The sequence below is a fragment of the Lacisediminihabitans sp. genome, from assembly GCF_043726815.1.
GTDB lineage: Bacteria > Actinomycetota > Actinomycetes > Actinomycetales > Microbacteriaceae > Lacisediminihabitans.
In genome coordinates this window covers 1-53,482 of the sequence record NZ_JAYSJZ010000071.1, presented here as the reverse complement: position 1 = coordinate 53,482, position 53,482 = coordinate 1, and the positions used below count along the sequence as shown (strand labels likewise).

60 protein-coding genes and 1 pseudogene (1 of these 61 cut by a window edge) are annotated in these 53,482 nt (G+C 69.4%); 32 read left to right on the top strand and 29 right to left on the bottom strand.

The window, feature by feature from the left end:
• A protein-coding gene (locus ACHZD8_RS10820) for a methyltransferase (RefSeq protein ID WP_394770439.1) crosses the window boundary here: on the bottom strand, nt 1-979 show its 5' portion. It extends 521 nt beyond the left edge of the window; 979 of the gene's 1,500 nt are visible here — the first part of the coding sequence; it begins with the start codon at nt 977-979; its stop codon lies beyond the left edge, outside the window.
• Between the two features lie 64 nt (nt 980-1,043).
• Nucleotides 1,044-2,228 (bottom strand): low temperature requirement protein A, encoded by a 1,185-nt coding sequence (locus tag ACHZD8_RS10815; RefSeq protein WP_394770438.1) that lies wholly within the window; start codon nt 2,226-2,228, stop codon nt 1,044-1,046.
• Nucleotides 2,229-2,344: 116 nt separating this feature from the next.
• On the opposite strand from ACHZD8_RS10815, the gene ACHZD8_RS10810 reads away from it, so the two are divergent.
• From ACHZD8_RS10810 to ACHZD8_RS10790, 5 genes are all read left to right on the top strand, one after another.
• Nucleotides 2,345-2,839 carry an FBP domain-containing protein gene (locus tag ACHZD8_RS10810; protein WP_394770437.1) on the top strand — a complete coding sequence of 165 codons (495 nt, stop codon included), beginning with the start codon at nt 2,345-2,347 and terminating at the stop codon, nt 2,837-2,839.
• A gap of 315 nt (nt 2,840-3,154) precedes the next feature.
• A complete protein-coding gene (locus ACHZD8_RS10805) occupies nt 3,155-3,529 on the top strand; it encodes an ArsR/SmtB family transcription factor (RefSeq protein ID WP_394770436.1) in 375 nt (124 codons plus the stop codon).
• A 4-nt stretch (nt 3,530-3,533) separates the two neighbouring features.
• Nucleotides 3,534-4,004, top strand: a complete 471-nt coding sequence (locus ACHZD8_RS10800) for an SRPBCC domain-containing protein (protein WP_394770435.1) — start codon at nt 3,534-3,536, stop codon at nt 4,002-4,004.
• Entirely contained in the window at nt 4,001-4,822 is an 822-nt protein-coding gene (locus ACHZD8_RS10795) for an alpha/beta fold hydrolase (protein WP_394770434.1), read from the top strand. The genes ACHZD8_RS10800 and ACHZD8_RS10795 overlap by 4 nt, the downstream gene beginning before the upstream one ends.
• 8 nt (nt 4,823-4,830) lie before the next feature.
• Nucleotides 4,831-5,328: a metallophosphoesterase family protein gene (locus ACHZD8_RS10790; RefSeq protein WP_394770433.1), complete on the top strand. Its 498-nt coding sequence runs from the start codon at nt 4,831-4,833 to the stop codon at nt 5,326-5,328.
• A gap of 21 nt (nt 5,329-5,349) precedes the next feature.
• On the opposite strand, the gene ACHZD8_RS10785 is transcribed toward ACHZD8_RS10790, so the two are convergent.
• From ACHZD8_RS10785 to ACHZD8_RS10765, 5 genes are all read right to left on the bottom strand, one after another.
• Entirely contained in the window at nt 5,350-5,745 is a 396-nt protein-coding gene (locus ACHZD8_RS10785) for a DUF3054 domain-containing protein (protein ID WP_394770432.1), read from the bottom strand.
• A 9-nt stretch (nt 5,746-5,754) separates the two neighbouring features.
• Nucleotides 5,755-7,518 (bottom strand): APC family permease, encoded by a 1,764-nt coding sequence (locus ACHZD8_RS10780; RefSeq protein WP_394770431.1) that lies wholly within the window; start codon nt 7,516-7,518, stop codon nt 5,755-5,757.
• Between the two features lie 223 nt (nt 7,519-7,741).
• On the bottom strand, nt 7,742-8,395 hold the full coding sequence (locus ACHZD8_RS10775) for a response regulator (protein WP_394770430.1): 654 nt from the start codon (nt 8,393-8,395) through the stop codon (nt 7,742-7,744).
• Nucleotides 8,392-9,573 (bottom strand): sensor histidine kinase, encoded by a 1,182-nt coding sequence (locus ACHZD8_RS10770; RefSeq protein ID WP_394770429.1) that lies wholly within the window; start codon nt 9,571-9,573, stop codon nt 8,392-8,394. Before ACHZD8_RS10770 ends, ACHZD8_RS10775 begins: the two co-directional genes overlap by 4 nt.
• Nucleotides 9,574-9,580: 7 nt before the next feature.
• Nucleotides 9,581-10,105, bottom strand: a complete 525-nt coding sequence (locus tag ACHZD8_RS10765; RefSeq protein WP_394770428.1) for a hypothetical protein — start codon at nt 10,103-10,105, stop codon at nt 9,581-9,583.
• A 156-nt stretch (nt 10,106-10,261) separates the two neighbouring features.
• Here ACHZD8_RS10765 and ACHZD8_RS10760 point away from each other — a divergent pair, with 156 nt between their 5' ends.
• Complete coding sequence (locus ACHZD8_RS10760) at nt 10,262-11,152, top strand: helix-turn-helix transcriptional regulator (protein WP_394770427.1); 891 nt, start codon at nt 10,262-10,264, stop codon at nt 11,150-11,152.
• Nucleotides 11,149-11,886 carry an alpha/beta hydrolase gene (locus tag ACHZD8_RS10755; protein ID WP_394770426.1) on the top strand — a complete coding sequence of 246 codons (738 nt, stop codon included), beginning with the start codon at nt 11,149-11,151 and terminating at the stop codon, nt 11,884-11,886. Before ACHZD8_RS10760 ends, ACHZD8_RS10755 begins: the two co-directional genes overlap by 4 nt.
• A gap of 52 nt (nt 11,887-11,938) precedes the next feature.
• On the opposite strand, the gene ACHZD8_RS10750 is transcribed toward ACHZD8_RS10755, so the two are convergent.
• Together ACHZD8_RS10750 and ACHZD8_RS10745 are read right to left on the bottom strand one after the other, a co-directional pair.
• Nucleotides 11,939-12,808: an NAD-dependent epimerase/dehydratase family protein gene (locus ACHZD8_RS10750; RefSeq protein WP_394770425.1), complete on the bottom strand. Its 870-nt coding sequence runs from the start codon at nt 12,806-12,808 to the stop codon at nt 11,939-11,941.
• Between the two features lie 77 nt (nt 12,809-12,885).
• On the bottom strand, nt 12,886-14,469 hold the full coding sequence (locus ACHZD8_RS10745) for a cation:proton antiporter (protein WP_394770424.1): 1,584 nt from the start codon (nt 14,467-14,469) through the stop codon (nt 12,886-12,888).
• 118 nt (nt 14,470-14,587) lie between these two features.
• Here ACHZD8_RS10745 and ACHZD8_RS10740 point away from each other — a divergent pair, with 118 nt between their 5' ends.
• Nucleotides 14,588-15,013 carry a hypothetical protein gene (locus tag ACHZD8_RS10740; protein ID WP_394770423.1) on the top strand — a complete coding sequence of 142 codons (426 nt, stop codon included), beginning with the start codon at nt 14,588-14,590 and terminating at the stop codon, nt 15,011-15,013.
• A gap of 10 nt (nt 15,014-15,023) precedes the next feature.
• Complete coding sequence (locus ACHZD8_RS10735) at nt 15,024-15,527, top strand: DUF427 domain-containing protein (protein WP_394770422.1); 504 nt, start codon at nt 15,024-15,026, stop codon at nt 15,525-15,527.
• Between the two features lie 8 nt (nt 15,528-15,535).
• Here ACHZD8_RS10735 and ACHZD8_RS10730 read toward each other — a convergent pair whose 3' ends face one another.
• Nucleotides 15,536-15,661 (bottom strand): hypothetical protein, encoded by a 126-nt coding sequence (locus tag ACHZD8_RS10730; RefSeq protein WP_394770421.1) that lies wholly within the window; start codon nt 15,659-15,661, stop codon nt 15,536-15,538.
• Nucleotides 15,662-15,874: 213 nt separating this feature from the next.
• Here ACHZD8_RS10730 and ACHZD8_RS10725 point away from each other — a divergent pair, with 213 nt between their 5' ends.
• Nucleotides 15,875-16,822, top strand: a complete 948-nt coding sequence (locus ACHZD8_RS10725) for an SDR family oxidoreductase (protein WP_394770420.1) — start codon at nt 15,875-15,877, stop codon at nt 16,820-16,822.
• 14 nt (nt 16,823-16,836) lie between these two features.
• On the opposite strand, the gene ACHZD8_RS10720 is transcribed toward ACHZD8_RS10725, so the two are convergent.
• Nucleotides 16,837-17,157 (bottom strand): hypothetical protein, encoded by a 321-nt coding sequence (locus ACHZD8_RS10720; protein ID WP_394770419.1) that lies wholly within the window; start codon nt 17,155-17,157, stop codon nt 16,837-16,839.
• A 388-nt stretch (nt 17,158-17,545) separates the two neighbouring features.
• Nucleotides 17,546-18,778, bottom strand: coding sequence for an MFS transporter (locus ACHZD8_RS10715; RefSeq protein WP_394770418.1), 1,233 nt, complete (start codon nt 18,776-18,778; stop codon nt 17,546-17,548).
• 57 nt (nt 18,779-18,835) lie between these two features.
• On the opposite strand from ACHZD8_RS10715, the gene ACHZD8_RS10710 reads away from it, so the two are divergent.
• Nucleotides 18,836-19,165 (top strand): ArsR/SmtB family transcription factor, encoded by a 330-nt coding sequence (locus tag ACHZD8_RS10710; RefSeq protein ID WP_394770417.1) that lies wholly within the window; start codon nt 18,836-18,838, stop codon nt 19,163-19,165.
• Between the two features lie 19 nt (nt 19,166-19,184).
• Here ACHZD8_RS10710 and ACHZD8_RS10705 read toward each other — a convergent pair whose 3' ends face one another.
• Nucleotides 19,185-20,591 carry an LLM class flavin-dependent oxidoreductase gene (locus ACHZD8_RS10705; RefSeq protein ID WP_394770416.1) on the bottom strand — a complete coding sequence of 469 codons (1,407 nt, stop codon included), beginning with the start codon at nt 20,589-20,591 and terminating at the stop codon, nt 19,185-19,187.
• Between the two features lie 96 nt (nt 20,592-20,687).
• On the opposite strand from ACHZD8_RS10705, the gene ACHZD8_RS10700 reads away from it, so the two are divergent.
• The gene (locus ACHZD8_RS10700; protein ID WP_394770415.1) at nt 20,688-21,137 is read left to right on the top strand and encodes a nitroreductase family deazaflavin-dependent oxidoreductase; all 450 of its coding nucleotides are present in this window, start codon (nt 20,688-20,690) and stop codon (nt 21,135-21,137) included.
• A 10-nt stretch (nt 21,138-21,147) separates the two neighbouring features.
• Here the strand turns inward: ACHZD8_RS10700 and ACHZD8_RS10695 are convergent, their stop codons facing one another.
• Both ACHZD8_RS10695 and ACHZD8_RS10690 read right to left on the bottom strand, forming a co-directional pair.
• The gene (locus ACHZD8_RS10695) at nt 21,148-21,630 is read right to left on the bottom strand and encodes an SRPBCC family protein (protein WP_394770414.1); all 483 of its coding nucleotides are present in this window, start codon (nt 21,628-21,630) and stop codon (nt 21,148-21,150) included.
• Nucleotides 21,627-21,965 carry an ArsR/SmtB family transcription factor gene (locus ACHZD8_RS10690; RefSeq protein ID WP_394770413.1) on the bottom strand — a complete coding sequence of 113 codons (339 nt, stop codon included), beginning with the start codon at nt 21,963-21,965 and terminating at the stop codon, nt 21,627-21,629. Before ACHZD8_RS10690 ends, ACHZD8_RS10695 begins: the two co-directional genes overlap by 4 nt.
• 203 nt (nt 21,966-22,168) lie before the next feature.
• On the opposite strand from ACHZD8_RS10690, the gene ACHZD8_RS10685 reads away from it, so the two are divergent.
• The 7 genes from ACHZD8_RS10685 (at nt 22,169) to ACHZD8_RS10655 (ending at nt 29,989) form a co-directional block, all read left to right on the top strand.
• A complete protein-coding gene (locus tag ACHZD8_RS10685) occupies nt 22,169-23,641 on the top strand; it encodes a DHA2 family efflux MFS transporter permease subunit (RefSeq protein WP_394770412.1) in 1,473 nt (490 codons plus the stop codon).
• A gap of 162 nt (nt 23,642-23,803) precedes the next feature.
• A complete protein-coding gene (locus tag ACHZD8_RS10680; protein ID WP_394770411.1) occupies nt 23,804-24,445 on the top strand; it encodes an ABC transporter permease in 642 nt (213 codons plus the stop codon).
• Nucleotides 24,438-25,694, top strand: a complete 1,257-nt coding sequence (locus ACHZD8_RS10675; RefSeq protein WP_394770410.1) for an ATP-binding cassette domain-containing protein — start codon at nt 24,438-24,440, stop codon at nt 25,692-25,694. Before ACHZD8_RS10680 ends, ACHZD8_RS10675 begins: the two co-directional genes overlap by 8 nt.
• Nucleotides 25,687-26,460 carry an ABC transporter permease gene (locus ACHZD8_RS10670; RefSeq protein ID WP_394770409.1) on the top strand — a complete coding sequence of 258 codons (774 nt, stop codon included), beginning with the start codon at nt 25,687-25,689 and terminating at the stop codon, nt 26,458-26,460. The genes ACHZD8_RS10675 and ACHZD8_RS10670 overlap by 8 nt, the downstream gene beginning before the upstream one ends.
• Nucleotides 26,461-26,464: 4 nt before the next feature.
• A complete protein-coding gene (locus tag ACHZD8_RS10665) occupies nt 26,465-27,463 on the top strand; it encodes a glycine betaine ABC transporter substrate-binding protein (protein ID WP_394770408.1) in 999 nt (332 codons plus the stop codon).
• 31 nt (nt 27,464-27,494) lie between these two features.
• Nucleotides 27,495-28,484: an LLM class F420-dependent oxidoreductase gene (locus ACHZD8_RS10660; protein ID WP_394770407.1), complete on the top strand. Its 990-nt coding sequence runs from the start codon at nt 27,495-27,497 to the stop codon at nt 28,482-28,484.
• 44 nt (nt 28,485-28,528) lie between these two features.
• Nucleotides 28,529-29,989: a serine hydrolase domain-containing protein gene (locus ACHZD8_RS10655; protein WP_394770406.1), complete on the top strand. Its 1,461-nt coding sequence runs from the start codon at nt 28,529-28,531 to the stop codon at nt 29,987-29,989.
• On the opposite strand, the gene ACHZD8_RS10650 is transcribed toward ACHZD8_RS10655, so the two are convergent.
• The gene (locus tag ACHZD8_RS10650) at nt 29,986-30,627 is read right to left on the bottom strand and encodes a hypothetical protein (RefSeq protein WP_394770405.1); all 642 of its coding nucleotides are present in this window, start codon (nt 30,625-30,627) and stop codon (nt 29,986-29,988) included. The two genes, ACHZD8_RS10655 and ACHZD8_RS10650, sit on opposite strands and share 4 nt — an antisense overlap.
• Before the next feature lie 223 nt (nt 30,628-30,850).
• On the opposite strand from ACHZD8_RS10650, the gene ACHZD8_RS10645 reads away from it, so the two are divergent.
• Together ACHZD8_RS10645 and ACHZD8_RS10640 are read left to right on the top strand one after the other, a co-directional pair.
• Nucleotides 30,851-32,095, top strand: a complete 1,245-nt coding sequence (locus ACHZD8_RS10645) for an acyl-CoA dehydrogenase family protein (RefSeq protein WP_394770404.1) — start codon at nt 30,851-30,853, stop codon at nt 32,093-32,095.
• Nucleotides 32,096-32,134: 39 nt separating this feature from the next.
• Nucleotides 32,135-33,187: a zinc-binding dehydrogenase gene (locus tag ACHZD8_RS10640; RefSeq protein ID WP_394770403.1), complete on the top strand. Its 1,053-nt coding sequence runs from the start codon at nt 32,135-32,137 to the stop codon at nt 33,185-33,187.
• On the opposite strand, the gene acs is transcribed toward ACHZD8_RS10640, so the two are convergent.
• Both acs and ACHZD8_RS10630 read right to left on the bottom strand, forming a co-directional pair.
• Nucleotides 33,184-35,163: an acetate--CoA ligase gene (acs, locus tag ACHZD8_RS10635; protein ID WP_394770402.1), complete on the bottom strand. Its 1,980-nt coding sequence runs from the start codon at nt 35,161-35,163 to the stop codon at nt 33,184-33,186. The two genes, ACHZD8_RS10640 and acs, sit on opposite strands and share 4 nt — an antisense overlap.
• 72 nt (nt 35,164-35,235) lie before the next feature.
• Nucleotides 35,236-35,733, bottom strand: a complete 498-nt coding sequence (locus tag ACHZD8_RS10630; RefSeq protein WP_394770401.1) for a tetratricopeptide repeat protein — start codon at nt 35,731-35,733, stop codon at nt 35,236-35,238.
• A 147-nt stretch (nt 35,734-35,880) separates the two neighbouring features.
• Between ACHZD8_RS10630 and ACHZD8_RS10625 the strand changes: the two genes are divergently transcribed.
• Nucleotides 35,881-36,543, top strand: a complete 663-nt coding sequence (locus ACHZD8_RS10625; protein ID WP_394770400.1) for an NAD(P)H-hydrate epimerase — start codon at nt 35,881-35,883, stop codon at nt 36,541-36,543.
• 160 nt (nt 36,544-36,703) lie between these two features.
• On the opposite strand, the gene ACHZD8_RS10620 is transcribed toward ACHZD8_RS10625, so the two are convergent.
• The 4 genes from ACHZD8_RS10620 to ACHZD8_RS10605 are packed head-to-tail and all read right to left on the bottom strand — an operon-like array spanning nt 36,704 to nt 39,478.
• Entirely contained in the window at nt 36,704-37,474 is a 771-nt protein-coding gene (locus tag ACHZD8_RS10620; RefSeq protein ID WP_394770399.1) for an alpha/beta fold hydrolase, read from the bottom strand.
• A gap of 53 nt (nt 37,475-37,527) precedes the next feature.
• A complete protein-coding gene (locus tag ACHZD8_RS10615) occupies nt 37,528-38,559 on the bottom strand; it encodes an NADPH:quinone reductase (RefSeq protein WP_394770398.1) in 1,032 nt (343 codons plus the stop codon).
• Nucleotides 38,560-38,605: 46 nt separating this feature from the next.
• Entirely contained in the window at nt 38,606-39,034 is a 429-nt protein-coding gene (locus ACHZD8_RS10610; protein ID WP_394770397.1) for a hypothetical protein, read from the bottom strand.
• A gap of 18 nt (nt 39,035-39,052) precedes the next feature.
• Nucleotides 39,053-39,478: a hypothetical protein gene (locus ACHZD8_RS10605; RefSeq protein ID WP_394770396.1), complete on the bottom strand. Its 426-nt coding sequence runs from the start codon at nt 39,476-39,478 to the stop codon at nt 39,053-39,055.
• Nucleotides 39,479-39,640: 162 nt separating this feature from the next.
• On the opposite strand from ACHZD8_RS10605, the gene ACHZD8_RS10600 reads away from it, so the two are divergent.
• The 3 genes from ACHZD8_RS10600 (at nt 39,641) to ACHZD8_RS10590 (ending at nt 42,605) form a co-directional block, all read left to right on the top strand.
• Nucleotides 39,641-40,540, top strand: coding sequence for an NYN domain-containing protein (locus ACHZD8_RS10600; RefSeq protein WP_394770395.1), 900 nt, complete (start codon nt 39,641-39,643; stop codon nt 40,538-40,540).
• 217 nt (nt 40,541-40,757) lie between these two features.
• Nucleotides 40,758-42,137 (top strand): pyridoxal phosphate-dependent decarboxylase family protein, encoded by a 1,380-nt coding sequence (locus ACHZD8_RS10595; RefSeq protein WP_394770394.1) that lies wholly within the window; start codon nt 40,758-40,760, stop codon nt 42,135-42,137.
• A 39-nt stretch (nt 42,138-42,176) separates the two neighbouring features.
• Nucleotides 42,177-42,605, top strand: coding sequence for a DUF1761 domain-containing protein (locus ACHZD8_RS10590; protein ID WP_394770393.1), 429 nt, complete (start codon nt 42,177-42,179; stop codon nt 42,603-42,605).
• A 3-nt stretch (nt 42,606-42,608) separates the two neighbouring features.
• Here ACHZD8_RS10590 and ACHZD8_RS10585 read toward each other — a convergent pair whose 3' ends face one another.
• Nucleotides 42,609-43,193: a GNAT family N-acetyltransferase gene (locus ACHZD8_RS10585; protein WP_394770392.1), complete on the bottom strand. Its 585-nt coding sequence runs from the start codon at nt 43,191-43,193 to the stop codon at nt 42,609-42,611.
• A 67-nt stretch (nt 43,194-43,260) separates the two neighbouring features.
• Here ACHZD8_RS10585 and ACHZD8_RS10580 point away from each other — a divergent pair, with 67 nt between their 5' ends.
• Nucleotides 43,261-44,046 (top strand): alpha/beta fold hydrolase, encoded by a 786-nt coding sequence (locus ACHZD8_RS10580; protein ID WP_394770391.1) that lies wholly within the window; start codon nt 43,261-43,263, stop codon nt 44,044-44,046.
• A gap of 6 nt (nt 44,047-44,052) precedes the next feature.
• Here ACHZD8_RS10580 and ACHZD8_RS10575 read toward each other — a convergent pair whose 3' ends face one another.
• Both ACHZD8_RS10575 and ACHZD8_RS10570 read right to left on the bottom strand, forming a co-directional pair.
• Nucleotides 44,053-44,604, bottom strand: a complete 552-nt coding sequence (locus ACHZD8_RS10575; RefSeq protein ID WP_394770390.1) for an OsmC family protein — start codon at nt 44,602-44,604, stop codon at nt 44,053-44,055.
• A gap of 115 nt (nt 44,605-44,719) precedes the next feature.
• Nucleotides 44,720-45,175: a MarR family winged helix-turn-helix transcriptional regulator gene (locus tag ACHZD8_RS10570; RefSeq protein WP_394770389.1), complete on the bottom strand. Its 456-nt coding sequence runs from the start codon at nt 45,173-45,175 to the stop codon at nt 44,720-44,722.
• A gap of 121 nt (nt 45,176-45,296) precedes the next feature.
• Here ACHZD8_RS10570 and ACHZD8_RS10565 point away from each other — a divergent pair.
• Nucleotides 45,297-46,485: pseudogene (locus ACHZD8_RS10565) on the top strand (MFS transporter).
• Between the two features lie 37 nt (nt 46,486-46,522).
• Here the strand turns inward: ACHZD8_RS10565 and ACHZD8_RS10560 are convergent.
• Together ACHZD8_RS10560 and ACHZD8_RS10555 are read right to left on the bottom strand one after the other, a co-directional pair.
• Nucleotides 46,523-47,299: a YidC/Oxa1 family membrane protein insertase gene (locus ACHZD8_RS10560; protein ID WP_394770388.1), complete on the bottom strand. Its 777-nt coding sequence runs from the start codon at nt 47,297-47,299 to the stop codon at nt 46,523-46,525.
• Between the two features lie 69 nt (nt 47,300-47,368).
• Entirely contained in the window at nt 47,369-47,662 is a 294-nt protein-coding gene (locus ACHZD8_RS10555; protein ID WP_394770387.1) for a hypothetical protein, read from the bottom strand.
• Nucleotides 47,663-47,837: 175 nt separating this feature from the next.
• Between ACHZD8_RS10555 and ACHZD8_RS10550 the strand changes: the two genes are divergently transcribed.
• Nucleotides 47,838-48,125, top strand: a complete 288-nt coding sequence (locus ACHZD8_RS10550; protein ID WP_394770386.1) for a hypothetical protein — start codon at nt 47,838-47,840, stop codon at nt 48,123-48,125.
• Nucleotides 48,126-48,202: 77 nt separating this feature from the next.
• On the opposite strand, the gene ACHZD8_RS10545 is transcribed toward ACHZD8_RS10550, so the two are convergent.
• Entirely contained in the window at nt 48,203-48,835 is a 633-nt protein-coding gene (locus ACHZD8_RS10545) for a PadR family transcriptional regulator (protein WP_394770385.1), read from the bottom strand.
• 207 nt (nt 48,836-49,042) lie between these two features.
• On the opposite strand from ACHZD8_RS10545, the gene ACHZD8_RS10540 reads away from it, so the two are divergent.
• The 4 genes from ACHZD8_RS10540 (at nt 49,043) to ACHZD8_RS10525 (ending at nt 52,968) form a co-directional block, all read left to right on the top strand.
• Nucleotides 49,043-50,266 carry an ROK family protein gene (locus ACHZD8_RS10540; RefSeq protein ID WP_394770384.1) on the top strand — a complete coding sequence of 408 codons (1,224 nt, stop codon included), beginning with the start codon at nt 49,043-49,045 and terminating at the stop codon, nt 50,264-50,266.
• A 539-nt stretch (nt 50,267-50,805) separates the two neighbouring features.
• Entirely contained in the window at nt 50,806-51,633 is an 828-nt protein-coding gene (locus ACHZD8_RS10535) for a BTAD domain-containing putative transcriptional regulator (RefSeq protein WP_394770383.1), read from the top strand.
• 60 nt (nt 51,634-51,693) lie between these two features.
• Nucleotides 51,694-52,230, top strand: a complete 537-nt coding sequence (locus tag ACHZD8_RS10530) for a putative immunity protein (RefSeq protein ID WP_394770382.1) — start codon at nt 51,694-51,696, stop codon at nt 52,228-52,230.
• Nucleotides 52,231-52,314: 84 nt separating this feature from the next.
• On the top strand, nt 52,315-52,968 hold the full coding sequence (locus tag ACHZD8_RS10525) for a VOC family protein (RefSeq protein WP_394770381.1): 654 nt from the start codon (nt 52,315-52,317) through the stop codon (nt 52,966-52,968).
• Nucleotides 52,969-52,987: 19 nt separating this feature from the next.
• Here the strand turns inward: ACHZD8_RS10525 and ACHZD8_RS10520 are convergent, their stop codons facing one another.
• Nucleotides 52,988-53,398, bottom strand: a complete 411-nt coding sequence (locus tag ACHZD8_RS10520) for a hypothetical protein (protein ID WP_394770380.1) — start codon at nt 53,396-53,398, stop codon at nt 52,988-52,990.
• Nucleotides 53,399-53,482: the final 84 nt, after the last annotated feature.

Here is a 53,482-nt window from a genome sequence, read left to right as displayed (position 1 = left end):
TGCCGCCGTCGCGGATCCAGGTCTCGGCGTACAGCGCGGCATCCTGCACCTCGCGCTCGACGACCCACGCGTCGAGGCCCGTCGCGTCGACCCACGCGCCCACCCGCTCGAGGCCATCCTCGTCGCCGCGGTATTCCCAGTTGCCGAGCAGCTGCGCGACTCCGCCGGGCTGCAGGTGATCGGCGGCACCGGCGATCACCGACGCGACGAGCGCATCGCCGACGAGTCCGCCATCCCGATACTCGTAGGCGGGCACCCCGGCCACCCGGGGAGTGATCACGAACGGCGGGTTCGACACGATGTGACCGAACCGCTCGTCGGCCACGGGGTCGAAGAGGCTGCCGAGGCGGAACTCGATGTTGGGGATGCCGTTGAGCGCGGCGTTGAACCCCGCGATCTGGATCGCCCGGCTCGAGATGTCGGTGGCGACCACCCTCAGGGCGTGGCGCGCGGCGTGCATCGCCTGGATGCCGCACCCGGTGCCCAGGTCGAGCGCGGTCTCCACCCTCGTGCCGATCATGATGCCGCTGAGGGTCGTGGATGCTCCGCCCACGCCGAGCACGTGATCCTCGCGAAGGGCGCCGACGATCGACAGTTCGCCGAGGTCGCTGGCGATCCACCAGCTCACCACCCCGAGCGAGTCGACGAAGCTGTACGGCCGCAGGTCGAGCAGCGCGACGACGACATCGCCATCGCGGCGCACCAGCTCGAGGTCGGCCGCCCCCTGCACCCCGAGCGTGGGCAGGGCGGCACCGGCGCGCACGGCATCGACGGGCAGCCCGAGCACGAAGAGCGAGGCGAGGGTGGCGAGCGCCTCGTCGCCGGGCGCCGGGGCGAGCAGCGCGCGCATGGCCGGAACCCGCTGCCCGCGGTGCAGTGCCGCCGCCGCGGCTTCGCCCCAGAGCGCGTCCATCGCGTCGACGGTGAATCGGGCGCGCTCGAGGTCGGCGCGGAGGAGGGCGATCTGCTCGGTGGTCACCCTGCAATTCAACTGCACCGCGCGGCGTCCGCGGCCCACCCGGTCATCCGTCGTCTGGTGGCGGCTACCGCCGGTAGTAGACCCGCGCTCCGTAGGACGCGGAGACGGCGAGCGCGAGCACGCAGACGAGGAGCGCCGTGAGCGGGTCGAGCGGGATCAGGGCCGCGAGCGCGAGCGCCACGCCCGTGACGGCCTTGATCGTGGGGCTGATCACGGCGTGGGTCGGCTCGTCCGCCGCACGGTCGAGGGTCAGCTCGAGAAGGCAGATGACGACGAGCGTGAGACCGAGGCCCACGAACAGGAGCGCACGATCGTAGCCCGGGAGCGGTTCCCCGGGGGTCGCGGTGAGCACCTCCCCCACGGCCACCCCGACCACGACCACGCCGGTCAGCATCGCGATGTGCAGGTACACCCAGACGAGTGCCGCGTTGAAGCTGGGGCGAGTGGGGCGCCGGGCGATGAAGTCGAAGTAGACCCACCACAGGCCGAAGCCGATGGCGAGGCCCAACGCGGCATCCACGACGGTGGCGACCGAGAGCGCCGCCGTCTCGTTGGCGGTCGCGACGCCGCGGATCACCCCGGCCACGGTCTCGCCGAGCACGATGAGGGTGAGCAGCCCGAACCGCTCCGGAAACTTGTCCCGGCTGATCTGCGGCAGGCTGGTCTGGAAGCGGTTGGTCACCGCGGGGGTGGCGATCTCGACCGCGACCGCCGCGGCCCACATCGCGAGCCTCGCCCCGTCGCTCACAAAGAAGCTCAGCGCGAGAAGCGCGAGCGCCACCACGAACCCGCCGGCGAAGCCGAGGGCCGCCCGCCGAAACCTCCTCTCGTGCGCGCCGGCGCGCAGCCAGAGTGTGATGTTGAGGCCGCGGGCGAGAAAGTACGACCCCACGAAGCCGGCGTAGTTGTGACCGAGACCGTCCTCGCCCCAGACGGCGAGCCCGGCCACCGCGAGGATGGCGATGAAGGTGAAGAGCCGATTCTCGAGGCCGTGCGACTCGAAGCGCTCGGTGTAATAGGTGAAGGCGTTCCAGACCCAGATCACCCCGACGAACTGGAGGCCGAACCGGAGCAGGCCGTCGGCGCCGGCGTGGCCGGCGAGGTCGTGGGCGAGCACCGAGACGATCACCACGAAGACGAGATCGAAGAAGAGCTCGACCCAGCCGACCGGACGGTGCCGATCGCCGTCGTCGCGAAGCACGGGGCGTTCCCAGGCCCGCCGGTCACTTTGCGGGGCGGAAGGGCTCATGATCTGCTCCTCGGGCTCGATGGCACCAATCGTAGGCACGAAATGGCTCATCGGCCGAGGGCGGGGCGATCGGCACGCGACTACGCTGGAAGCACCACCGGCCCGTCGAGGAGATCGTGAAACCGCTCAACGAATCCGACATCCGTTCCAGCATCGTCAACGCCTCTCGGGGCGAGATCGAGCGGATGCCGCTGCCGGGCCTGCACGAGGTGCTCTGGGGCGAGCGCGAATACCTCGGCTGGCGCGATCATCAGGCGCCTCTGCGCGGCTATCTCGTGCATTGGATCGATGACCGGCCGGTGGGGATCATGCTCCGGGCGGCGAGCGGCAGCATGCGCCCGGGCATCTCGGCGATGTGCTCGCTCTGCCGCACCCCGCAGCCGTCCGGGCAGGTGACGCTCTTCTCGGCGGCTCGGGCCGGCCAGGCCGGGCGCGACGGCAACACGATCGGCACCTACATCTGCGCGGACCTCGCCTGCTCGCTCATCATCCGCATCCTGCCGCCGGCGTCACCGGGGCAGCCGGACCCGACCGAGGTCGTGGCCAGGCGGGCCGAGGGGCTTCTCACCCGGGTGCGATCGTTCACCGCCGACGTGATGAAGCCGGCCTAGCCCGCCGCGTGCGCGTTCGGGCCGGCCACCCCGCCCTAGCCGTTCGGCTTGTTCGCGGCCTTCGTCTTCTTGTCGGCGCGCTTTTCCTTGAGGGACTTCGACGCCGCCGTCTTCGCGGTGGACTTCTTCGGTGACTTATCGGCCATGGTGAGCTCCCTCGCGGCAGGGGCCCGTGCGGCTCCCTGTGTGCCTGAGAATACGCGCTTTGCGCGGGGCACGCACGCCGGCGCGGACCAGCCGGCACACTCACGCTTGACTTCTTCCGGACGCACGCTAGTCTGAAACCATTCGTTTCTAAAACCGATTGGTTATCTAATGCCGTCATCCCCGGCCTCCCTCGATCGGCTCACGAGCGTCTTCGCGGCGCTTGCCGACCCGACGCGCCGAGCCATCCTGCAACGCCTCGCCGAGGGTGATGCCAAGGTCGCCGAACTCGCCGCTCCCTTCGCGATGAGCCAGCCCGCCATCTCGAAGCATCTCAAGGTGCTCGAGGGCGCCGGCCTGATCTCGCGCAGCCGAGTCTCGACGGCCCGCTTCAGCCACCTCGAAGCCGAACCGCTCAAGGAGGCGAACGAGTACATGGAGAAGTACCGACGATTCTGGGCCTCCACCCTCGACCGACTGGATGTCGCCCTCGCGGCCTACCAGTCTGCAGCACCCACCGATGACAGCAAACAAACCAAGGAGTAGACCGATGGATAAGACGACTCCACCGACCGTCAGCGACCGTGACGTGTACATCACACGGGCCTTCGCCGCGCCGCGCCGCACGGTCTGGAAGTTCTGGACCTCACCGGAGCACCTCGCGTCGTGGTTCGGGCCGGACGGATTCCACGTGCCGCTCGAGACCGTGACCGTGGAGTTGCGCGAAGGCGGCCGCTGGGACCTCGCCATGGTCGACGAGGCCGGCAACGCCTTCCCGATTCGTGGGCGCATCGTCGCCCTCACCGAGTTCGAGTACCTCGAGATCAGGCTCGATGCCGACACGGGGGTTGGGGACCTCGAAGACGTTGCGCTTCGGGTACGGTTCCACGACCATGGGGAACTCACCCGCGTGACGATCCACCAGGGTCCGTTCACCGACGAGCAGCGCGAACAGACCGCCGAGGGCTGGGAGCTCTCCTTCGTCAAGCTCGACTCGATTCTCGAGGAGGCCGGCCGATGAGCCAGGCTGTCGCAACCATCGCCACCGAGCGTGTCACGAGCGCCGACGGCACGGTGATCGCCTTCGAACGGGTCGGCTCCGGACCGGCCCTCGTGCTCGTGGATGGCGCGCTGTGCTACCGCGACTTCGGCCCGGCCCGGCCGCTGGCCGGCGCGCTCTCCCCGTCGTTCACCGTGTACACCTGGGACCGGCGGGGCCGCGGGGAGAGCGGCGACACGGCGCCATACGCGGTCGAGCGCGAGATCGAGGACCTGAGGGCGGTGATCGCCGCCGCGGGGGGCCAGGCCTTTGTCGTGGGGCAATCGTCCGGCGCCAGTCTCGCCCTCGCGGCATCCGCCCACGGGGTGCCGATGCGCGGCCTCGCCGTCTACGAGCCGCCCTTCGTGGGGCAACGCAGGGTGAAGGGTCGCACCGTCGACTACCTCGCGACCCTCAGGGCCACGCTCGCCCGCGGCGATCGCGCCGGTGCGGTGTCGTATTTCCTGGTGAAGATGGTGGGGGCGCCGGCCTTCGTCCCGCTCATGATGCGTCTGATGCCCCGGGTGTGGAGCAAACTCAAGGGCGTGGCGCACACCCTGCCTTACGACGCGTCGATCATGGGCGACTTCGAGGTTCCGACCGCCGAACTGGCGAAGCTGCGTGTGCCCACCCTCGTTCTGGCGGGCGGCAAGAGCCCCGCACCGATGCGGGAGGGGGTCACGCGCGCCGCTGAGGCGATTCCGGGATCGACGCACCGCATCCTGGACGGCCAGACCCATCAGGTGTCGGAGAAGGCGCTCGCTCCGGAGATCATCGGCTTCTTCGCGACCGCCGGTTAGTCCGACCCGTGTCCACGCGACTGCTGCTGATCAGCGACACTCACGTGCCGGCGCGAGCGCGCGAACTGCCCGCCGCGCTCTGGCACGCGGTTGACGCGGCGGATGTGGTGGTTCACGCGGGCGACTGGGTGGACGTGCCCCTTCTCGACGAGCTGGAGGACCGGGCGAAGCGACTGGTCGGGGTGTGGGGGAACAACGACGGGCCGGCCCTTCGCGACCGGCTGCCCGAGATCGCCCGCGTCACGCTCGACGGCGTGCGGATGGCGGTGGTGCACGAGACCGGCGCCGCGGCGGGCCGCGAGGGCCGAATGGACACGGCCTTTCCGCAGACCGACCTCCTCGTGTTCGGCCACAGTCACATCCCCTGGGACACGACGACTCCCCGCGGCCTGCGCCTGCTCAATCCCGGCTCGCCGACCGACCGTCGGCGCCAGCCGGCCCACACCTTCATGACGGCGGTGCTCGAGGCCGGCGAGCTGCGCGAGGTGGAGCTGGTGCGCCTCTGACCCGGCACCGGCTCGGTCAGGTCAGGCGGCCGGGGTGTGCGCCCGCGCCCGGCGACGCAGCACGATCACGGCGATCCAGCGCCAGCCGAGAAGGAACACCCCGAGCACGATCGTGGCCACGACGACGAAGCTGGTCTGCACGCCCTGACCGCTCAGCACGCGCAGGAGCATGCCCACGATCACCGTGCTGACCCAGACTCCCACCCCGATCCAGGCGATCGACAGCGGATCGCGCCAGGCGCGCGTCGCGACCCAGCCGACGGCGAGGCCCGCTACGAAGGGCCAGAGGGTGTTGAGCGTGCCCAGGATGCCCTCGTTGTGGCTCGCTCGGCCGATCAGCACGAAGACGATCACGAGCACGACGTCGATCGCCCCGAACAGGGTGAGGGACGCCGGGCCGGGTCGCGTGCGGATCATCTCTCAAGCCTATGCCTGGTGTCCCGGCGTCGAGCCGGGCTCGTCGGGGCCGGGAGCCGCGTCATCCGTCGCCTCGTCCACCTCTTCGCCCGTGACGGCGTCCACGGCCGTCTGCCCGGGTGGAAGGTTCGAGAGGTCGGGAGCGATCACGTCGGCCATGCGGCCGGAGTCCGGAAGGCCAAACGCCGGCACCCGCACCGGTCCACCGGCGAGCACGAGGTCGTCCGACCGCCTCGGCAGTGTCTTGCCGCGGAAGAAGTCGGGCTGACGCCACCACCAGATGAGCATCAGCACCGCACCGATCACGAGTCCGCCAACCCCGACCACGGCCTGCGCGCCGATGCCGAAGATGGTCACGTTCTTGCCCTTGTCGTCGACCAGCCAGTCCGGGGCGGCGAACTGGATGAGGCCGTAGACGAACACGGCGAGCAGCATGACCCCGCCGAGCAGCGGGAACAGGCCGCGCATCACAAAGTGCCGGAACGAGGAGGTGAGCGTCTTGCGGTAGAAGTACACGCAGGCGAAGCCCGTGAGACCGTAGTAGAAGGCGATCATGAGGCCGATCGATCCGATCAGGGCGCTCAGCAGGTTGGTGCTGATCAGGGTGAAGATCAGGTAGAACGCCGCCGAGACGATGCCCATGCCGATGGTCGACCAGGTCGGGGTGAGGAACTTCGGGTGGATGCGTGCGAAGTTCTTCGGGATCGCCTTGTACACCGCCATCGAGAGGGCGGTGCGCGCCGTCGGGAGGATGGTGGTCTGCGTGGAGGCGGATGCCGAGGTGAGGATGGAGGCGGCGAGCAGCAGGAGCAGGATGTGCCCGATCACACTGTCCCCGAAGAGCTGCGGACCGATCGCCGAGAACACATCGCTCGCGTTGGCCTCGTTGCCGAGCCCGATGCCCTTCGTGCCGACGCCGGCGAAGGCGACGGCCGCGACGGCGACGAGGGCATAGGTCACGAGCAGCAGCACCGTGCTGATGATCGCGGCCCGGCCCGGAGTCTTGGCCGGGTCCGCGGTCTCCTCGTTCACCGAGACCGCGGTGTCCCAGCCCCAGTAGATGAAGATCGCGGTGAGCATCGCCGGCGCGATCACGCTGCCGAAGTCGAGCGTGAAGGGGTTGAACCAGTCGAGGGTGGGAACTATCGAATAGGGCTCGGCCGTTCCCGTGTACACGCGGATGAGGGCGAAGGCCGCGAAGGCGATGAGCACGATGATCTCGATGCTCAGCAGCACGTACTGGATCCTGGCCGAGATCTCGATTCCTCGATAGCAGATCCAGGTCATGATCGCGATCCAGAGCAGGCCGGCCACGGTGGACCAGAACACGTTGTTGGACAGGTCGGCGACGCCAGGGAAGCCGAGGCCGCCGATGAAGGTGAACGAATACGATCCGGCGACCTGGGCGAGGTTGGCCATCACGATCACGTCGGCGACGATGATCCCCCAGCCGCCCATCCAGCCGGTGATCGGCCCGAACGCGCGAGTGGCCCAGGTGAAGGTGGTGCCGCAGTCCGGCTCCGCCTTGTTGAGCTCCTGGTACGCGACCGCGATGAGATACATCGGAATGAAGGCGAGGAGCACGATGCCGGGGGCCTTCACCCCCGCCAGGAGCGCTCCCCCGCTGGCCACGATGAAGCCCAGGCTCGCCGCGAGGCTGTACGCCGGCGCCGTGGAGGCGACCCCGACCACCACGCTCGAGAGCAGACCGAGCGCACCGCCCTTGAGACCCTTGCTGTCGACTTCGCGGGAAGCCGGAACAGTTGCGGACATGCGCACTCTCCTCGCGTCACGGACGCCGCGAGCGGCGACCACTTCGGGTGGGGACGCTCAGCATTGAACGCCCTGATCGCCTCACACTAATACCGAATCGGCGCGAATTGTCGAAAAGTTTGCTGCGGTTATCGTGCCGTTTTTGAGGCGCGGCTGACGATATGGTCTGCCCGGCTGGCCGATTGCTGCCGAAATGGCCCGTCGAGTCGGATTCGCGGTGCGCTCAGGAGCGCACGGCGGCGATGGCCTGCGCCCGGTCCCTCACGGCGAGCTTGGCGAAGAGCGAGTTGATGTGGGTCTTGACCGTGACGACGCTCACGAACAGGCGAGCCGCGATCTCCGAATTGCTGAGTCCCTCGGCGATGAGGGACAGCACCTCGGCCTCCCGTCGGGTGAGTGCGTCGAATCGCCCCTGCAGGGCCGTCGGCGACAACCGATCGGCCTGCCCGCCCGACAGCCCCCCGATCACGCGGTCGCCGACCTCGCGCGAGAACGTGGATTGACCGTGCGCGACGGCCCGGATCGCGGCCGCGAGTTCCACCCTTCCGACATCCTTGCTGAGGTAGCCGCGGGCCCCGGCCCGCAGCGCGCCGGCGATGGACTCGTCGTCGGCATAGGTCGTCAGCACGAGCACCGCAGACTCTGGACGTTCCGCGAGGATGCGTGCCGTCGCGGTCGTCCCGTCGAGCACCGGCATCCGCAGGTCCATGAGGATCACGTCCGGCGCGAGTTCGGCGGCGAGGCGAACCGCCTGCTCTCCGTCCGCCGCCTCCCCCGCCACCGCCATGTCGGGCAGCAGGGAGAGAACGGTGACGAGGCCGTCGCGCACGATGGCCTGGTCGTCGACGACGAGCACCCGGATGACGTCGGCACTCACGAGCGCAGCACCAGTGCCGTGACGACGAAGGCGCCGTCGCGCTCCCCCGCGGTGACGCTCCCCGACCGAACGGCGGCGAAACGCTCGACCATGCCCTCGAGTCCGTGATGGCCGCCTGACGCCGGATCTGGCAAGTCATGGTCCGCCGGGGCCAGAGGGTTGGAGACACGGAGGGTCACCGAACCCGGTGCCCACTCGAGCGTCGCCGCGACAGGTTGCCCCCTGGCGTGCCTGCGGGCGTTCGTCAACGATTCCTGCATCGCCCGCACCATCGCCTGAGCCGCGTCGGCGGACATCGGCCACTCTGCGCCGCAACTGGTGAATTCGATCCGCCCGCCGAGGGCGCGATGGGCCTCGCCGAGGTCGCCGAGCGAGCGGACGACGGATGCCCCATCCACCGGTTCGCCCGGCCGATCGTCGCGCAGCGCGTCGACAGCGCGGCGCGCCTCAGACAGGCCGCTCGCGGCGAGCGCCCGGGCGTCCCGCACCCGGCTGAACGCCGCATCGGCCTCCCCCGCCTCGAGCAGTGCCTCGACGGCATCCAGTTGGATCACGAGTCCGCCCAGGCTGTGGGCGAGCACGTCGTGGATGTCCCTCGCCACGTGCTGCCGCTCGGCGAGCGCGGCGCCGCGGGCCTGTTCCTCGCGGATCGCGACACGTTCCTCGAGCAGGGCGCGGGACTGGGCATCGGCGGCCCGGAACTGCCGACGGCTGATGCCGGCCAGCGCGGCCACGAGCACCCCGCCCTCCATGGCGACGAAACCGAGCAGCGGAAGGGGGAAGATCAACGCCGCGACGGCCAGGCACGCCGCTGCCGACAGAGCGCCCACTGCGCCGTGCCAGCTGGGTCGGCGCAGGTCGGCGAACAGCCGGAGCACCGCCACCGTTGCAGGGACGATGGCGAGCCCGTTGGTGGGCACCGCCGCAATCGACCCACCGACGACCATCACCCCGAACAGCACGGTGAGGAGGGTGCGGTACCGGCCGGGCAGAAGGGTCGCGACGGCCCAGGCGAGAAGCGACGCGGCCGCCGCGACGGCCACCGCGAGCGGAACGGCAGGCAGGAAGTCGCGCCCGAAGTAGTAGGCGACGACGACGACCCCGAGGAGGTTGAGCGAACGGCTCAACCAGTTCGGGGTCGCGTCGGCGATGGCGCCCGTCGCCGTCTGGCTCGTCATCTCCCCATCATCGCGCTCCGGCGGCCACCGGTGCCACCGAGGCGAGGCGGGACACCCTCGCCCCGATGACCGCGGTGCGGGCGACCCGGTTGGCGGCCACCATGACGAAGATGACCCCGGTCGTCGCGGCGAGGTGGGAGCCGAGGGCGCCGGCCCAGAAGTCGATGCCGACCCGCACCCCGATGAACACGAGCCACAGGGCGAGTCCGACCCATCCCGTGCGGCTCTCGAAGCGAGGCGCGTCCGGGGCATCGTCACCGGGCGAGAACGCCCGGATGTTCGCGATCGCGCCCATCGCGGCGCCGACGCCGAGGGCGATGACGAGTTCGAGGGCGAGGAGCGCGGCGTCGATCGCGGTCATCGAGGATGCGCCGTGCGCGCCGGAGAGCGTGAAGAGCCCGATCGCGGCGAACACGATCGGCAGCCGCCACATCTTTCCGACCAGAATGGGCCGCCAGCTCAGCTGGCGGATGCCGATCCACCCGACGAGAAGCACGATGAGGGCGGCGTTGGCGAGGGTCTGGAGTGTCATGGGCCTGAATTCCGTTCGGTGAATGTGAGGGACGCTCCCAGCCTCGCGAACCGCTCGGCCGGACGGCACCGCCCTGGGGTGGAGAACGGGTGGAGATTTGCCCGCCCGGCCTCCGACACGCCGAACGAGCCCGTCGCCACTGCGTAGTCTGGACCCATGGAATCTGGCAACCGCCTCGGCGAATACCTGCGCGCGAGGCGCGAAATCCTGACTCCAGAGGATGCCGGACTCCCCCAGACGAACCGTCGCCGGGTGCAGGGCCTGCGCCGCGATGAGGCGGCGTCCCTCGCCGGCATCAGCACCGAGTACTACCTGCAGCTCGAACAGGGCGACGACCCGCATCCCTCGGAACAGGTGCTTCGCGGCCTGGCCCGGGCTCTCCAACTCGACGAGCACGCCACCGCGCACCTGCAGCGCCTCGCCCACCCGGGAAGCGGTCGCAGACGGGCCGCTCCGGAGGGGGAACGCGCGTCGGCGAGCATGCAGAACCTCATCGCGTCCTGGACGAATCAGGCCGCCTTCGTGCAGGGCCGGCTCATGGACGTGCTGGCCGCCAATCCGCTCGCCATGGCCCTCTCGCCCATCTACACCCCCGGAGTCAACGGCCTGCGTGCCGCCTTCCTCGACCCGACGATGCGCGAGTTCAATCGCGACTGGGACGACATGGTCGCCCGCACCGTGGCCGGACTTCGGGCGCTCGTCGGCCCGGAGGTCGACGACCCGGACCTCACCCAGCTCGTCGGCGAGCTCTCCGTGCGAAGCGCGGACTTTCGCCGGCTCTGGGCGAGGCAGGATGTGCGTCCCAAGTCCAGCGGCGTCACGCTGCTGCAGCATCCGATCGTGGGACCCCTCGACTTGCAGTACGAAAAGCTCGCGATCGCGGGCACCGAGGGGCAGACCCTGGTGATCTTCCACGCCGAACCCGGCTCGGAATCCGCCGCCGCCCTGCGGCGGCTCGCCGAGACGATCCCGGCGGCTCCGGCGGAAGAGGACGAGCGGGAGCTGACTCCACCGGTCTCGATCGACTCGAAGCGGCGCCAGTTGTGAGCCGAGGGCGACCCCGCCGGCTACTCCTGCGTGCGGTGGTGGCAGCAGCGGTCGTGCTCGTGCTCGTGATCGTGGGCGTCGTCACCTGGGCGAACATCGTGATGGCCGGCGACCGATCGGCCGCCCTCCTGGCCTGGCGCAATCCGGCCGTCTCGATCTCGTCCACGGATCACTCGATCGTCATGGCGCCGGCCACCGGGGCGACCGGCACGGGCCTCGTGTTCATCCCGGGGGCCAAAGTCGACCCGTGCGCCTACCTGTACAAGCTCTCCGGAATCGTGGAGAAGGGCACCACGGTCGTGATCACCAAGCCGACGCTCAACCTCGCCTTCTTCGACCAGCGCCCCCTCGACACCTTCACGGCCGACGCCCCGGCAGTCACGCGCTGGTTCGTGGGCGGCCACTCCCTCGGCGGGGTGCGCGCGTGCATGCTCGCGGACTCGCCGCGGGTCGCCGGCCTCGTGCTGTTCGGCAGCTACTGCGCGAACGACCTGTCGGCAAGTTCGCTCGCGGTGCTCAGCATCGGCGGATCGCGCGACGGGCTGAGCACTCCGGACAAGATCGAGTCCTCGAGCGCCCTCCTGCCCGCCGACGCGACCTTCGTGGAGATCGCCGGGGCGAACCACGCGCGATTCGGCGACTACGGCACGCAGCCCGGCGACGGCACGGCGACGATCTCGAGCTCGAAGGCTCGCGCGGAGATCACCGCGGCGCTCGCCGCCTTCCTCGAGTAGTCCTGCCTCGGGCAGTCCTGGCTCGAGAAGTCGGCGCGCCGGCCTGCCGCTTCTAGGCGCGGGCCGACGTCGCCGCGAGTTCCTCCACGAGACTCGGCCGGCTCGGCGCCCAGCCGAACGCCGCCCGAGCCTTGGCGCCGGTGGCCTGCTGGTCGAGCAGGAGGGCGTCGGCGAACGCCGCGCCGAGGCGATCGCGGGTCGCGTCGGGATCTTCGCCGACCACGGCCCCGTCCGGCCCGACGACGGCCTCGCCGAGCTCGCGCACCGTGGGGTTCTGGCCGCTCGCCGCGATGTAGATCTCACCGCCGGGGGCGCTCTCGAGCGCGACGACATAGAGGTCGGCCAGGTCGTCCACGTGCACGGTGGCCCAGTGCTGATCGCCGCTCCCGATCAGGCGAAGGGCACCGTCCGCCGACAGCGGGGCCTGCGCGATCGTATTGGGAATGCCCTTGCCGTGGCCGTAGACGATGGCGGGGGCGATCACGCTCGCGCGGACTCCGGAGGCGAGCAGTCGGTTCTCCCGCTCCTCTCGCCATGCGGTGATCGCGGGGGCCGCACGGGGTGTGTCCTCGGTGAGGTCGGCACCGTCGCCGTAGACCCAGATTCCGCCGGTGTGCAGGTACGGCTTGTCGGTGCCCGAGTAGGCCGCGATGACCGAATCGATCACGGAGTCGTCGAAGGCGGGGCCGGTCTCGTCTCCCGGAGTGGCGGCGTGGATGAAGCCGTCACTCGAGGCGAGCGCGCCGCTGAGCCAGGCGGTGTCAGGCAGGGAGTGCACGAGCGCGGTCGCCCCGGCGGCCGAGACCGTCGCCGCGGCCTCGTCGCTGCGCACGATCGCCACCACCTTGTGGCCGGCGGCGGTGAGAGCGGACAGGATGGAGGAGCCGACGAAGCCGGTCCCCCCGGAGAGTAGAACGCGCATGGCGATGCCTTTCGGAGTCTCGAACGGGTTTCGTGATCTGCAACTGCGTCGAGGCCGCGATTATTCGCTTCGATCGGCTATTCGTCGATCTCGATCTTCCGGCCGATCACGCGCAGCGCGATCTCCTCGGCGTCGATCGCCGCCAGCACCGCCCGCACGGCATTCTCCTGGTACCTCCCGGCGGCCCGAGCGGAGAGCACGGCCTCCCGCTCGGCGATGATCATCGACAGCCGGAGTCTGCCGAACGCGGCCGGCGACGACTCGTTGCCCACCGGCGTCGGGTTCTCCAACTCGTCGTTGTAGAGGGCGGCGTCCGCCCGCAGGCGCCGGAGCACCGCCTCGCTGTCGGAGTCTGAGGTGCCGGCATCGAGCCAGGAGATGCCCGCGTCGCGCGCCTCGGCCATCAGCATCTGGGCCTCGGTACGCTCCTGCGCGCTGTTGGGAGGAGGCAGCTTGAGCCGGCGGATGATCCACGGCAACGCCAGACCCTGGAGCAACGTGCCGACGACCACCGCGAAGGCCAGAAACTGCAGGAAGGGCCGCTGCGGGGTCTCTTCGGGCAGCAGGAACACGGCGGCGAGAGTGACGACACCGCGGATGCCGGAGAAGCCGACGGCGAAGGTGTTCTTCCAGCTCCACCCGCGATCCCGAAACCGCTTCGGTCCGATGGTGAAGCGCAGCGTCGAGAGCAGCACCCAGACGAACCGGGCGAGCAGGAGGAAGCCGAGCATCGCCAGGCTGATGCCCACCGTCTGCCAGACGCCGATGCCGGAACTCGCGGTGGCCGTCGTGATCGAGTACAGGTTGAGCCCGATGAAGAGGAACACCGAGTTCTCCAGCATGAAGCGGATCGTGCGCCAGTTGAGCGACTCCGCGATGCGCGCCTCGGCCGACTGCACCACCGGTGCCTTCTGCCCGACGATGAGCCCGGCGGTCACGACGGCGAGAACGCCCGAGCCGTGCAGCAACTGCGCCGGGATGAAGGCGACGAACGGGGTGACCAGCGACAGGCAGGTGTCGAGCACCGGCGCCTTGAGTTGGGTGCGAATCGCCGAGACCGCGAACCCGACGGCGACGCCGAAGGCGATCCCCACGATCACCGCGAGCGCGAAGTCGCCGGCCACCCCCAACGGGTTGAGAACCCCGACGATGGCGGTGATCGAGGCCGAGAGCGCCACGAGGGCCGTCGCGTCGTTGAAGAGGCTCTCGCCCTCGATGATCGTCACGAGCCGTCGCGGAAGCCTGAGGCGCCCGGCGATCGCGGTGACGGCCACGGCATCCGTCGGAGCGACGACGGCGGCGAAGGCGAATCCGGTCGCGAGCGTGATGGCCGGAACGATGAGCCAGGTGAAGAAGCCCACGGTGACGACGATGAAGAGCACGAGGCCCACCGAGAGGGCGAGGATGCTGTCGCCGCGAGCCCGCACATCGATGATCGAGGTGCGGATCGCCGCGGCGAAGAGGAGCGGAGGCAACAGGCCGTAGAGCACCAGGTCGGGCTCGAGGTGCACCTGTGGCACCCCCGGCATGAACGAGACGATCGCGCCGACCGCGACGAGGCTGATCGGCGCAGACCAGCCGACCTTGCGGGAGAGTCCGGTGACCGTGACTGTCACCAGGACGAAGGAGACGATCCAGATGATGGTGACCACGGAATCCATGAAAGCCCTTCAGTCGCAACAGGTCGAGAGTAGACGACGCCGGGCCGTCGAGGCGAGCCGCCCGGTCACGGGACCTTCGACCTCGCCCGGTGAGCGGGCTCGACCTAGCGTGTCGCGCATGGGAATACAGCGATTCGCCTCGGCCGGACTCCTCCTGGTCGGATTCGTCAACCTCGTCTCCTCCGTCGCCGGAGGCGCGGGCGTGCTCCTGACGAACGGACTCGGGATGCCGATGTCCTGGCTCGACGGCACGCCATTCGATTCCTACCTGTGGCCCGGAGTAATCCTGCTCGCGGTGGTGGGTGGCACCCAGGCACTGGCGGTGGTGCTGCAGTTGCGCAGGAGCAGGTTCGCCTGTGCCGCGGCAGCCGTCGCGGGCTTCGGAATGATCATCTGGATCTACGTCGAGGTCACCATCCTGCCCTTCTTCCACTGGCTGCAGCCCACCTTCTTCGCGACGGGAACCGTGCAGGTGGTGCTCGCCCTGCTCGCCCTCGGCGCGCTTCCCGCCCGCGCCCAGCACAATCCCGGCCGGGCCGCGTAAGAATGTGCGTGTGACCAGAGCAGCCATCCGCAGAATCGAACCGCAACCCGGCCAGGAATCGGTGTGGGACTACCCACGCCCGCCTCGGGTGGAACCGACCACCGAGCGGGTGGTGATCCGATTCGGCGGCGAGACCATCGTGGACACCACCGACGCCGTGCGGGTGCTCGAGACGAGCCATCCGCCGGTGTACTACCTGCCTCGCTCCGCGTTCGCCCCTGGCGTCCTCGTGCCGGCGCCGGGCGCCAGCTTCTGCGAGTTCAAGGGTGCGGCCGCATACCTGACCGTGCGCAGCGGCTCGCACGAAGCCGTCGCGGCGGCCTGGTTCTACCCCCGGCCGACTCCGGGCTTCGAGTCTCTCGCCGACCGGGTGGCCGTCTACCCCTCGGCGATGGACTCCTGCGAGGTGGCGGGCGAGCGGGTGACGGCCCAGGCCGGAGACTTCTACGGCGGCTGGATCACCTCCAGGGTCGTCGGGCCGTTCAAGGGGGAACCGGGCACGCTCGGCTGGTGATCCGGCGCTCAGCGGCGTCGCGCGGGAGACTTGCGGCGATTGCGGGTGAGCACGAAGGCGACCGCGCCGGTGGATGCGGCTCCGAGGGTGAGAGCCAGGCCCAGCCAGAGCACCAGCGGCAGGTAGTCGTTCATTCGGTGCCTAGCGGTCGGGCCGAGGTCGGCGGCAGGACGGGTGCCGCCCGAGCGTTCGGATTGCGACAATCATAGGGCCACTAATATTCACCACGCGGTTTTATACACGTTGTGTTGCGTAAATCCGATGTCGCCGCGCGCTCGTGCGTCGCGCGCCCGACCGCACGACAGTCGGTAGCATCCAAGGGGCAGTCGATCCACGGGGGAAGAAAAATGGCACGCACGGTGGCGGATGTCGCGGTTCCCGATCTCACCGGCACCTTCGCCGTGATCACCGGCGCCAACAGCGGGCTCGGATTCGGCCTCGCCGGTCGTTTCGCGCTGGCCGGCGCCGAGGTCGTTCTCGCGGTGCGCAACCGCCAGCGCGGAGTGGACGCCATCGCACGCCTGCACGCCGAGGTGCCGGGGGCGCAGCTGAGCATCCTCGATGTCGACCTCTCCTCCCTCGCGAGCGTCGCGGGGGCGGGGCGACGGCTCACCACCTTCGGTCGTCCGATCGACTTCCTGATCAACAATGCCGGACTCATGATGCCGCCCGCCCGCCAGGTGACCGCCGACGGCCTCGAGCTGCAGTTCGAGAGCAATCACCTCGGGCACTTCGCCCTGACGGCCCACCTGCTGCCGCTGCTCCGCGCGGCACCGGCGCCGCGCGTGCTCAGCCTGAGCAGCATCCTCGCGCGGTCGGGACGGCTCCACTGGAACGACCTGCAGAGCGAACGGCGCTACCGCCCTCAGCGGGCATACGGTCTCTCCAAGCTCGCCACACTCATGTTCGCTCGGGAACTCCAGCGCCGAAGCGTCGAGGCCGGCTGGGGCATCCGCAGCACCGCGGCTCACCCCGGCGCCACGATCACCAACCTACAGGTGACCGGCCCAACGCTCGGCGGATCGGGGTCGAAGACGCTGCAATCCCTCAACGAGGCGAGTCACCGCATCGGCTGGCTCTGGCAGGAGGTGCCGCAGGGCATCCTCCCGGCGCTCTACGCGGCCACGAGTCCCGACGCCGTGGGCGGCGGCTACTACGGCCCGGGCGGCTTCGCCGAACTCACCGGCGCACCCGCGCCGGCGAGAGTCCCGCGGCGTGCCAGAAACGCGGCCGATGCCGCGCGGCTCTGGCGAGTGTCCGAGGAGCTCTCGGGCGTGGCCTACCCCACGGACTGAGCCGCGGGCGGGCGCTATTTCTTGAGCGCCCGGATGATGTGCGACAGCGCCTTGCCCGCGACGAGGGTGAGAGGGATGGACACCGCCATCAACGCCACGAGGTTGGGCTGGAATCGCGGTCCGTTGATTCCGCCGGTGTAGACGCCGATCGGGATCGTTGCGCCGCCGCCGCCCCCGCCGCCGGCCTCACGGGTCTCGCCCCCCTCGTCGCTGCCACCGCCGAATCCGAACCAGACGAGTGCGACCGGCACGACCTCCGCTCCGTCGATCGTCACCTTCTCGCCGTAGCTCGCCCTGATTCCCAGGGAGGTGACCAGTTTTCCGATTGATTCCACCAGATACGCCATGCAGCCGACCCTAGTCCGATACTTGCGGCGGGTTAAGGCCCAAACGCCCGAGCACGGGTTGTGCAGGACGTCCCGGCGCCTTGCGAGTGCCCGCCGCGCGAACTCCCGTTGTGCAGGACGGGTTGTGCAGGACAGCTCCGCCGTCCACGGGCGCCCGCCGCGCAGACCCTGGTTGTGCAGGACACGGTATGGAGGACATCTGAGGGATGGGGAGCCGGTGAGCAAAGCCCGCCTCACGAGCGACGCCTGGACAGCGGCTGTGCTGCACAAGCTGTGCTGCACAAGATGTCCTGCACAACCAGAGTCTGCGTGGTAGGCACCCACAGCACCGGTCACCGTCCTGCAGAACACGGCCCGACCGAAGCGGGCCGCACAACTAGGCGGCGAGTAGCGGCCGGGCGCCATCCACCTCGGCGGGCGACTCGACCACTCGTCGCGCCTGCCGCACGACGAGGCGATGACTGACCTCACCCACGACCAGGGCGAGCACGACAACGACTGCCGCGACCAGGGTGAGGTTGTGTACCCCCGCCGTCGAGATCGCCAGTCCGCCAAGCGGGCCGGAGAGGGCGATGCCGAAGAAGGTCGCCGAGGAGTTCCACGCGATCGCGCCCGGCGCGATCTCCACCACCCGGTGCTGCACGGCGAGGAGGGCCGCCCAGGCCGAGAGCCCCCAGACCGCGATGAGGATGCTTGCGCTCCACAGCGCGCCCCCGGCGAATGGCATGGCCACGAAGTCGGCGATCAGCACCACGACGGCGATGTTCAGCACGACGCGGTTGCCGAATCGGTCGGAGAGCGAACCGGCCAGCAGGTTGCCGATGGTGGCGAACAGCCCGTAGACGAAGAGCAGGAGGGCGAGCACGGTGCCGCTTCCGCCGGTCGCACGATCCTGCACGCTGCCGAAGAAGGTGTACCCGCTGTACTGGCCGGCCACGATGAGCAGCGTCGTCAGGAGCGTGACCGCGATCCGGCCGCTTGCCAGCGGGGCGAACCGCTCACGCGCGGTCTGGGCGGCGGGAAGCGGGATTCGTCGCAACAGGACCCCCGTGCCGACAACGACGATACCGCCGAGCGCCACGACGAACCACAGTGCCAGCTGCCACCCGCCGAGCGCGCCGATCGCCGTTCCGATCGGTGCGCCGAGCGCGGTTGCGGCGGTGAACCCCGCCGTGACCAGCGAGATCGCGCGGCCCTTGCGCCCGGGCGCCGCGATGGCGGCGGCGGATGCCGTGGCCGCCGGCACGAACGCCGCGGCCCCGATGCCGGTGATCACCCTCGCGACCATGACCAGGTCGAAGGTGGGCAGCACCGCCGTGAGAACGTTGCCGACGGTGACGAGGCCGAGTCCGGCGACCATGAGGGTCGTGCGCGAGACGCGACCGGTGACCATCGAGATGATCGGGGTGCCGATCGCGAAGACGAGGGCGTAGATGGTGATGAGCAGGCTCGCGCTGGTCTCGGTCACCCGAAGGCTCTGCGCGATACCCGGCAGGAGGCCGGCGATCACGAACCCTCCAGTGCCGACGACGAACGTCCCCGCCGCGAGGAGCAGGAGCCTGCCGGTGGTTTTCTCGCGCGCCGAAGGGTATTGTTTGATGGAGGTCATACCGTTGAGTGTATGCTTTAGTTTTATCTACGTCAAACTATTGGGGAGAGGAGTGCCGTGGAGAGCGAAGTTCTCGATCATCCCTCCGTCGACGAGATCGACCTGGTGGAGGTGCTCAAGGCCCTGAGCGATCCGGCGCGCCTGAGGCTCCTGGCCGTGATGGCCGACGGCGACTACCATCCGTGCCGTGCCGAGATCTACGACCTCGATCTGCACAAGTCGACGCTGTCGCACCACTTCAAGGTGATGCGCGAGGCGGGGGTCACCCTGACCCGGGTGACCGGCCGCAACCGCGAGACGCGCCTGCGCAAAGAGGACCTCGACGCCCGGTTCCCCGGACTCGTCGACTCTCTGATCGCCGGGGTGGCGAGGGAACGAACGGCCTGAGCCGACTACCTCGGGCCGACTACCTCGGCGAGGTTGACGCCGGGCCGCCCACGCGGAAGCTCGCGCCCTTGTGCTCAGTCGGCAGGTGGTCCCCCCGACCGTGCAGTTTGTTGCGCAGCGTCCCCTCCGCGTAGGCGTCAGGATAGACACCCCTCGCCCGCAGCACGGGGATCACGAACTCCACGACATCCTCGAAGGTGCCCGGCGTGATCGCGTAGGCCAGGTTGAAGCCGTCCACATCCGTCTCGTTCACCCACTCCTCGAGCTGGTCGGCGATCTCCTCGCCCGAGCCGACGATGAACGGCCCGAGCCCGCCGATGGCTCCGAGTCGCGCGATGTCGCGCACCTTCCACTCGCTGCCGTCCTCGTTGGCCTTCTGGAAGTTGGCCACCGTCGACTGGATGGCGTTGCTCTTGACGTTGCCGATCGGCTCGTCGAGGTCGTACTGGGAGAGGTCGATGCCCATCCAGCCCGACATGAACACCAGGGCGCCCTCCTCGCTCGCATAGCTGAGGTAGTCGGCGTGCTTGGCCTTCGCCTTCTCGGTGGTCTCGTCGGTGATGATCGTGAGAAGCGTGTAGATCTTCGCGGAGTATCGATCGCGACCGGCGGTCTCGAGGGCATCCCGGATCTTCTTCACCGTCTCCTTGAGACCCGCCTTGGTCGAGGCCGCCACGAAGATCGCCTCGGCGTTGCCCGCCGCGAACGCGATGCCGCGCGGGCTCGCGCCGGCCTGGTAGATCACCGGCGTACGCTGGGTCGACGGCTCGGAGAGGTGGATGCCCGGAACCGTGAAGTTCTTGCCCTTGTGGCCGATCTCGTGCACCTTGCTGGGGTCGGTGAACACGCCGGTCTCGCGGTTGCGGATGACGGCGTCGTCCTCCCAGGATCCCTCCCAGAGCTTGTAGAGCACCTCGAGGTACTCGTCGGCGACGTCGTAACGGTCGTCGTGCTCGAGCTGGTCCTCGTGGCCCATGTTGCGCGCTGCAGACGGGAGGTAGCCGGTGACGACGTTCCAGCCGACGCGCCCGTTGGTGAGGTGGTCGAGCGTGGACATGCGACGGGCGAACGGGTACGGATGCTCGTAGGCGGTTCCCGCCGTGATGCCGAAGCCGAGGTGGTCGGTGACGAGCGCCATCGCCGAGACGAGGAGTACCGGGTCGTTGACGGGAACCTGGGCACCGTGACGGATCGCCGCCTCGTTGGATCCGCCGTAGACGTCATAGGTGCCGAGCACGTCGGCGATGAAGATCCCGTCGAACGTGCCCTGCTCGAGGAGCTTGGCCAGTTCGGTCCAGTAGGTGAGGTCCTTGTAGCGCCAGGACTGGTCGTCTGGGTGGCGCCACATTCCCGAGGACTGGTGCGCGACGCAGTTCATGTCGAAGGCGTTGAAACGAATCTGGCGCTGCGTGTTCTGGGAGGGCATGAGACCATCGTGAGGGGCACGCGGCCGAAAGCGCAGCGGGGCCGCAATACGGAGTAACAGTAGCGACGCGCGGAACGTCGCGGGGAAGGGAACGACATGCCTCTGACCGGAGAATACCAACGGGGTACGGCGGACTGGGCCTCGCGCCAGGTCGACCTCTACGAGAGCTCGGGCGGCACCGAGGGCACGACGCTTCGCGGCATGCCCGTCGTCGTGCTCACGACCGTCGGCGCGAAGAGCGGCAAACTGCGCAAGACGCCGCTCATGCGGGTGGAACACGACGGGGACTACGCGGTCGTCGCCTCCCTCGGTGGCGCTCCCAAGCATCCGGTCTGGTACTTCAACCTGCTGGCCAACCCGCGGGTAGAGTTGCAGGACGGGCCGGTCAAGGGCGACTTCGTCGCCCGCGAGCTCTCGGGCGACGAGCGGTCGGTCTGGTGGGACCGCGCGGTCGCGGCCTACCCCGAGTACGCGTCGTACCAGGAGCACACGTCACGCGTCATCCCGGTGTTCGTGCTCACGCCGGTCGAAGACGACAAGGCCTGACCGGCTCCGGTCAGCGTGCGGAGACGGACTGCAGCAGTTCGTCCATGCGTTCGAATCCCTCGGTGACGCCGCTCTCCATGCCGCCGGCCGCCATGGCGTCCCGGTCCTCGACCGCCTGGTAGACGGCGTGGATCCTGACCCGGCTGCGCTCGCCGAGGTCGTCGAAGTCGATGGATTCGAGGCTCACATGGCCCGGGGCGCCGTCGAACTCGAAGGTCCACAGGAGGTGCTCCCCCGGGGTGACGGCGTGGAACACGCCATGGAACGCGTATTCGGTGCCGTCGGCGTCGCGGTTGAGAAAGCCCCAGGAGCCTCCCGCACGAACATCCCAGTTCGTGAGGTCCATGCTGAGACGCCGCGGCCCCATCCACTGGGTGACCAGCGCCGCATCGGTGTACGCCCGGTAGACCTGCTCGCGGGGAGCGTCGAACTCGCGCACGATGTCGAGGAACGGCGTGCCGGGCTGGGCGGTGATGGTGGTGGGATTGGTCATGATTCCTTCTCCTTCAGGGTGTCGAGAACGGTGTCGAGACGGCGGTACTGCCGCTCGGCGATGAGCCGATAGGTGTCGATCCAGGCGGTGAGCGACTCGAGGGCCGCCGGGGCGAGGTGGCACGGTCGACGCTGCCCCTCCCGGGTGCGCGTGATGAGGCCCGCGGCCTCCAACACCTGGATGTGCCTCGACACCGCCTGCTTGCTGATGGCAAACGGCTCGGCCAGCTCATTCACTGTCGCTTCTCCGCGCGAGAGGCGCGCGATCAGGCTGCGCCGCACCGGGTCGGCGAGCGCCAGGAATGCCCGGTCGAGCCGGGCCTCGCTCTCGTCCACGTTAATCAACCTATCTGTTTATCAACCACTTGATTGATTATATCAAGGTACGACGCAGACGGTCCCGTTTCAAGAGGCGAAGATGGGCGAAACAATTCGGATGTCGGTGGAATAAAGCAGGCTGTCCGAGCGCTCGACTTAGCAACGCCCTCCCCCACACTTCTCACTTCGCGACACCCAGACCTCTTCCGACGGGACCCTTGATGACCGAAACCTCCGTTTCCCTCACCGCCTCCGAGACGCCGGGCGGGGCCCAGTCGATCGACGCGCGCAACCGGCTCGTGATCACCCTGCTGCTGATCTCGACCTTCGTGGTGATCCTGAACGAGACCATCATGGGCGTGGCCCTGCCGAGTCTCATGAGGGACCTCGGCATCCCGGCGAGCTCGGCCCAGTGGCTCACCGCGGCCTTCATGCTCACCATGGCCGTCGTGATCCCGATCACCGGCTTCCTGCTTCAGCGGTTCAACACGCGGCCCCTCTTCATCACCGCGATGAGCCTGTTCAGCGCCGGAACCCTCATCGCCGCGGTCTCCCCCGGCTTCGAGGTGCTGCTCCTCGCCCGGATCGTGCAGGCGACCGGCACGGCGATCATGTTCCCGCTGCTCATCACCACCGTCATCACCCTCGTGCCGCCGGCGACCCGCGGACGCATGATGGGCAACATCTCCATCGTGATCTCGGTCGCGCCGGCGATCGGCCCCACCATCTCCGGACTCATCCTCACGGTGCTCGACTGGCGGTGGATGTTCATCATCGTGCTGCCGATCGCCGTCGTCTCTCTGATCGTGGGCGGCAGTCTCATGAAGAACGTGACCGTGCCCCGTAAGACGCGTGTCGATTCGCTCTCGGTCGTTCTCTCCGCCGTCGGATTCGGCGGACTCGTCTACGGACTCAGCACGATCAGCACCGCGACCAGCCCGCTGCAGTCCTGGCTGCCGCTCGGCCTCGGCCTCGTCTCCCTCGCGGTGTTCGTGCTGCGCCAGCTTCGACTGCAACGGGGCGACCGGGCGCTGCTCGACCTGCGCACCTTCACCTCGACCACCTTCACGTTCTCGATCGTGATGTTCGCGATCAGCATGATGGCGCTCTTCGGCACCCTGATCCTGCTGCCCATCTACATGCAGACCGTGCTGGGAATCGACACGCTCACCGCCGGCCTCCTGCTGCTTCCCGGCGGTCTCATCATGGGTCTCCTCGCCCCGTGGGTCGGCCGCATCTACGACCGCATCGGCCCGACGGCGCTGCTCGTCACCGGCTCGGTCATCGTCAGCGCCGTGCTCTGGTCGATGACCCTGCTCGACGCCAACTCCTCGATCTGGATGGTGCTCGCCGCCCACATCGCGCTGAGCATCGGCCTCGCGCTGCTCTTCACGCCGCTGTTCACCGCCAGCCTCGCCGCGGTGCGCCCGCAGCTCTACTCGCACGGCAGCGCGATCGTCGGCACGGTTCAGCAGCTCGCCGGCGCGGCAGGCACCGCCCTGTTCGTCTCGGTGATGTCGTCGCAGGCCCTGCGACGCCTGGCCGAGGGCTCGACTCAGGCCGAGGCGACCGCCTCGGGAGTGCACACCGCGCTGCTCTACGGTGCGGCGATCTCGGTGTTCGCGATCCCCGCGGCGTTCTTCATCCGCAAGACGGCACTGCCAGAAGGCGCGGAGATTCCGGCCGGTCACTGACCCTTTCGACGCGAGTCTTAGAGCGATCTTCGATACGTGATGGGTACTTAAGTACATAAGTCAAATTCGAGTTCCCAGTAACGCTCGTTACAGTTGACGACGGCCCACCCCCCAAACGAGGGGTAGCGGTTTCACGATCTGAAACCGAATGGGCGGTATGTTGTGTGGGATTTTCTGAAGAGTCATCGTGACCAGATCGCGTTTGCGTCCTGGCAACACGTGAGCCTCGTGGTGCAGTGCCTCGTGTTGGCCACTGTCATCGCCGTCGCACTGGCCGCGCTCGTGCATCGCAGCCGCCTGCTCAGCTCCATCGCCAACAGCGTCTCGGCGATCGGGCTCACCATCCCGGCCTTCGCTCTCGTCGGCCTGCTGATCGCGCCCCTGGGCTTCGGCGTGCCCCCGGCCGTCGCGGTCGTCACCTTCTTCGCCGCGCTGCCGATCCTGCGCAACGCGGTCGTCGGGCTCACGGGCATCGACCCGTCCATCGTCGAGTCCGCCCGCGGCGTCGGCATGAGCCGCGCGCGCACCTTCCTTCGGGTGGAACTCCCGCTCGCCTGGCCGGTGATCCTCGGCGGCATCCGGGTCTCCGCCCAGATGGTGATGGGGATCGCGGCGGTCGCCGCCTACGTGCTCGGACCCGGCCTCGGCGGATTCATCTTCTCCGGTCTTTCCCGGCTCGGCGGCGCCAACTCTCTCGAATCCGTACTCACCGGCGTCATCGGCGTCGTCGTGCTCGCCCTCCTGCTCGACCTCCTCCTCATCGGCCTCGGCCGTCTGACCACACCTAGGGGCATCCGTGTCTGAAACACTCACCACTGAGAATCCGCCCGTCGACGTCACCGTCAGCGGCAAGTCGATCCTGCTCGAGGGCGTCACCAAGCGCTACCCGGGGCAGGCGACGCCCGCGGTCGACGGCATCACGCTCGAGATCCCGGCCGGCAAGATCGTGATGCTGGTCGGCCCGTCCGGCTGCGGCAAGACGACCACGCTCAAGATGATCAACCGGCTGATCGAGCCGACCGGTGGACGCATCGTGCTCGGGGACGAGGACGTGACCGACATCGACGGAGACGAGCTTCGCCGCCGCATCGGCTACGTCATCCAGGCCGGCGGGCTGTTCCCGCACCTGACCGTCGCGGCCAACATCGCGATCGTGCCGAAGATGCTCGGCTGGAACAAGGCGCGCATCGCGGCCCGCGTCGACGAACTGCTCGAACTCGTCTCGCTGGACCCCACGGTGTACCGCAATCGGTTCCCCAAGGAGCTGTCCGGCGGACAGCAGCAGCGCGTGGGCGTCGCCCGCGCCCTCGCCGGCGACCCGCCCGTGCTTCTCATGGACGAGCCATTCGGCACCGTCGACCCGATCACGCGCCAACGTCTCCAGGATGAGCTGTTGCGCATCCAGGAGGAGGTGCAGAAGACGATCGTGATCGTCACCCACGACTTCGACGAGGCCGTGAAGCTCGGCGACTGGATCGTCGTGTTCTCCGATGGCGCCCACATCGTGCAGTACGACACCCCCGAGCGGATCCTCGCCGAGCCGGCCAACGAGTTTGTGGAGAACTTCATCGGATCCGGTGCCGGCCTCAAGCAGCTGACCCTCCGTCGGGTGAGCGACGCCACGCTCGCCTCGGCGGTCATCGGCCGCCCCGGGGAGGCGGGCGCCGCGGTGCTCGCCCGCACCGTGGAGGCTGGGCACAACCATGCCGTGATCGTGGACGACCGTGAGCGGCCGATCCAGTGGCTCTCCCGCCGCCAGATGTCCAGGCTCGAGACGATCGGCTCGGTTGCCGAGGCCGGCCTGCCCGTCGTCGGCAGCCGGGCGACCCTGAACGATGCGCTCGACACCATGCTCGTCTCGAGCGCGGGCGCCGCGCTCGTCACCGGTCGCCGAGACCGCTTCCTCGGCGTCATCGACGTCGAGACCGTGATGGACGCCATCACCTCGGCCCGGGCCTCCGCCGCGGAGAACGCGGCCTCCCCCACGGGCACCAATTCGGGCAGCATCCCCCTCGTCGAGGCGGCCGTGAGTGTCGCGGCGACCGATGAGTAGCGCCACCGCCACGGTCGAGACCCGGGTACTGTCGGCCGGCGGCGCGTCGTCGTGGAAGGGCCTCGTCGCCCAGCCGCTCGCGATCCTCGTCGTGCTCGCCGGCTTCGCGCTCTGGCTCTCGCTCGCTCCCCTGACGCCCACCGAGCGGACGACGCTCGCACCGGGCATCCTCTGGAAGTCGGTGCTCGAGCACCTCTCCCTCACGTTCGTGTCCGCCCTGATCGTGCTGCTGATCGCCATCCCGCTCGGCGTGCTACTCACCCGCAAGAGCTTCCGCGCCCTCAGTGCCCCGATCCTCGCGATCGCGAACTTCGGCCAGGCCGCTCCGGCGATCGGACTCGTCGTGCTGCTGGCGATGTTCATCACCTCGGGCTACTGGGCCGCGATCACCGCCCTGGTGCTCTACGCGGCACTTCCGGTGCTGCGCAACACCATGATCGGCATCCGCGGCGTGGATGAGCGACTGGTCGAAGCGGGCCGCGGGATGGGCATGAGCTCCCTCGCGGTGCTCGTGAAGGTGGAACTGCCCCTCGCCGTGCCGGTCATGCTCGCGGGCATCCGCACCGCCCTCGTGCTGCTGGTCGGCACCGCCGCCCTCGCGGCGTTCGTGGACGGCGGCGGGCTCGGACTGCTCATCATCACGGGAGTCAATCTCTACCTCTACAGCGTGCTCGTCTCCGGCGCCCTGCTGATCGCCCTGCTCGCGCTGCTCGTCGACTGGCTCGGCCGCGTCGTGGAGCAGCTCGCTCGACCGAAGGGACTCTGACCCCATGACCACCCTCCGCACTCGCATCATCACCGCCACCGCCCTCGTCGGCGCCGGCCTGCTCGCCCTCACCGGCTGTGGCCTGAAGCCGGCCACCGCCTACGTGCCCGCGGTGGGGGCCGGATCGATCAAGCCGCTCGACCTTCCGAGTGGCGCCGCCCTCACCATCACCTCGAAGAACTTCACCGAGCAGCTGATCCTCGGCAAGATCGCCGTGATCGCGGCCAAGGCCGCCGGGTTCGCGGTCACCGACATGACGAACGTGCCGGGAACGGTGCCCGCCCGCAAGCTGATGACGTCGGGCGTCGCCGACATGACCTGGGAGTACACGGGCACGGCCTGGCTCACCTTCCTGGGCGCCGCGAAGGGCATTCCGGACCGGCAGGGCCAGTACCTCGCCGTGCGCGATGCCGACGCCAAGAACGGTCTGGCCTGGCTGAAGCCGGCCCCGCTCAACAACACCTACGCGCTGGCCGTGCGTGACGAGGCCAGAAGCAAGCTCGGCGACATCACCTCCCTCTCGCAGATCGCAAAGCTGCCGGTCGCCGACCGAACGTTCTGCGTGGAGTCGGAGTTCAACTCCCGCTCCGACGGCCTCACCCCCATGCTCAAGGCCTACGGCCTCAAGCGAGGGGATGACGCCAGCGTGCCAGACGGCAACGTGAAGGTCTTCGACACGGGCGCCGTCTACACCGCCGCCGACCGCGGCACCTGCAACTTCGGCGAGGTCTACACGACCGATGGCCGCATCAACAAGCTCGGCCTCACCGTGCTCAAGGACGACAAGGCGTTCTTCCCGGCGTACAACGTCGCCGCGGTGTTCAAGAGCTCGACGCTCAAGGAGTACCCCGGTCTCGCCGGGATCTTCGACAGGATCTCCCCCAGGATCACCGAGACGACCCTGCGAAAGCTCAACCTGCGGGTGGACGACGGCGGGGAGGAGCCCGCCGCGGTCGCCTACGACTTCATGGTGAAAAACGGATTCGTCACCGCGGCAGGCTGATTGGGCCGTCTTGTTTCGTAAGCTGGACAGCATGCGATTCGGACTCTTCATTCCCCAGGGCTGGCGTCATGACCTCGTCGGCATCGACCCAGCCGAGCAGTGGGGCGCGATGCATGCCCTCGCGCAACACGCGGATGCCGGGGAGTGGGAGTCGATCTGGGTCTACGACCACTTCCACACCGTGCCGGTTCCCTCCGAGCAGGCGACGCACGAGGCGTGGACGCTCATGTCGGCCTTCGCGGCCACCACCACCCGGGTGCGGCTCGGCCAGATGTGCACCTGCATGAGCTATCGCAACCCGGCCTACCTCGCCAAGGTCGCCGCCACCGTGGACATCATCTCGGGCGGACGCACCGAGATGGGAATCGGTGGGGGCTGGTACGAGCACGAGTGGCGCGCGTACGGCTTCGACTTTCCCAGCGTCGGCACGCGGCTCGGACGCCTGCGCGAGGGAGTCGACATCATGCGCCAGGCCTGGACCACGGGCTCCGCGACCCTCGACGGCACGCACTACCAGGTGGCCGGCGCCATCGTTCGCCCACTCCCGCTGCAACGCGGCGGCATCCCGATCTGGGTCGCCGGCGGCGGCGAGAAGGTGACCCTGCGCATCGCGGCCGAGTACGCGCAATACACGAACTTCGACGGGAGCCCCGAGGGCTTCGAGCACAAGAGCGCGATCCTCCGCGGCCACTGCGCGGATGCCGGAACCGACTTCGGAGCCATCACCCGGTCGGCCAACTACAACGTGATCGTCGGGCGCGACGAGGCAGAGGTCGCCGAACGCATCGCCGCCGTGCGGGCACGAGTGCTGCCGTACCTGGGCGCGGAGAAGACCGAGGCGTTCGTGGGCGAGTACACGGGCGGCGCCCTCGCGGTCGGAACTCCCGAGCAGGTGACCGAGCGGCTCGCCGACATGACCAGGCGCGGTCTCGACTACGGCATCTTCTACTTTCCGGAGGCGGCATACGACCGGTCCGGTCTCGAGCTTTTCGAGCGCGAGGTCATCCCGGCGCTGTCCTGACCTCCCCCTTCACCGTCGCGTCGATCACCTCTGGAGCCACCAGCATGCCCGCACTCCCCCGTAGCACGCCCGAGTCTCAGGGCATCGCGTCGACCGCGGTCGCCGACTTCGTCGCTGCCCTCCAGTCGACGGCGCACGACATCCACAGCCTCATGCTGGTGCGACACGGGAGCGTGGTCGCCGAGGGCTGGTGGCACCCCTACCGTGAGGATCGGCCGCATTCCCTGTTCTCGATCAGCAAGAGCTTCACCTCGACGGCGGTGGGCCTCGCGGTGGCGGATGGGCTCCTCTCCCTCGACGATTCCGTCGTGTCCCTGCTGCCGGGCGACGCCCCGGCCGTGGTCGGCGACAACCTCGCGGCCATGACGGTGCGAGACCTCCTGACGATGTCGACGGGCCATGCCGCTGACACCCTGGAGGCGATCGACCGCGGCGACGACGACAACTGGGCGCGCGCGATCCTCGCCGAGCCGGTGGTCCACACGCCGGGAACCGTGTTCGTCTACAACAGCGGCGCGACCTACCTGCTCTCCGCCATCCTGCAGAGGCTCACCGGGGAACGCCTGCTCGACTACCTCACCCCGCGCCTTTTCGCGCCGCTCGGCATCACGGGCGCCAGCTGGGAGACCTGCCCGCGCGGCATCGACGTGGGTGGCTGGGGCCTCGCCCTCACGACCGAGGACGTGGCCGCCTTCGGACAGCTCTACCTGCAGCGCGGCGAGTGGAACGGAGCGCAGCTCGTGCCGGCCGACTGGGTGGCCGCCGCGACCTCCGCCCAGGTTCCCAATGGGGATCCGACCGTGCCGGACGACTGGACCCAGGGCTACGGTTACCAGTTCTGGCGCAGCCAGCACGGTGCATACCGTGCGGACGGCGCCTTCGGCCAGCTCTGTTTCGTGCTGCAGGAGCAGGATGCCGTGCTGATGCTCACGAGCGGCCTCACCGAGGCGCTCCCGGCGCTGACCGCGCTCTGGGAGCACCTGCTCCCGGCCCTCGGAACCGACCGGCTCCCCGAGGACGAGGACGCCCAGCGTGCGCTCCTCGCGACCCTGGAGCACCTGGAACTGCCGCATCCCGTCGGCGGCACCGCGTCGGTGCCTGCCGTCGCCGATCGGGTCGCCGGAGTGCGATTCCGGCTCCCGGCCAACGACGCAGGGCTCGAATCGATCACCGTCGACCATTCGGCGGACCCGGTCGAGCTGAGGATCACCACCGTCGACGGGGAGACCGCGATCCGCTGCGGACGCGGCGAGTGGGTGGAGGGCGCCGCCCCATTCTTCGGAGGCGGCATCATGCGCTCCGACAGCACCCCGCTGGTTCCGGTCGCCGCCTCGGCCGCCTGGATCGACGAGACCACCTGGCGCGCACGGGTGCAGTACAGCAGCACGCCCTTCGCCCTCGAGTTCAGCCTGCGCTACGGGGACGGCGACGTGGCGGTGCACGTGACGCAGAGCGTCTCGTTCGGATCGACCGAGCTCGCCGAGGTCACCGGCCGGGCGGCCTAGAAACCGAAGTCCCCGCCGCCACCGAAGTCGCCCCCGCCGAAGTCGCCTCCTCCGAAGTCGCCGCCACTGTCGTAGCCGCCGTCGGCCGATGTCGTGTCGGCGCCGGCATCCGCTGCGCCGGAATCGTTGCCGGTGGAGTCGGCACCGCCGTCGGGCCCCTGCGCGTTCGCGCCGAAGTCGTTCGGCATGAAGGCGCTCACGAGGGCCGACCCGATCACATAACCGGCGACGCTGCCCAGCAGCGAGCTGCCGACCATGCTGCCGAAGCTCGGTCCGCCCTGGCCGGAACCGCCGAACGCCGAGGCGCCCAGGGTGCGGCTGAGCGTCCCGGGCTCGCGGAGTTCGGCCCGGGTCGCGGCCTTCGCGAGCGTCGCCGGCTCGGCATCGACCGGCCGCTCGGCGGCGCTGGCGTTCTCGGTGAGCTTGTCGAACAGGATGTCGCGCTGCTTGGGCGTGAGCTTGGCGAACGCCTCGGTGTGCACCTGCTCGATCGTCTCCGGTGGAGCCGTCCGCAACAGGTACTGGTAGCGCTCGACGGCGATCTCGTCTTCGGTGCGCGGTGCGGCCGGCGGGGCCGGTCGGCGCTGCGGTTCCGGGTCTTCGCGGCCCAGGAGTCTGTCAAGGAATCCCACGGTCATGCTCCTCATCACTCGGCGGACTGGTGCCACCAGCATCCCAGCCGTGCCTGATCGGGCGCTGCATTGTTCGCTCAGAGCACCGTCCCTCACGCCGAGCGCAACGTCGGCCGTCACGAACCGTCACGACCCGTCACACGCGGTCACCCCGGCAGGTGCGCCGGTCATCGCGGTTAGGTTTCGGCCACGGCCTCGGCCGGTCCACCGCACGCAAAGGAGAACCCCCATGACAGACACCGCTACCGTGGCCGCATCGCTCGACGACCGCTGGCTAGGCACCGAGCGCCCGACCGATGCCGCCGGCTGGCTCGTGCGCGCCCGAGAGGTCGCCGACATCCTCGCGTCCGATGCCGTCGAGCGCGACAACGCGAACGGAACCCCATACGCCGAGGTGCGAGTGCTCAAGCAGTCGGGACTCGTGACCCTGCTCGGCCCGACGGTGCACGGTGGAGGCGGGCAGACCTGGGACACCGCGTACCGGGTGATCCGCGAGGTCGCGAGGGGCGACGGATCCATCGGGCAGCTTCTCGGATACCACTACCTCTGGGCCTGGGCCGCCAGGCTCGTCGCCACCGACGAGCAGATCGCCGCCGTCGAGGAGCTCTACACCGTGGGCAACCTGCTCTTCGGCGGCGCGGTCAACCCCCGAGACAGCGACCTGATCGTGACCGAGGATGGCGACCAGCTCGTCTTCACCGGCCGCAAGTCGTTCTCCACCGGCGGGCAGGTCTCCGACCTGACGGTTCTCGAGGGAGTGCTCGACGGCACGGACACCCACATCTTCGCGATCGTGCCCACGGCCCAGCCCGGCATCGTCTTCGCCGGTGACTGGGACAACCTCGGCCAGCGCCTGACCGAGTCCGGATCGGTCGAGATCACGGGGGTGCGGGTCGACTGGGCCTCCGCGGCCGGTTTCGTGGGCAAGGTCTTCCAGCCGCTCACCTACAACACGCTCAACGTGCCGGCCATCCAGCTGGTGTTCGCCAACTTCTACCTCGGCATCGCGCAGGGTGCGCTCGAGACGGCGACCGCCTACACGCGTTCGAAATCGCGGGCCTGGCCGTACGGCGGTGACGACAAGCAGCGCGCGAGCGACGAGTGGTACATCCTCGAGGGCTACGGCCAGCTGCAGTCGAAGCTGTGGGCCGACGAGGCCCTCATCGACCGGGCGGGCGCGGAGATCAGCGCGGTGCTGCACGACGCGCGGGAGAACCTCACCGAGCGCCGTCGGGGCGAGATCGCGGTGCGGGTCGCCGCCGCCAAGCTCCGGATCGTCGAGGACGGTCTCGAGACCACGACGAAGGTCTTCGAGCTGACCGGGGCTCGGGCATCCGCAAACGCCGTCGGGCTGGACATCTTCTGGCGCAACCTGCGCACCCACAGCCTGCACGACCCGCTGCCGTACAAGAAGCGGGAGGTCGGCCAGTACGTGCTGCTGGGCGAGGTGCCCGAACCGAGCTGGTACACCTAACCGGCGGGCCGGACGCCGCGGGTGCGCGAGAATGAGGGCATGGCCGCCTCCTCCCCGCCCGCGGCACCCGGCGCAGACACCATGACGGCGGCGGTCACGACCGGCACCGGCGGCTACGACCGGCTCGTCGTCAGAAAGCTGCCCGTGCCGGTGCCCCGCGAGGGGGAGGTGCTGCTGCGGGTGCTGGCGGCCGGCATGAACAACACCGAGATCAACACCCGTCTCGGATGGTACTCGGCGGGCGGCTGGAACGCGGCGACCTCGTTCCCGCTGATCCAGGGCGCCGACTGCTGTGGCCGAATCGTCGCGGTCGGCCCCGGTGGAGACGAGTCTGCTCTCGGATCGCGGGTGATCGTGCGGGCCTGCATGCGTCCACACGGATTCGGCTCACCGGAGACGGTCTGGCTGGGAACGGATCTCGACGGCGCGTTCGCGCAGTTCGTCACGGTGCCCGCCCACGAGGTCTTCGCGGTCGAGTGCGACTGGAGCGACGCCGAGTTGGCGACGGTGCCGTGCTCCTACGGAACCGCCGAGAATATGGTTCACCGGGCCGGCATCGGCGAGGGCTCCCGGGTCCTGGTCACCGGCGCGTCCGGCGGTGTCGGCTCCGCGGTGGTGCAACTCGCCCGCCGGCGCGGAGCCCTGGTGACCGGCATCGCCGGCACGGCCAAGCACGATCGGGTTCGTGCCCTCGGCGCTCACGAGATGATCGGGCGCGACGTCGACCCGGTCGCCGTGCTCGGCGCGAACAGTTTCGACTTCGTCGTCGACAACGTGGCAGGCCCCCGCTTCCCGGCGATGCTCCAGCTGCTCCGGCGGGGCGGAACCTACGTCTCCTCCGGGGCGATCGGTGGCCCCATCGTCGAGCTCGACATGCGAGCCTTCTACCTGAAAGATCTCACCGTGGTCGGCTGCACGGCGTGGGACGAGCCGGTGTTCCCGAACGTCGTCTCCTACATCGAGCGGGGCGAGATCCGGCCCGTGCTGGCAAAGACCTTCCCGCTCGAGCAGATCGTCTCCGCCCAGCAGGAGTTCCTCGAGAAGTCGCAGGTGGGCAACTTCGTGCTGCTTCCGCCCGATCCTTCGTCCTAGGCGTTCCGCGCCGCCGCGACTATCGCGGCGATCCTGGCCGGCACCGACTCGTCCTGCAGCGAGGTCGTGTCGCCGAGCGCACGCCCATCCACGATGTCCGCGAGCAGCCTGCGCATGATCTTGCCGCTGCGGGTCTTCGGCAGATCGGGCACGACGAAGACGTCGCGGGGTCTCGCGATTGCCGCGATCTCGGTCGTGATGTGGGCACGCAGCCGGGCGGCGAGATCCCCAGGAACGTCGCTCGAGGCGATGACGAAGGCCGCGATGGCCTCCCCCGTCGTCGGGTCTGTCACGCCGACGACCCCGGCCTCGCCGACGAGCGGATGCGACACGAGAGCCGACTCGATCTCGATGGTGGAGAGCCGGTGGCCGGAGACGTTGATCACGTCGTCGACCCTACCGAGCAGCCAGATGTCGCCGTCGTCGTCGTACTTGGCGCCGTCCCCGGAGAAGAAGTAGCCCTGGCCGGAGAACCGGGTCCAGTAGGAGTCGCGGTAGCGGCCGGGGTCTCCCCACACGGTGCGCGCCATGCCGGGCCAGGTGCCATCGATCACGAGCAGCCCGCCGGAGCCGGGCGGCACCTCGTCTCCGTCGCCATCCACGACCAGGGCGCGAAGCCCCGGCAGGGCGCCGAGCGCCGAGCCCGGCTTGAGCGTGGAGATGCCGGGCAGGGGCGCCATCACGGCCGCCCCGGTCTCCGACTGCCACCAGGTGTCCACGATCGGGGCGCGGCTCCCGCCGATCTTCTCGTGGAACCAGACCCACGCCTCGGGGTTGATGGCCTCGCCCACCGAACCGAGGAGGCGGATGCTCGACAGGTCGTGCGCGTCCGGCACGCCCTCGGGGAACCAGGTCATGAACGTGCGGATGAGCGTGGGGGCGGTGTAGTAGGTCGTGACCCCGTAGCGCTCGATGATCTCGAAGTGGCGGGCCCGGTTGGGCGTGTTCGGGGTGCCCTCGTAGATGACCGAGGTGACGCCGTTGGAGAGCGGGCCGTAGAGCACGTAGCTGTGGGCGGTGACCCAGGCGAGATCCGCCGTGCACCAGTACACGTCGGTGTCCTTCGCGTCGAAGACGGCCCAGTGGCTCCAGGACGCATGCGTGAGGTAGCCGCCGGAGGTGTGGACCAGACCCTTCGGCCTGCCCGTCGTGCCGGAGGTGTAGATGATGAACAGCGGGGTCTCCGCGTCGAAGAACTCCGGCTCGTGCACGTCCCGGGCCGTGTCGACGACGTCTTGCCACCAGACGTCCCTGCCCGGCGTCCACGGCACCTCGCCGCCGGTGCGACGCACCACCAGCACGTGCTCCACTGACTCGATGCCGTCCACCGCGACATCCACCGCCGCCTTCACGGGCACGGCCGCCCCGCGTCGGTACTGCCCGTCGGTGGTGACGACGAGCTTCGCCCCGGTGTCTTCGACCCGGAATCGCAGGGCCTCGGCCGAGAAGCCGCCGAAGACGAGGGAGTGGATGGCGCCGATCCTGGCGATCGCGAGGGTGATGATCACGGTCTCCGGGATCACCGGGAGGTAGACGACCACCCGGTCGCCCTCCACGATCCCCAGCGCGGTGAGGGCGTTCGCCGCCCGGGACACCTCGCGCTGCAACTCCGCGTAGTCGATGCTGCGCCGGTCGCCCGGCTCCCCCTCGAAGTGGAACGCGACCTTCGACTCGTTGCCGGCCGCCACGTGGCGATCGACGCAGTTGACCGCCACGTTGAGCCAGCCGCCGGCGAACCACTCGGCGCGCGGAACGGATGCCTCCCCGCCGTCGCCCTCCCGGGTCGGCGCCCAGCTGTGGTCGGTGTGCCACGGCTGCGCCCAGTCCAGCCGCAGTGCCTGCTCGGCCCAGAATTCCACGGGGTCGCCCGGGGATGCCTCGAGCCACTCGGCGGTGACATTCGCGGTCTCGGCGAATCCGGCGGGCACCGGGTAGCGGCGGTCATCGGTGAGCAGGGTGCGAATCGTGTCTGACATCGCCTTCGACGCTAGCCGAGTCGCGCCGGAGTCCCGCGGGCGGCCGACACGGCGGGTAACAGTGGCCCGGCGCTACGCGGTGTCGTCGCCGAGCAGGGCCTGGGCGTAGTTGCCGAGGGAGCGCTGGTACTGGGTCAGATGCGGGGCGAGGGCGGTGAGCGCGAGGGACAGCCCCTCCCGGTCGCGGCCCAGGTCGGCGAGAGCGAGGGCCAGGAACGCGATGACGGCGTCCTCGAGTTCCTCCGAACCGACGGCGAGTTCCGCGGTGAGCAACTCGACGCTCTCGGCGGCCCGGCCGATGTTGCGCAGCGAGCTGGCGAGCTGGATCACGGCCTCCCGCCTGCGCCTGCCGTGCAGCCCGAGGTCGAGGGCCTCCCGATAGAGAGGCACCGCGAGGTCGGAGTGGTCGGTGGCGTCGAGGGCGCTCGCCCGCTCGAACCTGCCGACGGCGCTCCCCTCCGGCAGCTCGGCGACCAGGCGGTCCATGCCGGCCAGGAACTCCTCTTCCGGGAGCTCGTCGATCGCCGCCCACTGTTCGGCCAGCCGCTTCTCCCACTCGGTGTCGCTCATGCCGAGAGTCTGTCACAGGCCTCTCGCGCGAAGAAGGGCGGCCGACCGATGCACCCAGCGCGCGTGCCCCGTTCGAGAATCCTGGGCGACGGCGCCCGCGAAAGCGAGAGACTGGAGTCGATTGCGCACGACCGATTGGGAGGCATCATGATTCGCGGCTACTCTGCGCAGCAGATGCGCGACGCGGAGGCCCCGCATCTGGCCGCCGGCGAGCCGCTCATGCAGCGCGCCGCGGCTGGCCTCGCAGCCGAGATTCGAGGCGCGCTCCCCGCCGACGGGGGCCGGGTTGTGCTGCTGGTGGGCACGGGCAACAACGGCGCGGACGCCCTGTACGCGGGGGCCGAGCTCGCCGCCCGCGGTGCGGATGTCGCGATCGTCATGACCGGACCGCGCGCGCACGAGCAGGCCCTGGCCGCCGCGCTCGCGGCAGGTGCCCACGTCGTGCCCCTCGACGAGACCGCGAGGGCCGCGGCGGCCGCCGATGTCGTGGTCGACGGGATCCTCGGAACGGGGACGAGCGCGAACCCGGCCCTCCGCGGCGACGCGCGCACCATCGTGGAGGCGGCCCGCGGCGTGACGCCCCGACCGTTCGTGGTGGCCGTCGATATCCCGAGCGGCATCGATCCGAACGACGGTAGCGTGCCAGACCCCCTCGTGCTGCCCGCCGACGTGACGGTCACCTTCGGCGGCTACAAGGCCGGGCTGCTGCTGCAACCGGCCGCGGGTCTCGCCGGGCGTGTGCGAGTGATCGACATCGGGCTAGGCCCGGACCTCGAGGCTCTCCCGCCGACGGTGACGCTGCCCGACTGACGCCGGCACCTCCGCCCTCCGGACCCCCACCCCGTTTTCGTGTAGTCAATTCAACGTGACATCACGTTCAGTTGACACAGCGAATCGCGCGCGATACTCCCCGGGGCGGCGCGCGTCGGGAGGGCCGGACGGCGGAGCAGCCTCTGTGGGCGCGGTCGAACTAGGCCCCGAAGAACTCGATGAGCACCGGTGCGAGAACCGCCTGGTCGACGCCGTGATTCTGGCCGGCGAGCGTGACTCGGGTTGCATCCGGGATCGCGCCGAGGAGGGCCTCGGCGGCTCGCGCGGCCCACGCGGGGCTCGCCCCGCCATCCATCACGAGCGTCGGCGCAGCGACCGCTGACAGCCGGTCGCCGGGCACTCGACCGTCGCCCGACAGCGCGAGGTCGTAGGGCAGGGTGTGGGCGATCGCCACGAGGCCCGCCCAGAACGGCGCGTGCGACATCCCCTCGATGGTGCCGTCGTCCATGCCGGTCAGCCGCATGAAGGCCCGAACCGCCCCGTCGGGGTCACCGGCGTCGAGCGCGCCAGTCACTCCGGGGTCGCCCTGCGCCGGGGCGTCCGGATCGAAGGTGTACGGAGGTTCGTACACGGCGACCTTCTCGACCGGCACGCCGCGCGCGGCCGCCTCGAGGGCGAGGATGCCGCCGGACGAGTGCCCGTAGACGCTCGCCCGGCCGCCGGCCGCGGCGACCATCGCGGCCAGGTCATCCACCTCGCGGTCGACCGAGTAGGCGGAGCCGTCACCGCTTTCGCCCCGTCCCCGCCGGTCGTAGCTGATCACCGTGAACCGGTCGGCGAGCATCGTGGCGAGCGGGTACGGCGAGAGTCGGGTGTTCATCGCCCCGCCGACCACGACGACGGCGGGCCCGGCGCCGAGCCGATCGAACGCGATAGTGGTTCCATCTGCTGACTGTGCCGATTCGACCATGGCAGGCTCCTCCGGTTCGCGGTGTTCGCCAAGATAGCACCGCCCGGCACGGATCAGCCCGCAGCGACCTCGATGAGCACCTTGCCCACCGCGCCGTCCTCCACGGCGGCATGAGCGTCCGCGGTGTGGGCGAGGTCGAAGCGGTGCAGGGGCAGGCCCGACTGCTCCCCCACCAGCAGCGCCCCGTCGGCGATGGCGGCGTTGATGTCGGCGGCCGCGGCATCCCGGGCGGCCTGGCCCACGGTGTACAGCAGCAGAAACTGGTAGCGCACATTGAGGCTGAAGTGACGGCGCACATCGAGGGTGAGTTGGTCCCCGCCGTTGTTGGCGTAGACCGCGATCACCCCGTGATTGCGGATCACGGACAGGTTGAGCTCGGCGTTCTGCGCCGGTGCCACCTCCACGACGATGTCCACCCCCGCCGGAGCGAGACGCCGGATCTCGAGGGCGGCATCCGATTCCCGGTAGTTGACGACATGGTGCGCGCCGGCAGCGACCGCGAGCGCGGCCTTCGAGGCGGAGCTGACGGTGGTGATCACGGTCGCTCCGCTCCAGCGGGCGAGCTGGATGGCCGCATGCCCCACGGAGCCGGCGCCGCCGGCCACCAGGACCACCTTGCCGGCGAGCGCGCCGGGGGCGAGGCGATCGGGGCCGCCGTCCGCCACCGTCAGGGCACGGTGCGCGGTGATCGCCGGCACCCCGAGGCTCGCGCCGAGGTCGAAACTCGCGCCGGTCGGCAGCCGGTACACCCGCTCCACCGGCACGACGGAGAACTCCTGGGCCGTTCCGCCGTCGGCACGCTCGTAGGCGGCGAGAGCGAGCCACACCCGGTCGCCCACGGCGAACCCGTCCACTCCCTCGCCGACGGCGTCGATCACTCCGGCGCCATCCTGGTTGGGGACCACATCGGCGAACGCGACTGCCTCGCCCGGGCGGGATCCGCGCCGCGACTTCCAGTCCGTGGGATTCACCCCGGAGACGACGATGCGCACGCGCACCTCGCCGGCCCGGGGGTCGGCCGCCTCGCGCTCGATGAGGCGCAGCACGGAGGGCTCGCCGGTTTCGCTGTAGACGATTGCTTTCATGAGGGCGACAACGCGGATGCCGCGCGAAACCTTCCGGATCCGCCGGTCAGGCGACCCGCGAGTCCAGCCCGGACGACACCCAGCACTCCACCTGGCGATCGCCCGCCAACCAGGACTCTTCGGTCGGAGCGTAGGCGAACCAGAGGTTTCCCGTGGCCTCCGCGGCATCGCCGCACCGGAGTTGCTCGAAGGCCAGCAGGCTGTCCACATCCGGAAGCACCGCCGACCCCGACGGCAGGTCCGCCGTCGACGCCTCCTGCCACTGCGGCCGGTCCGTGCAGTCGGCGTAGGTCGAGAACGGGCCGTTGTACGGGTCGGTGCCGCCGCTCGGATCCCCGGTGTCGATGCACAGCGCGAACTTCAACGGCTGTTCGGTCACCTCGCGTACCAGGTCGCGGATGTCCGCGGGCAGCGGCAGGAACGTCGGCGCGGTGAGGGCGCTGCCGAAGCCGACGAGCGCGATGTCGCAGCGCACCCAGCGCGCGCCCGCGTTTCAGGCGGCGAGCGAGGGAACGAAGTAGCTGAGGAAGAGCCGATGCTTCTTGTCGTCGAGGGCGGGGAGGAAGTGGGACTCCTCCTTCGAGCAGTCCGCCCAGGCGGCATCGGCGATGTCCGTCCGCAACGCCCCGGCCGTGCCCGGGCGTCGCCAGCTGCCGGAGAACGACTTCGACAGCAGCGGCACGGCGAAGGTGTACGTCGTGTGGCGGGTCGAGCAGTCCACCGGCAGGCCACTCGCCCAGGTGGGATCCCCCGCGATCGCCGAGTCCGGTGCGCGCCAGCACAACCCGTCGATGGCCCGGAAGGTCGCGCCGATCGCCACCTGGCGGATGCTCGTCCCCACGGCGCCGAGGGCGGCGCATCCGGTCATGGCGAGGGTCACGATCACTGCCGCGGCGATGGCGGCGAACGCCCTGCGCATGGGATGCTCCTCACGCCAATGTGAATGTTTGTCGAGAGAGTAGTCCCCTGCGCGGGGTCGGCACTAGGACTTACGACCGTCGCCGCCCGCGCCGGGCCGCCCCGGCTACCCGTTTGGGTGACGAACCGGCAGACTGGGGGCACCGTACCGAGAGGCGCCGCAATGGCAGACCAGACAGACGCTCGCGTTGCCGTCTACATCGACTTCGACAACATCATCATTTCCCGCTACGACCAACGGAGTAAGCGCGGGCAGTTCCACAAGGACGAGGCGCGCAGTTTCGACGCCAGGGCGAACGTGGGAAGCGAGATCGCGAAGCGGCTCGAGGATGCCACCGTCGACCTGAGCGCCGTGCTCGACTTCGCCTCGTCCTTCGGCACCATCGCCGTGAGCCGCGCCTATGCCGACTGGTCGGTCGCCGTGAACCCGAGCTACCAGAAGCAGCTCATCGAACGGGCAGTCGACCTCGTGCAGCTCTTTCCCACCGTCGCGTCGATGAAGAACGGGGCAGACATCCGGCTCGCCGTCGACGTGGTCGAAGACCTGTTCCGCCTTTCCGACCTCACCCACGTGGTGATCGTGGCCGGCGACTCGGATTACATCGCGCTGGCCCAGCGCTGCAAGCAGTTGGGCCGCTACGTGGTGGGCATCGGCGTGGCCGGGGCCACGAGCAAGGCCCTCGCGGCCGCGTGCAACGAGTTCGCCGACTACGACGCGCTGCCCGGAGTCAAGTCTGCCGACGAGCAGTCCGGCCCCGCGCCGAGCAGCACGCCGCCCACCGACGCCCCGACCCGCCGCGGTCGCCGTTCGAAGCCGCTGAGCGAGAAGGATGCGGCCACCGAACTCCTCGTGCGCGCGCTTCAGCTCAGCCAGGCCAAGAACGACGACGAATGGCTGTCGAGCGCCGCCGCCAAGAGCCAGATGCTGCGGATGGACCCCACCTTTCAGGAGCGGTCCCTCGGCTTCAAGTCGTTCACCGACTTCGTGCGGTCGCTCGAGGACCGCATCGAGCTCGACGAGAAGCATCCGTCCCGCCGGATGCGGCTGCGCCAGACCAACTGATCGGCAGGCCCGCCCGCCCGCCCTTCCCCATCCGCTCCACCATGCGCTCCACATGCGCTCCGCATGCGCTCCACCATGCGTGAGGTGCCCAGATTCGCCGCTACCACCGCAAATGAGGCGACAGATGTGGGCACCTCACGAGCGAGCACCCGGCGTGCGGGATGGCGTCGGCACGGCGCTCTTCCGTAGGCCGACACGTCGGGTCTACCCTCGAACCGTGACAGCCGACCCGAATGTCTTCAGCAAGCCCCTCGATCGCGCCCATGCGCACGCCACGGAGTGGCTCTCGTCGGTGCCGACGCGGCCCGTCGCCCCCCGGGTCACGGCCGACGAGCTGGCGAAGACGCTCGACGGTCCGCTTCCCGGCGGCCCATCCGACCCCACGGCGGTGATCGACGAACTGGCCGCGGTGGCCGAACCCGGCCTCATGGCGATGCCGTCCGGAAAGTTCTTCGGCTGGGTGATCGGCGGCACCCTGCCCGCGGCGCTGGCCGCCGACTGGCTCGTGACGGCCTGGGACCAGAACGCCGGCATGCGCTTCGCCACCCCCGCGACGGCCGCCATCGAGCAGGCCGCCGGCGACTGGATCCTCGACCTCCTGGGCCTGCCGAGCGGCTCGGACGTGGGCTTCACGACCGGCGGCACGATGGCGAACTTCGTGGGTCTCGCGGCTGGACGGCAGAGCGTGCTCGACGGCGCCGGCTGGGATCTCAACACCCTCGGACTCGCGGGCGGCCCGCGGATCACGGTGTTCGCGGGGCGCGAGCGGCACGCCTCCGTCGACCTGGCCCTGCGCTACCTCGGGCTCGGACTCCCCGTTCTGGTGGATGCCGATGCGGAGGGCAGGATCATCCCCGCCGCCCTTGCCGAGGCCATGCGTGGCGTGTCGGGGCCGACCATTCTCTGCCTGCAGGCCGGCAACCTGCACTCCGGGGCGTTCGATCCGATGCGGGAGTGCGTGGCGATCGCCCACGACCACGGCGCCTGGGTGCACGTGGACGGCGCATTCGGCCTCTGGGCCGCGGCGAGCCCGCTCTACCGTGACCACCTCGACGGTCTCGACACCGCAGACTCCTGGGCGACGGATGCCCACAAGACCCTCAACGTGCCATACGACTGCGGCATCGCGGTCGTGGCCAACCCCAAGCCGGTGCGCGCCGCGCTCGGGGTGCAGACCAGCTATCTCATCAACGCGGACCACGGGCCGGGAGACCCGTTCGACAAGGTGCCCGAGCTGTCCCGGCGCGCGCGTGGGGTGCCGGTCTGGGCCGCGCTGCGCTCGCTCGGCCGCTCCGGCGTGGTGCAACTCGTGGAGGGCCTCGCGGCCAACGCGCGGGCCCTGGCCGATGGGCTCGCCCGGCTTCCCGGCGTGGAGGTGCTCAACGACGTGGTCTTCACGCAGGTGAGCCTCACCTTCGGCGACGACGAGAACACCCGTCGGGTGACGAAGAATCTCATCGACAGCGGGCTCGTGTGGATGTCCGGCTCCCGCTGGCGCGACCGCGACATCCTGCGCGTGTCCGTGAGCAACTGGTCCACGGACGCCACGGACGTGGCGGACGCGATTTCCGCGGTCGAGAGGGCGATGTCCCAATAGACTCCAGCCACCACCACCGGCGACGTTAACGAGGACGCGATGATTCCCGACATCAACTACTGGGCAGTGATTCTGGCCACCGTCTCCACCATGATCGTCGGCTCGATCTGGTACACCCCCCGGGTGTTCGGCACCTATTGGATGAAGGCCACGGGCGTCACCCCGAGCGGCAACGCGAGAGATGCCGTGGCTCCGATCCTGGTCACCGTGGTCGTGAGCTTCATCACCTCCTGGGTGCTCGCCGGAGCCACCTTCATCGCCTGGAAGTTCTACGGCGGCGGATTCCTCTCCAGCGCACTCGTCACCGGGATCCTGCTCTGGGCCGGATTCACTGCTGCCCGCTTCATCACGCATGACGCGTTCGACCGGCGACCGCGGGGTCTCACGATTCTCAACGTCTCCCACGAGTTCGTGACGATCCTCGTGATGGCCCTGATCATCGGGGTCTGGCCGCCCGCGGGCGCCTAACCCCTACTCGTTCACCCGCAGCGTCATGACGGCTCGACCGTGCGTCGGTCTCGCCGTCACCTCGAAGCCGGCCGCCGCGAAGAGGCCGACAGTGCCGATGTACAGGGTGTTGGGCGGTCGCCCGGGACGCTCGGCGAGGTCGATCGGGTAGCCCTCGATCATGCGGGCGCCGTTGTCGCGCGCGAGGCTCACGGCGTGCTCGAGCAGGGTGTGCGCGAGACCACGCCCGCGGTATTCCCGGCGCACCACGAAGCAGGTCACCGCCCATACCGTGCCGTCGTCCATCGGCTCGACGCTGCCGCGCCGCACCACTGACAGGTGCGCGAGGCGGGGTTGTTCGGTGCGCGGTGCGATCCTGCACCATCCGGCCGCCGCGCCATCGACGTAGGCGACGAGGGGCGAGGCCACCTGCCCGGCGGCGAGCTCGTCGCGCAACGCGTCGTGCTTCTCGTCCCGGCTCATCGTGGAATAGTCCGGATTCACGGCCCACTGGCACCAGCACGTCGAACCGTTGCCGCCATGGCCGAGGGCGGCCTCCACGTCGGGCCACGGAACCCGGTCGGCTCTTTCCACGCGAATGACCGTCATGCCGGCACGATACCCCCGGGCACCGGCATCGCGCGCCCGGGTGACCAAACGTGGTCGAATAGAGGCGATGCTCACCCCAGAACCCCCACCGATCCGATTCGTCGCCTCCCCAGACGGTCTCGCGCTCGCCAGCTACGAGTTCGGTGCGGCCGAACACCCCGCAGTGATCGCGGTGCATGGTTTCGCCTCCAGCGCCCTGCTCAACTGGTTCTCGTCCGGCTGGGTGCGCTACCTGCTGCGCGCCGGCTTCCGCGTGGTCCTCCTCGACCAGCGCGGGCACGGCGCGAGCGACAAGCCGCACGACCCGGAGCGCTACACGATGCAGGCGCTTGTCGCGGACGTGGTCGCGGTGCTGGACGCCTACGAGATCGACCGGGCGCACTACGTCGGCTATTCGCTCGGCGCCCGGGTCGGCTGGCACGCGGCACTGCAGCTCCCCGAGCGGATCGATCGGGCGGTGCTGGGCGGCATCCCCTCCGGCGACCCCCTGACCAACTTCCGGCTCGACGAGGCGCGCGCGTTCGTCGCCGACCGCACGGAGATCGCCGACCGCCTCACCCGCACCTATCTGACGATGGCGGAGAGCATCCCGGGCAACGACCTGGCGGCCCTGATCGCGCTCGTCGAGGGGATGCGCGGCGGGCAGCAGCCAGACCCGGCCCACCCGCCGGCGCAGCCGATCCTCTTCGCGACCGGGGTCGAGGACCGCATCATCGACGGCTCCCGATCACTGGCCGCGGCGGCACCCCACGGGTCGTTCTTCGAGATTCCGGGGCGGCACCACTTCAACGCGCCCACGTCCCGGGCGTTCCGTGATGCGGCGGTCGGGTACCTCACCGGCCAGGGAGCGTAGCTCGGGCTAGGCCTTCGCCACACTCACCGTCACCGGCGTCGCGTTCGCGAAGAGGTCGAGCACGGGGCAGTGGGCGTCGACGGCGGCCCGCAGCTCCTGGTAGCGGGCGTCGGTCTCCGGTCCCGTGATGGTGATGTCGAGGCGCACCGCGGTGAATCCGGCGCGAACGGACTCCTCGATGCCGAACAGGCGACGCGCGTCGAGGTCGCCCTCGGCCTTCACGTCGATCTCGTCCACCCTGATTCCGAGGGCCTGGGCGTAGAGGCGGTAGACGACCACCTGGCAGGAGATGAGCGCGCCGAGCGCGAACTCCACCGGGCTGGCGGCGATGTCGTCCCCGGCGAGCGCGGCAGGCTCATCCACTCGAAAGCTGTGCTTTCCGGCGGTGATGGTCGATGCAACCGAGCCCTCGCCCGTGCCGCGCACCCGGTAGGTCAGCTGCCCGTTCGCCACATCGGCGGCGATGCGCTCGCCCCAGGCGGCGCGGGCTTCGGTGAGTCGCGTGGCGCGTTCGTCGGCGGTGACGGAGGTTACGGGGGATGCGTCGAGGAGTGTCATGCGCCGACAGTACTTCGGATGCCGCGACTCCCGTCGAGCCTCGCGTCACGCGGCGACTCCCGGCGTAACATCACGCCACACGGGGCGTCGGCGCGCCGTCTGCCGCGACCGCGCCCTAGCCGACGACGGGCTCCGGCACGCGGTGCAGCGCCTCCACGAGGGGAGCCAGTTCCGGGGTGCGCTCGGCCTCGGTGAGGGCCCTCTCGAGGGTCTCGTCGGCGGTGGGGCGCGCGGTCTCGAAGAGCGCGCGGCCGGCCGGCGTGAGTTCCGTGTAGATGCCGCGCCGGTCATCCGCGCAGAGAATGCGAGTGAGCAGACCCCGGTCCTCCAGCCGGGTGACCAACCGGGTGGTGGCACTGCTGGAGAGCGCGGCCGCTCGGGCCAGCTGCTGCATCCGCATGTGCCAGCCGTCCTGGCGGCTCAGGGCGTCGAGCACCGTGAACTCCACGACCGAGAGTTGCGCCGATGACTGGAGCGCGCGCTCGAGTTGCGCGTCGATCAGGGCGTGCAGCGCGGCGAGCGTGCGCCAGCCCTGGGCGCGAACCTCGACGGCGTCGTCTTCGATGCTCATCGGAAAATCCCTTTCTTGCGCAGATACAACGCGTGTGCAAGTATTTATAGCGCGTCTGCAACTAAGAGCGTACGCGTCACACGGCGAAAAGCCCAGAGGCGCGAGGAGACAAGGAGCCCGCATGCCCATTGGATTGATCGCCCTCGCCCTCGGCGGGTTCGGCATCGGCCTCACCGAGTTCGTGATCGCCGGACTGCTGCCCGAGGTGGCCGCCGACTTCCGGGTCAACGAGGCCGCGGCGGGCTGGCTCATCTCGGGCTATGCGCTCAGCGTGGCGGTGGGCGCGATCCTGCTCACCGCGGCCGTCACCCGGCTCCCCCGCAAGCAGGTGCTCGTGGGCCTGATGGTGCTGTTCGTCGCCGGCAACCTCGTCTCCGCCATCGCCCCGACCTACTCCCTCATGCTCACCGGCCGCGTCATCGCCGCCCTGTGTCACGGCGCGTTCTTCGGCATCGGCTCCGTGGTGGCGGCCGGCCTGGTGGCGCCCGACAAGAAGGCGAGCGCGATCGCGATCATGTTCACCGGTCTCACCCTCGCCAACGTGCTCGGCGTTCCGTTCGGCACCTTCATCGGCCAGGCCTTCGGATGGCGCGCCACCTTCTGGGCCATCACCGCCATCGGCGTGATCGCCCTCGCCGGAATCATCCTGCTGGTGCCGCGTCCCACGGTCGACACCGTGCACGTGAGCAACCTCCGGGGCGAGTTGCGCGCGTTCCGCTCGGGCCAGGTCTGGCTGTCCCTCGTTGTCACCGTGCTCGGCTTCGGCGGGATGTTCGGGGCATTCACCTACATCGCCTTCACCCTGACGAGGGTGAGCGGCTTCGCCACCGGCGCGGTGCCGTGGCTGCTCGTGATCTTCGGCGTCGGACTCTTCGTCCGTGGGAAACATCCTCGGCGGCAGGTTCGCGAGCAAGCGCCTCGACCTCACCCTCGTCGTCATGCTCGCCGGCCTCGCCGTCGTGCTCGCGGTGTTCGCCCTCACCGCGGCGAGTCCGGTCGCGACCATCATCGCGCTCGTGCTGATGGGAGCGTTCGGGTTCGGCACCGTGCCCGGGCTGCAGACCCGGGTCATGCACTACGCGCCGGAGGCACCGACCCTCGCCTCGAGCGCGAACATCGCCGCGTTCAACCTGGGCAACGCGCTCGGGGCGTGGATAGGCGGCATCACCATCAGCGTGGGCCTCGGCTTCACCTCGCCGCTCTGGGGCGGAGCGGCGATCACCGCCACGGCCGTCGTCGTGATGGCCGTGGCGGCGACGCGCAGGTCGACCAGGTCAGAGGCACCCGAGGTCGAACTCGCCCCGGTGTGACCTCCACCTCCACCTCCACCCCCGCAGCCGTCGTCGCTCACCCGACGGCGGCCGCCGCTGTTCCGGCCAGACCGGAGCCGCGCCAGAGCAGCCGCCTCAACAGCTGGCGCTCCCCCAGGGTCCAGGCGGTGGTCGCGGCGAGGTAGAGCGCGGCCGCGAGCGGCACGAACGCCGCGAAGACCACGGTGGCGAAGGGCAACCAGCTCAGCGCGCGACCGACGGACTCGACGCCGGGGGCGGCATCCGGATTCGGCAGCATGAGCGCGAGGGCGATGCGCCGAGACAGCCACGCCACGGCGGCCATGACGGCGAACAGCCCGAGGTAGACGGCCGCTCCCGGCCACGGCGTGCCTCCCGAGAGCAGGTGCCCGAAGGACGTGCCGAGCGGCACCCCGAACAGGTTCTCCGCGAGAAGTGCGTTCGGATGCCCGTCCACGGTCGTGCGGAGGAACAGCGCGTACACGAGCGAGAGCACCGGCGCCTGGGCGAGGGCCGGCAGGATCCCCGCGAACTGCGAGGACCTCTCGGCCTTGAACAGCTCGGCGGTCTTCTGCTGGAGCAGCAGCGGGTCCTTCTTGTGCCTGCGCTGCAGGGCCTGCAGTTGCGGGGTCAGCCGGCGGCGCGTGCCCTCGGCCTTCACCTGGGAGATGCCGACGGGGATGAGGGCGAGGCGCACGATTATCGTGAGGGCCACGATGGCCAGCGCCGCGCTCGCGGCTCCGGTGACGGGGGTGAACAGGGCCGCCAGACCCTCGACCGCCGCGTAGGCGACGTCGAAGAGGGCGGCAATGGGGGCGAACGAAAAGAGGTCCATGAGGGTCCTTGCTGTCGAAACGGATGGGTGACCTGTGCGGTCGCGGCATCCGCCGACAAGCGGGGACTGCTACGCGACCGGGACCATCCGTGAGGGCGCGCGCGGACGCGCACGACCCGCGGTGCCGGGATGCTGCGGCGCCGGCATGTCGCTCAGCGCCTCGCGATGGGCGTGCGCCCGATCGCCCACGGTCATCTCCCGGGAGGCGAGGGCGAGAGACGCGTACCGCACCGCGATCAGTCCGGCGAGGGCGAGGGCGGCGACGCCCGCGACGAGGACGGTCGTCGGCGCCCCGGGTGCCACGGCAAACGCCACGAGCAGAAGGGTCGAGATCACGACCATTCGTTCGTACAGCGCGCGCATGAGTGCCCCTTGCAGGTGAGACTTCACGCTAACCCATGCCGTGCTCTCGCGGCATACCCCGGCGGGAGTATTCCGCTGAGGGCTCAATCCGCGGCGCGTGTCGATTCCGGCCTCCCCCGACCGTCGTAGTGATGAGTCGGCAACACGGCCGACCCGCTGATTCAAGGAGGAACAGATGTCCAACTTCGTTCTGGCGTTTCGCAGCAAGCCCGATGTGATGGCGACCGAGGAGGAGATCAGCGACTGGAACGCCTGGTTCCAGCAGCTGGGCGGAAGCGTGGTCGACGTGGGCAATCGCATCGGCGAGGTGACCCTGCTCGGCGAGGGGGCCGGCGCGAACCAGATCTCCGGCTACTCGGTGATCGACGCGTCCGACTTCTCGGGAGCGGTCGAGATCGCGAAGGGATGCCCCGGCCTCAAGTACGGCGGAAGCGTCGAGGTGGGACAACCCATCGCGATGTGAGCCCCCGCGAACGAAAACGGCCGGCTGGTCGCCCAGCCGGCCGTTCCGCCGTGCTCGATGTTCGCTCGCGCTCTCGCTCAGTCGGCGAGGATGAGGTAGAGGGCGCGGCGGGTCTCGTCGAGCTTCTCGATGGCGGCCGCGCGCTGGGCGTCGGTCGCCGAGTGGCGGAACTGCTGCACCACTCCCATGAGCTTGCCGACGCTCTCGAAGAACTGCCCGCCGGACTCACTCTGGCCGGGGGTGGCATCCCAGGCCTTGGCGAAGTCGTCCTCGTGCTCGGCCACGTAGGCCTTTCCGGCATCCGTCAGCTCGAACTCGGTCTTGCGACCCTCGCCGGTGGAGACGATGAGGTCCTCGTCGACGAGCTGCTGCAGGGTGGGGTACACCGAGCCCGGGCTCGGCCGCCAGGCTCCGCCGGTCTTCTCGGCGATCGCCTTGATCAGGCCGTAGCCGTTGGACGGGCCCTCCGCCAGCAGCGAGAGGATCACCGAGCGGATGTCGCCCTTGCTGGCGCGACGGGGGCCGCGGGGGCCGAACCCGCCGCCGAAGCCCGGACCGAAGCCCGGACCGCCGAAGCCGCCGGGGCCGAAGCCACCGAAGCCGGGCCCGCCGGGGAAGCCGTGGCCCCGCCCGCCACGCTGGGAGGGGTCGTGATGGAAGCGACCCGATGGGTCGTGATGTGTTTCGTGTGTGTAGTGGTTGCGTTTCATGATCGCAGACACCCTTTCTGTCTGCTCAGGTCTATTCACTGAGCCATCGCAGAACTTCTGCGATGTGTTTACGATATATCGTTAAGACGAAATGCGCAACTACCCGCGTCTTCTCGATGGCGAGGCAGACATCCCTCCGAGCACCCGAGGCCGACAACCCTGCCATCAGCTCTTGATTTCAGGCCCGGATGCCAACACACTTGGCTGATGAACCGCATGGGCGCCCTCCAGGGCCTTCGGGTCGCGAATACGGAACTCGTCATGCGGTGCATCGAATCGCGCCCACTCTCGCAAGCCGAGATCGCGATAGAGACCGGCCTCTCGGCACCGCTCGTCTCGAGCATCGTGCACCAGCTCGTCGCGGAAGGCGTGGCGACGACGACGCCGGGCGTCCGCAACGGAAGACGGGCGACCATCGTCTCTGTCGACGTGGCGATCACGGGAACGGTGGCGGGAGTCGCCCTGGAACGACACGGATTTCGCCTCGCGACGTGGTCCCCGCACGGGGTGGATCTCCGCTGGTTCCCGTGGGACGAGGCCGTCGCGGCGCAGGTCGAGGCTGAGCCGCATGCGGGACTTCGCCAGGTCGAGGCGCGGCTTCTCGAATTGGACCGCCTCGACGCGGTAGCCATGTCGGCCCCCGGCTGGTCGTCGTCCCGCGAAATGCGGCCGCGCTTCGTCACGACGAGCCTTGCCCTTCCCCGGTGGTGGGCACCCCAATCGGCCGTGGAAGAGCTGCGCAGTTCATTGGGATGCGAGGTCTTCACCCTCAACGACGCGAGCGCTGCCGCTCGAGCGGAGCACCGGATGGGGGCCGCCACGGCCTTCACCTCTTTCCTCTACCTCTACCTCTCCGGCGGCGTGGGCGGCGCACTCTTCATCGAGGGGAAGATGGTCGACGGCGACCACGGGTTCGCCGGGGAACTGGGCCACATCCAGGTGACGGAGAATGGCCCTCGGTGCCACTGCGGCAACCGCGGATGCCTGGAACTGTTCGTTGGCGAGCACGCCCTCCTGGAGCCTTTGCGCCGACGATCCCCCGCCATGGCCGCGGCAACCCTCGACACACTCGTCGAGCTCGCGTCCGCAGGGGATCCCTTTTGCCGTCGTACGTTGTCGGAGGCCGGGGAAGACATCGGCCGCGCCCTCGCGCAGATGCTGCGGTTCCTCGACATCAGAAACGCCGTGGTGGGCGGCCCCCTCGCCGAAGCAGGAAGCGTCATCGTCCAGCCGCTGAGGGAACAGGTGTCTCGACTCTCGGTGTTCCAGCCCTACGACACCGAGGACATCGCCGTCACCGTGACGCCCGGCCTGTTGGGAGCCGACGCCAGCGCGATCGGCGCCATGCTTTTGGCTGCCGAATCTGTCGGCATGCGTTCAGCTCCTGAACTCAAAAACACGCTCTTTTCTCGTGTTGGCATCAGTGCTTGACATCAAGTATCCATTGAGCTTCCATGAGTCGGTAGCGGCGAAGTTGCCCCGGCGGCCCCGGATTCTCGGTCCGGCGGGAATCTGCGATGGATGCCGCTGGAACCCCTGAACCGGCACGGCGTTGTCAGGGGTGAGGGTCCCGATGGGCCGCACACCGGTTGTTCGATAAGGGTCTCGCGCCCTTGCCCGACAGAACCGGACGATTTCGAGAAGACCTTTCGGGGAACGAGAAGGACATGGAACCCAGCAGTCGGGCCCTACGACTCGCCATCTTTGGCGGACCTCGGATCTTCCATGGGAGCGTGGAGACGAGCGTCGGTCCCGCTCGGCAACAGCTGCTCCTTGCCCGGCTCATCGCCGCACGAGGGCGGTCGGTAAGCCTGCCTCACCTCGTCGATACGCTCTGGCCGATGTCCCCGCCGGAGAGCGCGGCGAATCAGATCCACCGCTACGTGGGCCGGCTCCGACGAATCCTGGAACCCGAGCTCACCCCGCGGGAATGGGGAACCGTGCTGCTGCCTTCCGTCAACGGGTACCGGGTGGATGTCGAGGCGGCCGACATCGACCTTGAAGACTTCTACGACGATGTTTCGCAGGCCCAACGTCTCCGGGCCGACGGCAAGACCGACCCTGCCATCGAGTGCCTCCGCCGTGCCGTGGCGGTCGGTCTGGACATCCCCTTCCAGAACGTGTCGGACCACGAACCACAGCGGCCGGAATTCGCCAGAGTCGCCGATGACCACCTCGCCGCGGCGGTCACCCTGGCCGACATCTCGCTCCAGACGGGACAAACTGTCGGCGTGGCCGAAGTGCTCTCGAAACTCACCCCGACTCACCCCCTCAGCGAGACCCTGTACTCCCGTTTGATCCTCGTCCTCGTCGCGGATAACCGGATAAGCGAGGCACTGCGTGAGTTCGAGAATGTGCGCCAATCACTCGCCGACGCGCTGGGCATCGACCCGGGGCCCGACCTCCGCGGTGCCCTTCTGGCCGCTCTCACCGCGGACGAGGTGAGCTATCGAAAGGGGATTCGCGAGCAGGGGTCGTTGTCGTTCCTGGCGGATGCGAGACGATCCAAGTCCGACAGGCGAGGGCCACGAGATCTCGATGGCCCCGAATCGCCCAGCGTGCGGGGCGCTGACATGCTCGAGCTGCCTAGACCACCACACGAGCCGGATCCGTCGGGGGTGACCGTGACGATCGAGTGGACGACAGTGCAGCGAGGACAGCCGCGGCACATGCAGGTGAGCGTCGGGTTGAGCGAGGACGGCCCCGTGGAATCGGCTATCCATCGACGAGCCTTCGAAGTCGTTCGCGAGGCTCTGGAAATCGCCCGGCTGGGTTCTCCTTCCCTGGTCGCGCACTAGGCGGTCCGCTCGCGCGGTGATGCGGCGCGGTGGGGTGGGATGGGATGGGAAAGTACTGGCATGCCGTCCCCGCAGTCGCTGAGCGAATCCGACCGTCGCCTCGTTGCGGCGTGGGCGGCGGACTGTGCCGAGCGGGTGCTGGCCCTGTTCGAGTCAGACGCTCCCACAGACGGCCGGCCGCGTGATGCCATCGCTCGCGCCCGGGCGTTTGCCCGGGGTGAACTCGACACCGCCGGTGAAATTCGCCGACGCTTCGTCGCCGGTCGAGCGGCGCACGCGGTGAGCTCTCCCGCAGCGGTCGCGGCCGCCCGAGCGGCGGCACAAGCTTCCGGGGTCGCTCACATGGGCGCTCACGCGCTCGGCGCCGCCGCGTACGCCGCGAAGGCGGCCGGACTGGCCGCTCACGATCAGCCCGCGGCCATCTCCGACGAGGTCGGCTGGCAGCTCGAACACGCGAATCCGCACGTGCGGGCGGCGCTCCGGCGGTTGCCGCCGATTGGGGAGGACTCCGCGGGTCCGCTCGGCCCCGGACTTCTCGCCTCTGGCATCCTCGGCTCGACCATCCGAGAACTACAGGCCGCCCTGGGGGCCGTCTAGCCAGGGGACGGCGGCGCCTGCCCAACCCGTTGACGTCTCGCGGCGCCCGGAGCAGAGTTGTCCCACCCACGACAGGAGACGGACATGACCACGCGCATCTCTCCCCGCCAGTTCCATGCGTCGGAGGGTGTCGAGGACTGGCGGGTGCTCTTCGATGGCGCGAAGACCTTCTTCGCGGCCGGCTCCTTCGCGAGGGGGGTCGAGCTTGTCGAGGTCATCGGAAGGCTCGCCGACTCCGCGAACCATCATCCGGATGTCGACCTGCGCTACTCCGGCGTGACCGTGACCCTGTTCACTCACGAGGTGGGCGACATCAGCGAGCGCGACGTCGCGCTCGCGCAACAGATCTCGCTCGCCGCGCGGGCGATCGGCATCGCGGCCGACCCGTCCAGGGTGCAGACAGTGCAGGTCTCGATCGACGCCCTCGACATTGCCGAGGTGCTCCCGTTCTGGCGCGCAGTGCTCGGCTACGACACGTTCGGCGACGAGGACGTGGTCGATCCGCTCGCCCGCGGCCCGTGGGTCACGTTCCAACAGATGGACGAGCCACGCCCCCAACGCAATCGCATCCACCTCGATGTCTCGGTTCCGCGCGACCAGGCCGAGGCGCGCATCGCGGCGGCACTCGCCGCCGGCGGCCATGTCGTGACCAGCGCCTTCGCGCCCCACTGGTGGACGCTCGCCGACTCGGAAGGCAACGAGGTCGACGTCGCGCCGTGGCGGGAGGACAGCGAATAGTCCCGTCAGCGCGGCGCTGTCACCTGACGGCCTTCTTCAACAACTCCACGAGTCGATCCTGGTCGGCGGCGGTCAACTTGGTCACGGCGAACGACGTCGGCCAGACGTTGCCGTCGTCGAGATTGGCGTCCTGCTGAAATCCGATGGTTGCGTACCGCGCCGTGAACTTGGCGGCGGCCTGAAAGAACACCACGACCTTGCCATCGGCATTGGTGTACGCCGGCATTCCGTACCAGGTCTTGGCCCTCAGGTCGGTGTGCGTCCTGACCAGCTGGTGCAGGGTCTCGGCCAACTCCTTGTCCGTGCCGGTCATCTCGGCGATCGCAGCGAGGCACGCGGCCTCAAGGTCTGCCCCCTGCTGTGCGGCCTTAGCCTCGGCGGCCGCCGCCCGCATTGCGGCCTTTTCCTCTTTGCTGAACGTGGCGGTCACGATGTTTCCCTTCTTCGCTCTGCCCTGAGGCACCCACTCTAGGCTCCGCCGTCACTGTCGGATCCGGTGAGTGGGCAAAAGTGG

What these genes read in the sequence shown, in the direction of transcription:
- ACHZD8_RS10815 (WP_394770438.1), bottom strand. Translation starts at nt 2,228, where the DNA reads ATGAGCCCTTCCGCCCCGCAAAGTGACCGGCGGGCCTGGGAACGCCCC.
- ACHZD8_RS10805 (WP_394770436.1), top strand. Translation starts at nt 3,155, where the DNA reads ATGCCGTCATCCCCGGCCTCCCTCGATCGGCTCACGAGCGTCTTCGCG.
- ACHZD8_RS10800 (WP_394770435.1), top strand. Translation starts at nt 3,534, where the DNA reads ATGGATAAGACGACTCCACCGACCGTCAGCGACCGTGACGTGTACATC.
- ACHZD8_RS10795 (WP_394770434.1), top strand. Translation starts at nt 4,001, where the DNA reads ATGAGCCAGGCTGTCGCAACCATCGCCACCGAGCGTGTCACGAGCGCC.
- ACHZD8_RS10785 (WP_394770432.1), bottom strand. Translation starts at nt 5,745, where the DNA reads ATGATCCGCACGCGACCCGGCCCGGCGTCCCTCACCCTGTTCGGGGCG.
- ACHZD8_RS10780 (WP_394770431.1), bottom strand. Translation starts at nt 7,518, where the DNA reads ATGTCCGCAACTGTTCCGGCTTCCCGCGAAGTCGACAGCAAGGGTCTC.
- ACHZD8_RS10770 (WP_394770429.1), bottom strand. Translation starts at nt 9,573, where the DNA reads ATGACGAGCCAGACGGCGACGGGCGCCATCGCCGACGCGACCCCGAAC.
- ACHZD8_RS10765 (WP_394770428.1), bottom strand. Translation starts at nt 10,105, where the DNA reads ATGACACTCCAGACCCTCGCCAACGCCGCCCTCATCGTGCTTCTCGTC.
- ACHZD8_RS10760 (WP_394770427.1), top strand. Translation starts at nt 10,262, where the DNA reads ATGGAATCTGGCAACCGCCTCGGCGAATACCTGCGCGCGAGGCGCGAA.
- ACHZD8_RS10750 (WP_394770425.1), bottom strand. Translation starts at nt 12,808, where the DNA reads ATGCGCGTTCTACTCTCCGGGGGGACCGGCTTCGTCGGCTCCTCCATC.
- ACHZD8_RS10745 (WP_394770424.1), bottom strand. Translation starts at nt 14,469, where the DNA reads ATGGATTCCGTGGTCACCATCATCTGGATCGTCTCCTTCGTCCTGGTG.
- ACHZD8_RS10740 (WP_394770423.1), top strand. Translation starts at nt 14,588, where the DNA reads ATGGGAATACAGCGATTCGCCTCGGCCGGACTCCTCCTGGTCGGATTC.
- ACHZD8_RS10730 (WP_394770421.1), bottom strand. Translation starts at nt 15,661, where the DNA reads ATGAACGACTACCTGCCGCTGGTGCTCTGGCTGGGCCTGGCTCTCACC.
- ACHZD8_RS10725 (WP_394770420.1), top strand. Translation starts at nt 15,875, where the DNA reads ATGGCACGCACGGTGGCGGATGTCGCGGTTCCCGATCTCACCGGCACC.
- ACHZD8_RS10715 (WP_394770418.1), bottom strand. Translation starts at nt 18,778, where the DNA reads ATGACCTCCATCAAACAATACCCTTCGGCGCGCGAGAAAACCACCGGC.
- ACHZD8_RS10705 (WP_394770416.1), bottom strand. Translation starts at nt 20,591, where the DNA reads ATGCCCTCCCAGAACACGCAGCGCCAGATTCGTTTCAACGCCTTCGAC.
- ACHZD8_RS10700 (WP_394770415.1), top strand. Translation starts at nt 20,688, where the DNA reads ATGCCTCTGACCGGAGAATACCAACGGGGTACGGCGGACTGGGCCTCG.
- ACHZD8_RS10695 (WP_394770414.1), bottom strand. Translation starts at nt 21,630, where the DNA reads ATGACCAATCCCACCACCATCACCGCCCAGCCCGGCACGCCGTTCCTC.
- ACHZD8_RS10685 (WP_394770412.1), top strand. Translation starts at nt 22,169, where the DNA reads ATGACCGAAACCTCCGTTTCCCTCACCGCCTCCGAGACGCCGGGCGGG.
- ACHZD8_RS10670 (WP_394770409.1), top strand. Translation starts at nt 25,687, where the DNA reads ATGAGTAGCGCCACCGCCACGGTCGAGACCCGGGTACTGTCGGCCGGC.
- ACHZD8_RS10665 (WP_394770408.1), top strand. Translation starts at nt 26,465, where the DNA reads ATGACCACCCTCCGCACTCGCATCATCACCGCCACCGCCCTCGTCGGC.
- ACHZD8_RS10660 (WP_394770407.1), top strand. Translation starts at nt 27,495, where the DNA reads ATGCGATTCGGACTCTTCATTCCCCAGGGCTGGCGTCATGACCTCGTC.
- ACHZD8_RS10655 (WP_394770406.1), top strand. Translation starts at nt 28,529, where the DNA reads ATGCCCGCACTCCCCCGTAGCACGCCCGAGTCTCAGGGCATCGCGTCG.
- ACHZD8_RS10650 (WP_394770405.1), bottom strand. Translation starts at nt 30,627, where the DNA reads ATGACCGTGGGATTCCTTGACAGACTCCTGGGCCGCGAAGACCCGGAA.
- ACHZD8_RS10645 (WP_394770404.1), top strand. Translation starts at nt 30,851, where the DNA reads ATGACAGACACCGCTACCGTGGCCGCATCGCTCGACGACCGCTGGCTA.
- ACHZD8_RS10640 (WP_394770403.1), top strand. Translation starts at nt 32,135, where the DNA reads ATGGCCGCCTCCTCCCCGCCCGCGGCACCCGGCGCAGACACCATGACG.
- acs (WP_394770402.1), bottom strand. Translation starts at nt 35,163, where the DNA reads ATGTCAGACACGATTCGCACCCTGCTCACCGATGACCGCCGCTACCCG.
- ACHZD8_RS10630 (WP_394770401.1), bottom strand. Translation starts at nt 35,733, where the DNA reads ATGAGCGACACCGAGTGGGAGAAGCGGCTGGCCGAACAGTGGGCGGCG.
- ACHZD8_RS10625 (WP_394770400.1), top strand. Translation starts at nt 35,881, where the DNA reads ATGATTCGCGGCTACTCTGCGCAGCAGATGCGCGACGCGGAGGCCCCG.
- ACHZD8_RS10620 (WP_394770399.1), bottom strand. Translation starts at nt 37,474, where the DNA reads ATGGTCGAATCGGCACAGTCAGCAGATGGAACCACTATCGCGTTCGAT.
- ACHZD8_RS10615 (WP_394770398.1), bottom strand. Translation starts at nt 38,559, where the DNA reads ATGAAAGCAATCGTCTACAGCGAAACCGGCGAGCCCTCCGTGCTGCGC.
- ACHZD8_RS10605 (WP_394770396.1), bottom strand. Translation starts at nt 39,478, where the DNA reads ATGCGCAGGGCGTTCGCCGCCATCGCCGCGGCAGTGATCGTGACCCTC.
- ACHZD8_RS10600 (WP_394770395.1), top strand. Translation starts at nt 39,641, where the DNA reads ATGGCAGACCAGACAGACGCTCGCGTTGCCGTCTACATCGACTTCGAC.
- ACHZD8_RS10590 (WP_394770393.1), top strand. Translation starts at nt 42,177, where the DNA reads ATGATTCCCGACATCAACTACTGGGCAGTGATTCTGGCCACCGTCTCC.
- ACHZD8_RS10585 (WP_394770392.1), bottom strand. Translation starts at nt 43,193, where the DNA reads ATGACGGTCATTCGCGTGGAAAGAGCCGACCGGGTTCCGTGGCCCGAC.
- ACHZD8_RS10580 (WP_394770391.1), top strand. Translation starts at nt 43,261, where the DNA reads ATGCTCACCCCAGAACCCCCACCGATCCGATTCGTCGCCTCCCCAGAC.
- ACHZD8_RS10575 (WP_394770390.1), bottom strand. Translation starts at nt 44,604, where the DNA reads ATGACACTCCTCGACGCATCCCCCGTAACCTCCGTCACCGCCGACGAA.
- ACHZD8_RS10570 (WP_394770389.1), bottom strand. Translation starts at nt 45,175, where the DNA reads ATGAGCATCGAAGACGACGCCGTCGAGGTTCGCGCCCAGGGCTGGCGC.
- ACHZD8_RS10560 (WP_394770388.1), bottom strand. Translation starts at nt 47,299, where the DNA reads ATGGACCTCTTTTCGTTCGCCCCCATTGCCGCCCTCTTCGACGTCGCC.
- ACHZD8_RS10555 (WP_394770387.1), bottom strand. Translation starts at nt 47,662, where the DNA reads ATGCGCGCGCTGTACGAACGAATGGTCGTGATCTCGACCCTTCTGCTC.
- ACHZD8_RS10550 (WP_394770386.1), top strand. Translation starts at nt 47,838, where the DNA reads ATGTCCAACTTCGTTCTGGCGTTTCGCAGCAAGCCCGATGTGATGGCG.
- ACHZD8_RS10545 (WP_394770385.1), bottom strand. Translation starts at nt 48,835, where the DNA reads ATGAAACGCAACCACTACACACACGAAACACATCACGACCCATCGGGT.
- ACHZD8_RS10540 (WP_394770384.1), top strand. Translation starts at nt 49,043, where the DNA reads ATGAACCGCATGGGCGCCCTCCAGGGCCTTCGGGTCGCGAATACGGAA.
- ACHZD8_RS10530 (WP_394770382.1), top strand. Translation starts at nt 51,694, where the DNA reads ATGCCGTCCCCGCAGTCGCTGAGCGAATCCGACCGTCGCCTCGTTGCG.
- ACHZD8_RS10525 (WP_394770381.1), top strand. Translation starts at nt 52,315, where the DNA reads ATGACCACGCGCATCTCTCCCCGCCAGTTCCATGCGTCGGAGGGTGTC.